Here is a 56,827-nt window from a genome sequence, read left to right on the forward strand (position 1 = left end):
CAACGCCCTGAAGGTCGCCAACCTGGATATCTGACACAATCGGGGACGGGCCGGCCGGGGGCGACCTGCACCCGGGCCGGCCATCGCCCCCCGATGCCAGGAATCCGATGTCCGCTACCCCCCCGGCGTCCATGACGCCTCCGCTGCCCCCTGCCGTCCCGTCATCGCCGCGCAAGCCGGGTTCCCCGCTCGCGGGCTTCTTCATCGACCTGGGCATTGGCGTGCTGGTGCTGCTGTCGCTGAGCCTGATCAGCGGCTTGGTCTGGGGGCTGTACCGCGGTGCGATCGTTGGCTACCAGGCCGCACGTGACGGTGCGGATGCTTCGGCCGTTGCCGGTCTTGCCCAGCAGCTGGGCCAACCCGGGGCGCTCGCCCAGATCCTGATGGCGCTCGTTGCTACCGGTGGTGCCGCGCTGGTGCTGTATTTCTTCCGTCGCCGGGCCACGCCCGCCGAACGTGCGCTGTCCTTCCAGGCGGCACGTCGCCCCTCGACATGGGGGTGGACATTGCTGGTGGCCACCGGTGTGATCATCGGCAGCAATCTGATCGCATGGTTGGCCAAGCAGGGGGGCATCGAACCGGTGCCGACCAATCTGGCGCTGATGGAACAGGCAATCACGCGTTTCCCCTGGTTCCTTGCCCTGTTTGCCGTCGTGCTCGCGCCGGCCTATGAAGAGCTGTTGTTCCGCCGTGTCCTGTTCGGTCGCCTGTGGCAGGCCGGTCGCCCGGTGTTGGGCATCGTGCTGAGCAGCCTGGCCTTCGCTCTGGTACATGAAATCCCCGGCACCAGTGCCAATGGCCCGTGGGAAATCGCCCAGCTATGGCTCGTCTATGGCGGCATGGGTGCGGCCTTCGCCTGGCTCTACCAACGCACCGGAACCTTGTGGGCGCCGATCGCCGCGCATGGCTTGAACAACGGCATCGCCCTGGTCGCGCTGATGTTCCTGGGCATCCATTGATCGATCACGCGGCTTGACGAAAATTTACGTCGCCGCGTTCCACACTGCGCACATGAACACGGGGGGATCGCACATGAAACCAGTGCTGTTGGGAATTGCCATCGCCATGCTGGTGAGCGCATGCGCCACCACGACATCACCTACCGGCCGCCGCCAGATGGTCGGCGGTGTTTCGCAGGCCGAGCTGGACCAGCTGGGCGCGCAGGCGTTCACCGAGACCAAGTCCAAGGGAACCCTCAGCAAGGACCCGAAGCAGACCGCGTACGTGCAGTGCGTGGTCAATGCGCTGGTCGCCCAGTTGCCGCCTCAGTACCGTGGCGTACGGTGGGAGACGGCGTTGATGGTCGACAAGGAGCCCAACGCGTTCGCCCTGCCCGGCGGCAAAGTCGGGGTCAATACCGGCATCTTCACGGTCGCCAGGAACCAGGATCAGCTGGCCGCTGTGATCGGCCACGAGATCGGGCACGTCATCTCCCGCCACCACGAAGAACGCATCACCCGCCAGATGGGGGCGCAGACCGGCTTGTCGGTTCTGGGCGCGCTGGCGGGCGCCGCGTACGGTGAGGGCGCGGCCAGTACCGTCAGCCAGCTTGGCGGCGCCGGTGCGCAGGCCGCGTTCCTGCTGCCCGGCTCGCGGACCCAGGAAAGCGAAGCCGATATCGTCGGCCAGCGGCTGATGGCCGAGGCCGGTTTCAACCCCGCCCAGGCAGTGGATCTGTGGCAGAACATGATGGCCGCCAGTGGTGGTCGCTCGCCCCAATGGCTGTCCACTCACCCCGATCCGGCCAACCGTATCCGCGAACTTCAGCGAGACGCGCCGTCCCTGAGTGGTGTATACCAACAAGCCCAGGCGGCCGGGCGCAGGCCGAAGTGCGGTTGACGCGCCCGGAGATGGCCCAAAGATGCTGTATTGCAGCATCGGAAACGATTTCTCACGCCATCAGTTTCTGATACGTTTGGCGGCTCAGATTTTTCTGACAGTCCGTTTTGATGCCGCTGCGGCGGTTCGATCGAGGTGAAAGATGATTTTCAGCAACCACAAGCAAGCCGTCCTTTCCGTCCTCATCGCGACCGCTGTAAGTGGCGCCATGATCACCGATGCCTTCGCCCAGGCCCGCTCGGCGGAGCGTGGCGCGCGGGGTGGGCAGAAGCAGGCCAAGGCCGAAGTGCTCTACCCGAACGCGACCCGCCAGGAGCCGGAGCAGAAGTCCTCGGCCAAGGTCGGCCCGAAGCTGCAGAAAATGATTGACAGCTACAACGACCAGAAGTTCCCGGAGACGCGCGCGCAGGCTGACGAAATCCTGGCGAACCCGGCCGCCAACACCTACGACAAGTCGCTCGCCGCGCAGCTCGCCTCGCAGGCGGCCTACCAGCTGGACGACGTCGCCTCGGCCAAGAAGTACCTCGAGCAGGCGCTGCAGCTCGGCGGCCTGGACAACAACGGCCACTATCAGTCGATGCTGATGCTCGGGCAGCTGCAGCTGCAGGACGATCAGATCAACGAAGGCCTGGCCACGCTGGACAAGTACCTCGCCGAGACCAAGTCGAACAAGCCCGAAGAGCTGATCGCCAAGGGCCAGGCGCTGTACCAGGCCGAGCGCTATGCCGAGGCCATCCCGGTGCTGCAGCAGGCCATCGCCGGCTCGCCCGAGCCGAAGGACAACTGGAACCAGCTGCTGATGGCTGCCATGGCCGAAGCCGGCCAGACCGGTGAAGCGGTCAAGCAGGCCGAAGCGCTGGCCGCCAAGAACCCGAACGACAAGAAGGTGCAGTTGAATCTGGCCAGCATGTACATGCAGGCCGACCAGATGGACCAGGCCGGCGCTGTCATGGCCAAGCTGTACGCTGCCGGCCAGCTGACCGACGAGCGCGAGTACAAGCAGCTGTACTCGATCTACGCCAACAGCGAGAACAAAGAAAAGGACGTCATTGCCGTTATCAATGATGGCCTGCAGAAAAACATCCTGAAGCCGGATTATCAGGTATACCTGGCATTGGCCCAGGCGTACTACTACTCCGACCCGCAGCAGACGGACAAGGCGATCGAGGCGTGGCAGAAGGCTGCCCCGCTTTCCAAGGACGGCGAGACCTACCTGAATCTGGCACGCGTGCTGCATTCGGAAGGTCGCATTCCGGAGGCCAAGCAGGCCGCCCAGCAAGCGCTGGCGAAGGGTGTGAAGAACCAGGCGGATGCCAAGAAAATCATCAACCTGAAGTAAGTAGGAATAACGCCTGAACGCCTGCATAAGTGATGCGCAGGCGCTCAGGATTGGTATAAGCTTGGAGGTTCCTGCGGTGTCATGCACCGCTGATCATGGGCTACCTGTCCCCGGGTATCCCGGCCCCACTAATGAGCTCTTGGCGCATGACGGAACAACTAGTCGTTCACAGGTACGAACAACGCGATGACACCGGCCTCTCCTGGCCGCGTATCGTGGGTATCGCTTTTGTAATCGCACTGCATCTCGCCGCCTTCATGATGCTTCTGATCCCCGCCGTGGCTCCCAAGGCCGTCGCGGAGAAAGAACGCAACATCATGGTGACCCTGGTCGACGCTCCGCCGCCGCCACCACCGCCGCCGCCGCCGCCGCCGCCGGATGACACCCCGCCGCCGCCGGTCAAGAACCTGTCGCCGCCGAAGCCGTCCCCGGTTCCGCCGCCGCCGCAGGCTCCTGTGGTCGATATCCCGGACCCGCGTCCGACCGACATCGTCACGCCGCCTTCGCCGCCGTCGCCGCCGCAGCCGCCGAGCACCATTGAGGCAAGCGTCGACATCTCGTCGAAGAACATGAACCCCCCGCGTTACCCGCCGGCCGCGTTCCGTGCTGGTATCCAGGGTGAAGTCATCCTGATCATTGACGTCGATGCCAATGGCAACGTCACCAATGTGTCGGTCGAGAAGTCCAGCCGTAACCGTGACCTCGATCGCGCCGCCATGGACGCAGCTCGCAAGTGGAGCTTCCGTTCCGCGGAATCGGGCGGGAAGAAGGTCGCAGGTCGCGTTCGCGTCCCGGTCAACTTTGCGCTGAACTGATAGTGGCCGGTGGCCCGCCGGCCACCGACCCTAGCGGTTATTTCTAGCAATACCCTTTATCACCACACACAACAAAGGTAAGCGTCATGCTGCAGGAACTTTTCATCGCCGCTGCTGCCGGGGGCAACTCCAACGCCCTGTCGCAGATGGGCTTCGAGCACCTGATCCACGAGATGACCACCCAGCCGGGTGACTTCGCCGTCTCCTGGGTCGTGCTGCTGACCCTGATCATCATGTCGGCCATGTCCTGGTACTGGACCGTCATCAACATCTTCCGCGCCACCCGTCTGAAGGCTGCTGCCGACAAGGTCGTGAGCCTGTTCTGGGATACCCCGAACGCCCAGGACGCCATCCGTGCGATGGAAGAACAGCCGGCTTCGGAGCCCTTCTCCAAGATCGCTCTGGACGCTGCACAGGCTGCTGCGCACCACCAGCGTTCGGAAGGCGGCACCTCGGGTGGCCTGGGTGAAAACCTGAGCCGTTCGGAGTTCGTCGATCGCGCCCTGCGTCAGGCCGTGACCCGCGAAAGCAACAACCTGCAGTCGGGCATGACCCTGCTGGCCACCGTCGGCGCGACCGCTCCGTTCGTGGGTCTGCTGGGTACCGTGTGGGGCATCTACGGCGCGCTGATCAAGATCGGTGCCACCGGTTCCGCCTCGATCGACGCCGTTGCCGGCCCGGTGGGTGAAGCACTGATCATGACCGCCATCGGTCTGTTCGTGGCTATCCCGGCCGTGTTCGCCTTCAACTTCTTCAGCAAGATCAACAGCGCCACGATCAGCAAGTTCGATACGTTCGCTCACGACCTGCACGACTTCTTCGCCACCGGTTCGCGCGTTCGCTAATAGCGACGCGCGTCACCCAGCGAGAACGTAGTCAACACGATCTAGACGGAGCCCGTTATGGCTTTCAGTAGTGGTAACAGCGGCGGCCCCATGGCCGACATCAACGTTACGCCCCTCGTGGACGTGATGCTGGTGCTGCTGATCATCTTCATCATCACGGCGCCCCTGATGTCCCACAAGGTCAAGGTGGATCTGCCTGAGGCCAACCTGGTGCAGAATCCGGAAGACGCTGAAAAGCGGGCGAGCCCGATCACCTTGGCAGTCAAGGAAGACGGCTCGATCTACTGGAACGACGAGGAAATCGACAAGCAGACTCTTGAGTCGCGCTTGGCGACCGCCGCCCAGCAGACCCCGCAGCCGCCCCTCAACCTGCGTGGTGATCGCACCACCAAGATGCGCGTCATCAATGAGATGACGAAGGTCGCGCAGGAACAGGGCATGCTCGACGTGGGCTTCGTCGCCACCAAAGTAAAGGGGCAGTAAGCCATGGCGTTCAGTACTGGTGGTAACAAAGGCCCCATGGCCGACATCAACGTCACGCCCCTGGTGGACGTGATGCTGGTGCTGCTGATCATCTTCATCGTCACCGCGCCGATCATGACGTACCCGATCGCCGTTGACCTGCCGCAGCGCGTGCTCAACCCACCGCCGGTGACGGTCGAACCGCCGCCGCCGATCGAGCTGAAGGTGGACGCCAGCAACCAGGTGTCGTGGAACAACAGCCCCGTGGCTGTGGGCGAACTGCAGCAGCGTATGGAACAGGAAGTGCAGCGCGATCCGACCAACCAGCCGGAACTGCGCATCGATGCCAGCCCGGACTCCGAGTACGACGTGATGGCCAAGGTGTTGGCTGCCGCGAAGAATGCTCAGATGAAGAAGATCGGCTTCGTACAGCAGTAATACGCAATACGCAGTCATGACGCGACTGGAAAACGCCCCTGGAAACAGGGGCGTTTTTTTTGTGCCGCCGGCCGTGGATACGCGCCAGCGCCACGCCGCCCGCTATCATCCGGCCATGCTTGCAACCTTCGACGTCTTCGGGGACTGGCTCGATGCCATCCCGCACCTGCGCCCCCTGATGGTGGCGGCCTACATTCTCTATCTGCTGTGGCTGACCGGCTGGATCATGCTGCAGAAGCGCGAGCCGGTCGCCACGCTGAGCTGGATCCTGTCGCTGGCCGCCCTGCCCTACCTTGGGCTCTTCATCTACTACCTGCTCGGCCCGCAGAAGGTGAAGCGGCAGCGCCTTCGCCGTGGCCGTTCGCGCTCGGGCATGGAGCACTACAGCAGCGTCTGTCCACCAGATGCGGACTGTACCGAGCTGGCCAAGATCGCCCAGGCCACGACCGGTCTGTCGCCAAGCTCGGCGACCGAAGTGGAGTGGCTGGTCGACGGTGCGGCCACCTACAGCGCGCTGCTGGCCGCCGTGGCCAAGGCGCAGGATCACCTGCACCTGGAGTACTACATCTTCAATCCGGACCACGCCGGCACCGCGCTGCGAGATGCGCTGACCGAGCGGGCCGCGGCGGGGGTACGGGTGCGCCTGCTGCTCGACGCGGTCGGCTCCTCCTCCATCCGCAAGCGCTTCCTGCAGCCGCTGCAGGATGCCGGTGCCGAAGTGGTGTGGTTCCATCCCCGGCAGCTGCTCAAGCCGTTCAAGCGGCCGTGGTTGAACCTGCGCACGCACCGCAAGCTGGTCATCATCGATGGCCTGCAGGCGTTCACCGGTGGCATCAACATCACCGATGAGGAAGACGAGAGCGTCCGCCCGGATGCGTATCGCGACCTGCACATGCGCCTGCGTGGCCACGTGGTGCGCAGCCTGCAGCTGGTCTTCATCGAGGATTGGATCTACGCCACGGGCCAGGAGCCGGCGCGCTTCAACATCGCGCAGTTGTGGCCGGAGACCATGCCCAGCCGCAGCGAGGGCAGCATCAATGCGCAGGTGCTGGTCTCCGGGCCGGATTCGTCGTGGGAGACCATCCACCGCCTGCACGTGGCGGCGATCCACGAAGCCAAGGAGCGCGTCTGGCTGGTGACGCCCTACTTCGTGCCCGGCGAAGCCGCGCGCATGGCACTGACCTCGGCCGCACTCGGCGGCCTGGACGTGCGCCTGCTGGTGCCCAAGATGAGCGACTCCTGGTTCGTCACCCAGGCCGCGCGCTCCTACTTCGACGAGCTGCTGCAGGCCGGGGTCAAGATCTACGAGTATGGCCCGCGCATGCTGCATACCAAGGCCTTCATCGCCGATGATGACGTGTGCATCGTTGGCAGTGCCAACTTCGATCACCGCAGCTTCCGGCTCAACTTCGAGCTCTCGATGATGATCAGCGATACCGGCCGCGTTGCCGCGCTGGCCGAGATCCTGCTCGCCGAATACAGCAGCGCCTCACCGGTCTACAACGACCGCCAGCGTTCGCTGTGGCGGCACCGTGTGCCCGAGGCGTTCGCCCGCCTGGCCTCGCCGCTGCTGTAGCCACTGCTCCCCGTGGAACCGCACCCGGCGCCAGCGCTACACTGGCCCGGTCAATCGGGGAGAACGACATGTACTGGCTGTTTCTGCTGTTCGCGCTGGCCTGTTTCGGCATGGCGCTCAAGACCCCCCACATGGGGCTGATGGCGCTGTCGCTGCTGGGCACCCTGGTGTTCCTGCTGGCGTGGGTCCGCGGCCTCTACGTGGCCCGCTTCGGCGATGTGCAGCCCACCCGCGCGGCCATCACCGATCCCAACGAACTCCGTCGGCTGCGGGAGCTCGCCCTTCAGGCGCGTACCCCGGCCGCTCAGGGTGAATCCGACCCCTCGTAGTGCCATGACCCAACTCAGCGTCAACGTGAACAAGATCGCCGTCCTGCGCAACTCGCGCGGTGGCACCGACCCGGACGTGCTGCAGGCCGCCCGTGCCTGCCTGGAGGCCGGCGCGCATGGGATCACCGTGCACCCGCGCCCGGACCGCCGCCACATCCGCGCCGAGGACGTGCTGGCGCTGTCCGCGCTGACGGCCGAGCGTGGCGTGGAATTCAACATCGAAGGCAATCCGTTCGCGCCCCCGCGCGAGGGCTACCCCGGGCTGCTGCCGCTGTGCGCGCAGACCCGTCCCGCCCAGGCCACCCTGGTACCCGATGGCGACGGTCAACTGACCTCCGACCACGGCTTCGATTTTGGCCGCGACGCGCAGCGCCTGCGCCCGCTGATCGCCGCGTTGAAGACGTACGGCTGCCGGATCAGCCTGTTCGTGGACGCAGGCAACCCCGACATCGCCCAAGCCGCGGCCATCGGTGCCGACCGCGTAGAGCTCTACACCGGCCCCTACGCCGAGGCGCATGCCGCCGGCGACGCCACCGCCATGCTGGCGCTGTTCGGCGATGCAGCGCGCCGCGCCCAGGCGGCCGGCCTGGGCGTCAACGCCGGGCACGACCTGTCGCAGGACAACCTGGCGGCGTTCCTGCAGGCGGTGCCGGACGTGCTGGAAGTCTCGATCGGCCACGCCCTGATCAGCGAGGCGCTGTACGCCGGGCTGGATGCCACGGTGAAGGGGTATCTGCGGCTGCTGTGATGCGGCGCATATCCCTGCCGCGCAAGGTACCCCGCATCCGGTAGGAGCCGAGCGCTGGTCGGCTCAGCCGCCGGGTGACATGGCACGCCAGGCACGCACCCTGACCCTGTGGATAATCTGGGGGATCAAATCGGTCCCCACCTCCGGCGAACCTTATCCGGCGCGGGTTTCACTTCCAATCACCTCTGTGGTTAGTAATACTACTAACCATGGATATCTCCCATCCCCGCCGTTCCGATGCCACAACGTCTCATTCCCTGAGACGTCCCGGCGATAGCCTTTGACGATGGGTATTGCGATCAAAGGCCGGGGCTCCCGCACGCACCTGGCGGGCCGCTTCGAGGTCACCGTCAGCGAAGCGATGGACGACGGCTGGGCGCCGGACGAGAGCGAGGAGTTCGCCGCGCCGCGGCTGCGTACCGAAGTGCGCGCCGAGACCGCGCGCAGCATCATCAGCCGCAACAAGTCGCCGGACGTCGGCTTCAGCCAGTCGGTCAATCCGTACCGCGGCTGCGAGCACGGGTGCTCCTATTGCTTCGCCCGGCCCTCGCACGCCTATCTCAATCTCTCGCCCGGTCTGGACTTCGAGACCAAGCTGTTCGCCAAGACCAATGCGCCGCAGCTGCTGCGCAAGGAGTTCTCGCGCCCCGGCTACGTGCCGCAGCCGATCGCGCTGGGCATCAATACCGACGCCTACCAGCCGATCGAGCGCAAGCTCAAACTCACCCGCCAGCTGATCGAGGTGATGCTGGAAACCCAGCACCCGTTCTCGTTGATCACCAAGAATGCGCTGGTCGAGCGCGACATCGACCTGCTTGCGCCGCTGGCCGAAAAGCACCTGGTCAGCGTGCACTTCTCGGTGACCTCGCTGGACCCCCACCTGTCGGCCAAACTGGAACCGCGCGCCTCGGCCCCGCATGCACGGCTGCGCGCGATGCGTCGCCTGAGCGATGCCGGCATCCCGGTCGGGGTGATGGTCGCGCCGGTGATCCCGTGGATCAACGATGCCGAACTGGAAGCTGTGCTCGAGGCCGCACACGATGCCGGTGCCACCACCGCCGGCTACGTGCTGCTGCGCCTGCCGCTGGAAGTGGCGCCGCTGTTCCGCGATTGGCTCGACACCCACCATCCGGACCGCGCCACGCACGTGATGAGCACCATCAACCAGCTGCGCGGTGGCAAGGATTACAACAGCCAGTTCGGCACGCGCATGCGCGGCGAAGGGGTCTACGCCGATCTGCTGTCCAACCGTTTCAAGCTGGCCCGCAAGCGCCTGGGCTTCGACGCGCAGCACAGCCATTGGCCGAAGCTGGACTGCACCCGCTTCCTGCGCCCGTTGCCGCCGCGGGCGGAGTCACCGCAGGGCTCGTTGTTCTGAGGTTTAAGACAAAGCCTGACTTGCCGCTGTCAGCACAATGAAAATTCCTTCTCGATTAAAAGTGCTACTCGTCTAGCGGTTAGGGGAAGTGACTCTGGAGAGCGCTGTAAATGACGTCCCTGATGATTGATTCTTGTTTAAATTGCGTGCAAACCATATAAGCACTCTGTTGCACTGACAACAGCCAGCCCTTCGGACTCCTAGCGGGGATTGCGTAGAGGAGACGAAGGAAGGCATTATCCGGCCGGGCTGAACGGGCCTGCACTTTAAGGAAGATGAGCGAATGCAGTACGTTGACCGCGGTACGGAGCCGCCCCCCCAGACTCTTCTCGGAAGTGTTCCAAAACTGCTGCGCAAGACGCTCTGTGACTTCATGGAGCAGCGCGACGAACGTCGTGCCCAGTCGAGTCCGCCCACAGGCTCTTTGAACTTCACGCAGGGAGGAATGCAACAGTCGCTCGAAAGGCTATTCAACGGTCGCTGCGCCTTCTGTGAGTCCGCTGGTCAGACGGAATACTATCAGTTCCGTCCCATCGGAGAAGCACAGCCATACAAGAAATCCGAGTACGCCCACCTATATTATTGCTGGCTGGAACTGGCTTGGCAGAATTTCTACGCAGTATGCGGCTCCTGTCGCCCCTCGGAAGCAGCGTACTTTCCGGTGAATGGCGGTCGTGCGGAGGTTCCGCATCACGACTTATTTTTCAGGTACTCGGAGCAAGACAACGGCCTTTGGCCTCCGGATTCGTACCCTCCACGAGAATCTCCTCTATTGCTTGATCCATGCGAAGATCGGGACTTCCAAAGGCATATCTGGATTGGATTGGAAGGTGATCTCCAAGGTGCCTCTCGGCGCGGTAGCATAACCATCAATCACTTTAATCTAAATAGGCCCGTCCTGGTCGAGGCACGTCGAAAAGCAAACATGCATCACTTAGGTAGAATACGCAATACGCTCCAGTATAAAAGCGTGAATGAAATGCCCGAGGATTTATTCAAGTTTGAAGGGTTGGAGTTTGGCGGGACATGGTACTTATTGCTCCGAAGATTGGCGGCTATAATGGCAGCAGAGACCGGTGTCCACTTATCTCTCTCGCGCAGAGACATTAAAAAAACCTTCCTTCGTCTTTGCAGTAGATCCGATGGTTTTCACCTATTTAATAAGTGTGAGCTGAGGCTAGAACGAGTCCTCAGTCCCCCGCCAGCCGAACCCCGAATTCCAGCGCGTAGACCAAGCCAAGCCCAATTGGTAGCCGTGGAAATCGAGAACTTTCGATCGATCGAGCATCTCCGGTTCGAGATTCCTGCTCCTTCCGATCCGGCAGAGGGTGGCAAGAGAACACCTGCACTTGTAATCCTGGGCGAGAATGCAACGGGCAAGAGTTCTATCCTCGAAGCGATCACGATGGCGTTGGCCAGCTCAGAAGCGAACCTCGCACTAGGGATTCCCGATCGCCAGCTCATTCTGTCACCAGATCACTTTGGTGAATTCGATGTATCCCCCCCTCCCTCCGCGAGTATCTCACTTCAACTCCTAGAGGAGGGCAAACTACTCACGCGGAACATGGAACTTGGCATCTCATTTAGCAATCAAAGAACAGCCAAGTCTGAAGATGCCATCCCTGTTTTCGCCTACGGCGCTTTCAGAAAATATGGAATGAGGTCGCCGGTAGGCTCAGCGTCTAAACACATTCGCAATTTGTTCGATGCCAGTGATCTTCCGAACCCTGAGAAATGGTTGCTGGACCTGAGCGAAGAGCGTTTCGCAATGGTGACGCGTGCGCTTCGCACAGTTTTCTCAATTGAAGGAGAATTCGACGTGATTCTCCGCGATCAAAGTGAGCGTCGATGCCTGCTTGTGAGCGACGTTGATGAGCAAGGACGCCCTTTGTCCGCTACGCCACTTCAGACGGCGTCTTCGGGCTTTCGCTCCGTGCTCGCGATGACCTGCGATGTCATGCAGGGAATGATGAATCGCCGCTTCAATCCGAAATTCGAAAGCTTGCACACGTCACGCGGGGTAGTGCTAATCGATGAGATAGAGTCACATCTGCATCCGCGATGGAAGATCGCGATTGTAAGTGCGCTTCGCCAAGCGCTTCCCAACGTGACCTTCATTGTGACAACGCACGATCCGCTGTGTCTGCGCGGTATGGATGACAATGAAGTAATCGTCCTGCGCCGTGCCCGCTTGAAAAGTGGCCGTACCGCCAGAGGTATGCGTAGCCGCGTAGAGATACTCAAAGATGTACCTGCAGTAAGCTGCTTTCGAATCGAGCAACTTCTTACCTCTGATCTATTCCAACTTAACTCCACAGATGATCCTGCGGTTGAAGCAAGGATGTCAGAGATTTCCAGTCTGCTGGCGTCTACGGATGTCACTGATGCTCAACAACAGACTATTGATGCATTCAAGAATGACGTCTCAGCCGCAATGCCAGTCGGTACGTCGGAGGCTCAACGCATTGTGCAGGAAGCTGTAGCGGAGTACTTGCAACAGCGTACGCAAGAGCAGGCGAACCAGATGTCGCAGCTGAGGGAAAGCGTTAAGAAGCGAATAATCGATGCTCTCCGCGGAGGAAGCTGATGCGCAAGGTTAATCGCAGCAGCGTGCCTGCCCCGCTTTGTCTTGTGGCGAAGGACAAAAAGGGAAAAACGGAATATCAGCGTGCAAAGGCGCATCAAGCTGCCGCTAAGAGGGCCAAGAATGCCAAGACGCCTCAGAAGCCCAAGCCTTCCTTTGAGTACTCTGCGTACAAAAAGGGTGAGGTGAAGCGCGCGCTTGCAACCCTCTTCCATGGCAAATGTGCTTACTGCGAGACGTTCTATTCAGCTTCATCGCCAGTGGATGTTGAGCACTATCGACCGAAGGGATCCGTCGATGGGGTCAAAGATCACCCCGGGTACTGGTGGCTAGCTATGCGTTGGGAGAATCTTCTGCCGAGTTGCATCGACTGCAACCGGCGACGCGGCCAGTGGAATCCGTCCTGCGCGATTACTTTGATCAAAGCGACTGTACCAGCGTCAGTCGGGTGGAGCTGGGTGCAGTCAGGTAAGCAGGATCATTTTCCGATAGAAGACGGAAGCCTTCACATTAGTACGGAGACCGGGGTTCTTTCCACTGAAAACCCTCTACTTTTAGATCCATCTGTCGACGATCCAGCTCAACACTTGTGCTTTCATGTGGCTGCTGCGGGCCAGCTCGCATTGGTTGGGCCAGCGCCCGGAGGAAGCCTAAGGGGAAAAACGTCGATCGAAGTGTATGGCTTGAACAGGCTTGGCCTTGTGCAAGAGCGAACGCGTTCGCTACGCCAACTGGAGTTCATGGGGGCACTAGTGTTGGAACTCGGATGCATCATCGAGGATCTGGAGTCGGGGCACGTGTCGGTTGGACCGCGCGGCTCGTCCGTCTCTGACATTCCAGGTCGTTTGCGACTGGTGCAGGACACATTGTTTGGCCGTATACGGGAGATGGCTCAGCCAACATCGCCTTACTCGGAGATGGCGAAAACGTGGATCGCTGACTTCTCAAGACGCCTAGGAGCTTAGTGAGCGTATCCCAAGATCGCGGTGCAGCAACGCGGCTTGAAACTCTGTCTGCCTTTCTCGGAAAAGCTACGGCGATACTGCATCTAAGGCGGAGCAATCGGCGCATAGTAGCGCGAATGCGCTTTGGGCCTGACCTTGGCTTAAGTGCGTCGCTCTTGCTTCATCTGAAGAGATAAACGAAAAGCGGTTGAGACTGTATTCAACTAAAATTGTACGATTGACGCAAAGCCAAATCGGCAATCAGATAGCTGGCGGCTTACGAGTGTTCAGAGCGGTAAAGTCATTGGATGATGCTTCGTATTCAGTCTAACAGCAGCCATTGGGGAGAGCGCTTGACGCTATATTGATGGAGAGCCCGAAAGAGAGCTGAGGCAATCTGCTCTGAAAGGTGCACGCCACAAGTGCGAGCCTGCTCGTTGCGTAGTAAATGGAGTCCGAACAAGCGATTTAGGGTGGTGGCAACTTCTTCATCTACACCAAGCTATAGGTAGCCAGCGAGACGCTATGCTTGAAACCAGAGGTCAGTCACAGCATTGGAACGCAAGAGAGGACTCCATTTGGCGATCGCCTTGAAGGCCCTACCCGCTGCACCTACCGCGGCTTTCCGCTCGTCGAGAAGACACCGGGTGTCTTTACGGATGTGCTGAGTGAGCTGCTGAGGCGCATTGAGCGGTATCGCGGATTCTTCGCGCAGACCGTGCTCGACGGTGGCCGCACGGAACTCTTTGTCGGTGTCTTCAAAGAGGATTCGGTCGGGTTCACCCTTGAGCCGCACGTGATGATCGAGTTGGCCAGTCTTTCGTTGGAGCTGTCTGTCGATATCTACTGATACCGACAACTACGCGCGGCTCGCCCTTTCGCACAGGTTGTGTCCGCTCACGTGATGATTGAACGCGGCAAGAGGCGATCACCAGGCAGGGCGCTCAATTCCCACCGAACAACTTCTGCGCACTCTGGAAAAGAACCCAGCTCGTCGCAATGAACTTGTCCCCACCCTGCGGCCGGTTGCCCCGGTGCGTGTGGGTAAACGCGGTCGGTGCGATCAACAGGCTGCCCGTGCGCGGCGCGACCTTGCGGCCCTGGAACAGGAACTCGGTTTCGCCGGCGTCGAAGTCGTCGTTGAGGTAGAGCGTCCACAGCAGATGGCGGTGCAGCGTTTCGCCGGCCGGATCGCGTGGGTACAGCTCGCAGTGCCAGTATGGATAGCCGCCCTCGCCCGCCGCATACCATTGCAGATTGATGGCGCCGGGCCGCAGGCAGGTGCGGGCCAGGTCGGACAGCGTGGCGTCGTCCATGTCGGGGAAATCCTCGGCTGCCAACCGGCGCGGTTGGCCGTCGCTGTCCTGGATCTGCAACATCAACGGCGAGATCAGGGCCTGTGGATAACGGCGTAGATAAGTCAGCAAACCCTTGAAAACCGCCTGCTGCAGCACTGCTTCCGCCTGCCGCCACTCGGGCCGCCCGCTGATGCGAAGATCCTTGCTGTGCTTGAGTTCCGGGAACACACCGCTGCCCACTTCGCCCGGCTGCAACTGCGCACTGGATCGCATCTGGGCCTGCAGGGCCGCGCAGACCTCGTTGGGGACGGCGTTGTGGATTACTTCGATGAAATCGAGCGGTGCGTCGGCAGTCATGGGGTCATCCGTGGGCACGAATGGCCGATGGTGACCGCTGCCGTGGCCGATGTCACGCCGTTGCCACGTCACAACAGGGCTGACCGGACGGCCAGCCCTGTGTAGGAAATCAACCCACCGCGCTGTCGTGTTCGCGGTGGTAACGGGTGGCTTGCTCCACCTCGTTGCGCGAGCCGAGGAACACCGGCACGCGCTGGTGCAGCTGATCTGGCTGGATGTCGAGAATGCGCTCGCGGCCCGTGGTGGCGGCGCCGCCGGCCTGTTCGACCAGCAGGCCCATCGGGTTGGCTTCGTACATCAGGCGCAGCTTGCCGGCCTTGGACGGATCCTTCGTGTCCCACGGGTAGATGAAGATGCCGCCGCGGGTCAGGATGCGATGCACGTCGGCGACCATGCTGGCGATCCAGCGCATGTTGAAGTTCTTGCCGCGCGCGCCTTCCTTGCCGGCCAGCAGGTCCTGCACGTAGCCCTGCATCGGGGCTTCCCAATGCCGCTGGTTGGACATGTTGATCGCAAATTCCTGGGTGTCCGCCGGGATCTGCATGTCCGGCGTGGTCAGCACGAACTCGCCCTTCTCGCGGTCCAGGGTGAACGCGTGGGTGCCGTGGCCGACGGTGAGCACCATCTGCGTGCTCGGCCCGTAGATGCAGTAGCCGGCGGCGACCTGCGCGGTGCCCGGCTGCAGGAAGCTGGCATCGTTGGGCTGCTCGGTGCCCGGCGGGCAGCGCAGCACAGAGAAGATGGTGCCGACCGACACGTTGACGTCGATGTTCGAGCTGCCATCGAGGGGATCGAACAGCAGCAGGAAGTCACCGCGCGGGTAGGTGTCGGGCACCGGCTGGCAGTGATCCATTTCTTCCGAGGCGCAGGCGGCGAGGTGGCCGCCCCAGGCGTTGGCTTCCAGCAGGATCTCGTTGCTGATCACGTCCAGCTTCTTCTGCGCTTCGCCCTGCACGTTGCCGGTACCGGCTTCGCCGAGCACACCGCCCAGCGCGCCCTTGCTGACCGCGATGGAGATGCTGGTGCAGGCGCGGGCGACAACAGCGATCAGCTGGCGCAGATCGGCGTTGATGCGGCCGGCATGTTGCTCTTCGATCAGATAGCGGGTCAGCGACGTCTGGGACATGGAATCAGGCGGCCTTCAGAGGGGAAGCGCCTATTGTCGCCCTTCGCCGGAGCCATTACGAGGCGCGGGCGGCACCGCATGGCAGAACGGCCGCGCAGGGCGGCCGTTCTGCGTCACAGGGGCAATACTGCTCAGCCCTTGCTGACGGTCGCCACGGCCTTGGCCACGTATGCCAGGTTGCCCTGGTTGAGTGCGGCCACGCAGATGCGGCCGGTACCGACGGCGTAGATCGCGAACTCGTCGCGCAGGCGGTCCACCTGGGCGCGGCTCAGGCCCGAGTAGGAGAACATGCCGGCCTGGTCGTTGATGAAGGCGTATTCCGGTGCGCCGGCGGCAACCAGGTTCTCCACCAGGCCATGACGCAGGGCGTGGATGCGCTCACGCATCTCGGTCAGTTCCGCTTCCCACACCTGGCGCAGCTCAACGCTGTTGAGCACGCCGGCCACCAGCGCGGCGCCGTGGTTGGACGGGCTGGAGTAGATCGTGCGGATGATGCGCTTGACCTGCGACTGCACGGCCTTGGCCGCGTTCGCGTCCGGGGCGACCACCGACAGCGCGCCAATGCGCTCGCCATACAGCGAGAACGACTTGGAGTACGAGTTGGCGACCACGAAGCTGTCGATGCCGGCCTCGGCGATGATGCGCACGGCGGCGCCGTCTTCGCTGATGCCCTTGTCGAAGCCCTGGTAGGCCATGTCGATGAATGGGAACAGCTGGCGATCCTTCAGCAGCTCGGCCACCTGCTTCCACTGCGCGACGGTGAGGTCGGCACCGGTCGGGTTGTGGCAGCACGCGTGCAGCAGCACCACGGTGCCCGGCTGCAGCTTGGCCAGGTCGGCCAGCATGCCGTCGAAGTCCACGCCGTGGGTGGCGGCATCGAAGTAGGTGTAATCGACCACGTCGAAGCCGGCCGCGCCGAACACTGCGCGATGGTTTTCCCAGCTCGGGTTGCTGATGGCGATGGTGGCGTGCGGCAACAGCTTGTGCAGCAGGTCCGCGCCGATGCGCAGCGCACCGCTGCCGCCGATGGTCTGCGAGGTGGCCACGCGGCCGGCGGCCAGCAGCGGCGAGTCCTTGCCGAAGACCAGCTCGCGGGTGGCCTGGTTGTAGGCCGGCAGACCGTCGATCGGCAGGTAGCCGCGCGGTTTGGCGTCATTGGCCAGCTGCTGTTCGATCTTGTTCACGGCGCGGAGCAGCGGGATGCGGCCGCTCTCGTCGTAATAGATGCCCACGCCCAGGTTGACCTTGATCGGGCGGCTGTCGGCGTTGTAAGCCTCGGTCAGGCCCAGGATCGGGTCGCCTGGGACCAGTTCCACATTTGCAAAGAAGGACACGGCGGTACTCATTCGGATGACGGAAGGGGGAGGGTGGCGCGACGCGGAGTTGGCGGCAGAATCAGCCAAAACCGACCCATCGTAACAAAGCCCCGCCGAGGGCGCCGAGGCTGTCGTCACGTACGCTTCCGTACCATGGCGTGCGGCACGCCCATTCACCGAGGATCCCGCCCCGCATGCTCCGTCTTACCCCGCTGGCCCGCCACTGTGCGCTGGCCTCGGCCGTGTTGCTGCCATCGCTGGCGCAGGCCCAGAACACTCCCGCCCCGTCCGCGCCGATCGAGCGGCTGCCCACGGTCCAGGTCCAGGCCGCGCGCGTGGCACAGGTGGCCGATATCGACCTGCCGGCCTCGCTGACCACGGTCTGGGTGGACGAGGACCGCACCGGGCCGCTGGCGCAGCTCTCCGAGGCGCTCAACGGCATTCCCGGGGTGGTTGCCCGCGATCGTCAGAACTACGCGCAGGACACCCAGCTCTCGATCCGCGGCTTCGGCGCGCGCTCGACCTTCGGCGTGCGCGGCGTGCGCGTGCTGGTGGACGGTGTACCGGCCACCATGCCCGACGGCCAGGGCCAGCTCTCCCACGCCAGCCTGCTCTCGGCGCAGCGCGTGGAAGTGCTGCGCGGGCCGTTCTCGGCGCTCTACGGCAACTCCTCCGGCGGCGTGGTCCAGGTCTGGAGCGCGGACGGCGCCGAAGGCGACCCATGGCGCCTGCGGGTGGATACCGGCAGCGACAACACCGTGAGCGCCGGCGCCCAGCTGCGCGGCGTGCAGGGCCCGGTCCGCTACAACGTGGCCGCCAACCACTTCCGCACCGATGGCTGGCGTGACCACAGCCAGGCCCGCCGCGAGTCGCTCAACGCCCGGCTCGGCACGGATGTCGGTGGCGGCCAGCTGGATCTGGTCCTGAACTACTTCGATGCGCCCGACGCACAGGATCCGCTCGGCCTGACCCGCGCCCAGGTGCGCGAGAACCCGCGCCAGGCCACCGCCGTGGCGACCCAGTACAACACCCGCAAATCCGTGCGCCAGGCCCAGGCCGGGCTGGTGTTCACCCGAACGGAAGGCGCGCAGACCTGGCGTGCGATGGGCTATGCCGGTCAGCGCAGCGTGGAGCAGTACCTGGCGATCCCGCCGGGGCCGCAGCTGAACTCGCCGCTGCACGCTGGTGGGGTGATCGATCTGGACGGCGATTACGGTGGGCTCGACGCGCGCTGGGCGTGGCACGGTGACTGGGCCGGTCGCCCGCTGGATGTGGTGATCGGCGCCAATGCCGACCGCCAGCAGCAGGATCGCCGCGGTTACGAGAATTTCGTGGGTGATCAGGTAGGTATCAAGGGCCGCCTGCGCCGCGACCAGAGCGACCGGGTCGAAAACGTGGACCAGTTCGCCCAGGCGTGGTGGCAGTGGGCGCCGCGTTGGTCGTTGCTGCTGGGGGTGCGCCACAGCACGGTCCGTTTCCGCTCCAACGACCACTACATCACCGCGGGTAATCCCGACGACAGCGGGTCGCGTCGCTACGAGGCGACCACCCCGGTGGCCGGCGTGGTGTTCCGCGCCACCGATGCCTGGCGGCTGTATGCCTCGGCCGGGCGTGGCTTCGAGACCCCGACCTTCAACGAGCTGGGCTATCGCGCCGATGGCCAGGCCGGGCTGGCGCTGGATCTCTCGGCGGCCCGCAGCCGCAACCTGGAAGTCGGCAGCAAGTGGCATGGACAGAATGGCGCGCAGGTCGAAGCCGCGCTGTTCCGCGCCGATACCGATGACGAGCTGGCCGTGGCGAGCAACAGCGGCGGCCGCAGCACCTACCGCAACATCGGCCGCACGCGCCGCCAGGGCGCGGAGGCCAGCTATGTGCAGCCGCTGGGGGCGCAGGCGGATCTTTCGCTGGCCTACACCTGGCTCGAAGCCACCGTGCGTGATCCGTACGCGCTGTGCGCGGCCGCTGGCTGCAACACGGTGACCGCCGGCTCACGCCTGCCCGGCGTGCCCAGGCAGCAGTGGAACGCGCGGGTGCAGTACCGCCCGGGCCCGTGGCAGTGGGCCGCCGAGGTGGTGGCCTCCAGCGACACCGTGGTCAACGATCTGGCCACCGAGCGCGCGCCGGGCTACGCGCTGCTGAATCTGGAACTATCGCGGCGCTGGACCACCGCACAGGGCACGCTGCGTGCCTTCGCGCGGATCGACAACGCCCTGGACCAGCGCTACATCGGCTCGGTGATCGTCAACGACGGCAACCAGCGCTTCTTTGAGCCGGGGCCGGACCGCCGCTACAACGTGGGCCTGCAGTGGCAGTGGGCGCCCTGATCCACTGGACCTGGACCTACCGGGGCGGTTTGGCCGGCACGAACGGTGAGGTCGGGTCGCTGGCCGGGAAGGTCTCTTCCAGCGCCTCGTCCTGGTTGTCGCTGGCGTGCTCCTTGCGCTGTCGGCGCTGGTATTCATCTTCGCGGCGATGATGACCGGCCGGGCCTTTCTCGCCGGCCGCCGAATCCTTGCGGTCGCGCGGAACGGGATCCGGCGTAACCGCCACCGGCAGGTGATCGGGTGCGTCGTCGGGCACGGACATGCCGGCGCCGCGGTCTTCGGCGTCCTGATTGTCATGTTTGGCGCGCTGCTCGCCGGGGACCGGGGCGGTGGCGTCGCGCAGGGGATCGCGGGGCATGGGAGTTCTCCAGTAGCTGTGCACCCCACTACAGCGCGCGGCGGGTGAAGTCGCCGCGAATCCCGGTGCATCAACGAATCTGTCACGGCTCGATAACGGTGGCGGGTCTATTCCTGCCTGCCCCGCCGCTGTCGGAGTCGTGTCATGCCCCGCCTGGACCGCCGTGCCGCACCCGCGTTGTTCAACGCCTACCTGCAGCCGGAACGGAGCGGGCGCCGTGCGCGCCGTGACCGTGCCGAGGACGCGCAGGCGGTTGCACAGGACTACCTGCAGTACATGCGCAGCGATTACGAGCAGCGCCGCAGTCACGGCCGGCGCAGCTGGCGCGACCTCTATCCCGCCTACGCCTTCGCGCTGACCACGCACTATGCGGACTGGCCGCGCGGTGCCGATGACACCGATGGCGAGCTGGCCGAGCACTGGGAACAGATGCGCGGGCAGTCGCGACTGGGCTGGCACCAGGCCCGCGCCGTGGTCGAAGACGCGTGGCTGGCGCTGGACCACATGCCGGCCGCGGCGGTGCACGGCCTGCTGCAGTAGCTGCGGCGTGCAGCCGGCCTGCACAGCCCGGACACAGGCGTTTCACGTGCTGCGCGGTACAGCTGCCCTCCCTGTAGCGTTGGAGTGGCGCCACCATGGCCCGACCGATCTGGACCGGCACGCTGTCATTCGGGCTGCTCAATGTCCCGGTGTCGCTGATGTCCGGCGAACGCAATGTCGATCTGCACTTCCGGATGCTCGATTCGCGCGACCGCAAGCCGATCCGCTTCGAACGGGTCAACGCCGATACCGGTGAGGAAGTGCCGTGGAAAGAGATCGTCAAAGCCTACGAGTACGACAAGGGCAGCTACGTCGTACTGGAGGAAGACGACATCCGCTCGGCCGCACCGCAAAGCCATGAGGCGGTGGAGGTGGAAACGTTTGTCGATGCCGGCACCATCGATCCGCGCTATTTCGAGAAGCCCTACCTGCTGGTGCCCGCCAAGAAAGCCGAAAAAGGCTACGTGCTGCTGCGCGAAACGCTGCGCAGCACCGGCAAGGTCGGCATCGCGCGGGTCGTGGTGCGCACCCGCGAGTACCTGTGCGCGGTGATGCCGCACGGCGATGCGCTGGTGCTGATGATCCTGCGCTATCCGCAGGAACTGGTGGACCCGGAAGACTACAAGCTGCCCAGCGGCAGCCTGTCCGAGTACCGCATCAACAGCAAGGAAACGGCCATGGCCGAGCAGCTGATCGCCTCGATGTCCGGCGAGTGGAAGCCGGACGAGTACCACGATGAATTCCGCGAGCGCCTGCACACGTTGCTGAAGAAGCGGATCAAGGCCAAGGGCGGCACCACCAAGGTGGAGGAAGAGCCGGTCCCGCGCGAGGACGATGCGACCAACGTGGTCGACTTCATGTCGCTGCTGCAGAAGAGCCTGGATGCCAAGCAGCGCACGCCGGCCGCCAGAAAGACAGCGGCGAAGAAGGCCACGGCCAAGGTCGCCAAACCCACGGCGGCCAAAAAGGCGACCAAGACAGCAGGCAAAGCGACCAAGAAAACCACCAAGCGTGCACCTGCGCGCAAGGCTGGGTAAGCCGCCGTGTCCCTGCAGGAATACCGCCGTAAACGCCGTTTCGACGGCACCCCCGAGCCGGACGCCGAGCGCCGCGGTGCGCCGGCGCGGCGGCCGATCTTCGTGGTGCAGCTGCACCATGCCAGCTCGCGCCATTACGACTTCCGGCTCGAAGCTGACGGCGTGCTCAAGAGCTGGGCGGTACCGAAGGGCCCCTCGCTGCGTGTCGGCGAAAAACGGCTCGCCCTGGAGGTGGAAGACCATCCCCTGTCCTATGCGACGTTCGCCGGCGATATCCCCAGCGGGCACTACGGCGCTGGCCATGTGGATGTCTATGACCACGGCACCTGGGCCTGCGATGGCGACCCGCTGGAGGCGATCGCGGCTGGCAAGGTGGACTTCGTGCTGCACGGCGAGCGCCTCAAGGGCGGCTGGAAACTGGTGCGCACCGCGATGAAGGGCAAGCAGCATCAGTGGCTGTTGATCAAACGCGATGACGATGAGGCAAGGGATATGGAGGCCGATGATCTGTTGGAGGCGCCACCGGAGGCCGCCAAGCGCGCAGGCACCAAGAAGGCCGCCGCAGCCAACACGAAGAAGGCGGCCTCGGCAAAGAAGACCGCCCCCGCCAAGGCCGTGACGACCCGCGCCGCACGCAAGGCCGATGCGCGCTGGTCCAAACGCGCGCTGGCGCTTGAAGGCGCACGCGAGAGGCCCTACCCGCACGATTTCAAGCCGCAGCTGACCGACCACCGTGCCACCGCGCCGGATGGCGAGCAGTGGCTGCACGAGATCAAATGGGATGGCTATCGCCTGCTCGCCGACGTGCGCGAAGGCGTGGTTGCGCTGCGCTCGCGCGGCGGGCTGAACTGGACCGACGAGTTCCCCGAGGTGGTGCAGGCGATCGAGCGGCTGCCGGTGCGCGATCTGCGCCTGGACGGTGAACTGGTGGTGCTGGATGCGCAGGGCCGCAGTGATTTCACCGCGTTGCAGAAGGTCATCGACGGCACCGCGAAACAGCCACTGCGCTATGTGGTGTTCGACATGCCGGGCATCGCCGGTGTGGATGTCAGCCGGGTGCCGCTGCTGGAGCGCAAGGCGCTGCTCAAGGATCTGCTGGGCAGCAAGCCGGACACCCTGGCCTACAGCGACCATGTGCGCGACCACGGCCCGGCGGTGTTCGCCGCCAGTGGCGAGGCCGGGTTCGAAGGCATCATCAGCAAGCGGATCGATGCGCCCTACGTCAACGCACGCTCACGCGACTGGATCAAGATCAAGCACGAGAACACCGATGAGTTCCTCATCGTCGGCTATACCGAGCCCAAGGGATCGCGCAGCGGTTTCGGCTCGCTGCTGATGGCCACACCGGACAAGGGCGGATTGCGTTATGTCGGCCGCGTCGGCACGGGCTTCGATGATGCCGCGCTGCGCACGCTGACCAAGCAACTGACGCCGCTGACCGTGAAGGACGCGGTGGTGGAGCTGCCCGCGCATGTGCCGTTCACCGCGCGCAGCGTGCACTGGGTGAGGCCGGTGCTGGTGGCAGAGGTCGCTTTCCGCGGCTGGGCCAAGGAAGGGTTGCTGCGCCAGGCCAGCTTCAAGCGGCTGCGCGAAGACAAACAGCCGAAGGATCTGGGCGCGGCAGCCAACGTCACTACCGCCGCTGCGTCCGCCTCCGCCCCGGCGGCGAAAACCAGCGGCCGGAAGAAGGCCGCGGCTGCGCAGGAAGAGAGCACCGTGGCGATCAGCCATCCCGAACGCGTGGTGTTCGCCAAGGCGAAGATCACCAAGGGCGAAGTGGCCGACTACTACCGGCGCATGGCGCGCTGGATCCTGCCCGAGGTGGCGCGCCGTCCGCTGTCGGTGCTGCGCTGCCCGGACGGGGTGGACAAGCCCTGCTTCTTCCAGAAGCACCATGGCACCGGGCTGGGCGGTGCGGTCAAGGCGATCCCGCTGGAGCAGAAGAGCGGGCGCGAGGACTACCTCTACATCGAAGATGTGGAGGGGCTGCTGCAGTTGGTGCAGATGAACACCCTGGAGCTGCATCCCTGGGGGGCCACCGTCGAGGATCCCGAACACCCGGACCAGCTGGTGTTCGATCTGGATCCCGGCGAAGGCGTGAACTGGACCCAGATCAAGGCCGCCGCACGCGATGTGCGCGCGCGCCTGCAGGAAGCCGGGCTGGAGAGCTTCGTCCGGCTCTCCGGCGGCAAGGGTGTGCACGTGGTGGTGCCCTTGCAGCCCAAGGCCGACTGGGCACACGCCAAGGACTTCTGCGAGGCCTTCGCGCAGGCCATGGCCACCCAGGCACCGGAGCGCTATGTGGCGACGATGAGCAAGGCCAAGCGCGACGGGGTGATCTTCATCGATTGGCTGCGCAATGCGCGCGGGGCCACCAGTGTGAGCTCGTGGTCGCTGAGGGCGCGGCCGGGTGCCGGCGTGGCGGTGCCGTTGCGTTGGGAAGAGCTGGGGCGGATCCCGGCGCCGGACGCTTTCCCGATGGCGAAGGCGCTGCAGCGCGCGGAGCGGTTGCAGCAGGACCCGTGGGCGGGCATCGAGCAGGTGAAGCAGGTGCTGCCCGGCAGCTGATCAGGCGCGCCCTGGCCGGAACCGCGTGCCCACCCACAGGCCCACGAATGCCTGCACCGGCAGCGAGACCAGCAGGATCACCACGAACCAGAACGGGAAATCGCTGCCGAAATCCCAGGCGGTGTAGATCGATGCGGCCGCGATCACCGCCCACACCACGCCGCCGTGGCTACGGGGCCAGGTCGGCGCATAACGGCTGGCAAAGGCGATCGCGGCGATGCCGCTGAGGATCGTCCAGGCCAGGTCCCAGGCCAGCTGCGGCTCGCCGCCCGGCGGAATGCGCAGCAATGGCACCAGCCACGAACCGAGGCTGTTGACCAGCACCATCACCGCGAACGCGAACACGACGGCCAGCACGGACAGCAGTGGATTCTTCAGGGCGGACCACACAGGCATGGCAGGGGCGTCAGGGCGGGAGAGCCGCCATTATGGACGGGTTGCCGCAGGGAATTTCAGACCCGGCCGGCGGCTTGGAGCTGGGCGAACTCCTCATCGCTGAACAAGCGCGAGCGGACCAGGAAGCGTACACCCTCGCCGTTTTCCAGCGAGAACATGCCGCCCCGGCCGGGCACCACGTCGATGATCAGCTGGGTGTGCTTCCAGTATTCGAACTGCGCGGGGCTGATGTAGAACGGCGCCCCGCCGATCTCGCCCATGCGCACATCACGGTCGCCCACGATGAAATCGCCCTGGGCGAAACACATCGGCGAGGAGCCGTCGCAGCAGCCGCCGGACTGGTGGAACAGCAGATCGCCGTGGCGTGCCTGCAGGGTCTCGATCAGCTGCAGCGCCGGGAGGGTGGCCATCACCTGGAGCGGGAGGTCGGTCATGATCGGGGTGCCAGGGACGCCGGCCAATGGCCGGCAGGACGGAAGAACCGGCGCTGCCGTCCTGCTGCCACCGGGAGAGGGGGAGTGGCGCAGGACGGCAACGCGCAGCCGGTTACGCGCTCATGTCCAGCACCACGCGGCCTTCGATCTTGCCGGCCTGCATGCGCGCGAAGATGTCGTTGATGTTCTCCAGCGAATCGCTGGTCACCGTCGCGGCCACCTTGCCCTGCTCGGCGAATTCCAGCGATTCCTGCAGGTCCAGACGGGTGCCGACGATCGAGCCACGCACGGTGATGCCGTTGAGCACCATGCCGAAGATATCCAGCGGGAAGTTGCCCGGCGGCAGGCCGTTCAACGAGACGGTGCCGCCGCGACGGACCATGCCCAGTGCCTGCTCGAAGGCCTTCGGCGAGACCGCGGTGACCAGCGCCCCGTGTGCCCCGCCGATCTCCTTCTTCAGGAACGCGGCCGGATCGGTGTTGCGCGCGTTGACGGTGATCGTCGCTCCCAGCCGCTCGGCCAGGGCGAGCTTGCCGTCGTCGATATCCACCGCGGCCACGTTCAGGCCCATCGCCTTGGCGTACTGCACGGCCATGTGGCCGAGCCCGCCGATGCCGGAGATCACCACCCACTGGCCGGGCTTGGTATCGGTGACCTTCAGGCCCTTGTAGACCGTGACGCCGGCGCACAGGATGGGCGCCACCTCGATGAAGCCCACGCCCTTGGGCAGCAGCCCGACATACGCAGCGTTTGCCAACGCGTACTCGGCGAAGCCACCGTTCACCGAGTAACCCGTGTTCTGCTGCGCTTCGCACAGCGTTTCCCAGCCGCCCAGGCAGTGCTCGCAGTAGCCGCACGCCGAATACAGCCACGGGATGCCGACACGGTCGCCTTCGCGGATATGGCTGACCCCGGCGCCGACCGCGACCACGTGGCCGACGCCCTCGTGGCCGGGAATGAAGGGCGGGTTCGGCTTGACCGGCCAGTCCCCGTCCACCGCATGCAGGTCGGTGTGGCACACGCCACAGGCTTCGATCTTCACCAGGATATCGCCGGGCCCCGGACGCGGCACCTCGACTTCCTCGATACGCAACGGCTTTCCGAACTCGCGGACAACAGCGGCCTTCATGGTCTTGTTCATGCGTGGATCTCCGTGGATGGCCAATGACAGCACTGTGGCGCCGGCCGCATGCCGGCGCCTTGATCGGGATCAAGCCCGGGGCAGGCTCAGAAGAAGCCCAGCTTCTTGGGCGAGTAGCTGACCAGCAGGTTCTTGGTCTGCTGGTAGTGGTCGAGCATCATCTTGTGGTTCTCGCGGCCGATGCCCGACTGCTTGTAACCACCGAACGCAGCATGCGCCGGATAGGCGTGGTAGCAGTTGGTCCACACGCGCCCGGCCTGGATGCCACGGCCCATGCGGTACAGGCGCGAGGCATCACGGCTCCACACCCCGGCACCGAGGCCGTACAGGGTGTCGTTCGCGAGCTCCAGGGCTTCTTCCTCGGTCTTGAACGTGGTCACCGAGACCACCGGCCCGAAGATCTCTTCCTGGAACACGCGCATCTTGTTGTGGCCCTTGAACACGGTCGGCTTCACGTAGAAGCCGCCGGCCAGGTCGCCCTCCAGCTTGGCCTGCTCACCGCCGATCAGCACCTGCGCCCCTTCCTGCCGGCCGATGTCGAAGTAGGAAAGGATCTTCTCCAGCTGCTCGGAGGAGGCCTGCGCACCGACCATCGTGTTGGGATCGAGCGGATTGCCCTGCTTGATCGCGGCCACGCGCGTGAGCGCACGTTCCATGAATTTCTCGTAGATCGATTCCTGGATCAGCGCGCGCGAGGGGCAGGTGCAGACCTCGCCCTGGTTGAAGGCGAACAGCACGAAACCCTCCACGGCCTTGTCGAGGAAGTCATCGTCCTCGGCCATGACATCAGCGAAGAAGATGTTCGGCGACTTGCCGCCCAGTTCCAGCGTCACCGGGATCAGGTTCTGGCTGGCGTACTGCATGATCAGGCGGCCGGTGGTGGTCTCGCCGGTGAAGGCGATCTTGGCGATGCGCGGGTTGGAGGCCAGCGGCTTGCCCGCCTCCACGCCGAAGCCGTTGACCACGTTGAGCACACCCTTGGGCAGCAGATCGCCGATCACCTCCATCAGCACCAGGATCGACGCCGGGGTCTGCTCGGCCGGCTTGAGCACCACGCAGTTGCCGGCGGCCAGCGCGGGCGCGAGCTTCCAGGCCGCCATCAGCATCGGGAAGTTCCACGGGATGATCTGCCCGACCACGCCGAGCGGCTCGTGGAAGTGGTAGGCGATGGTGTCCTTGTCGATCTCCGACAGGCTGCCTTCCTGCGCGCGCACCGCGCCGGCGAAGTAGCGGAAGTGATCGGCCATCAGCGGCACATCGGCGTTGAGCGTTTCGCGGATCGGCTTGCCGTTGTCCCAGGTTTCGGCATGGGCGAGCAGCTCGAGGTTCTCTTCGATGCGGTCGGCGATCCGGTTGAGGATGTTGGCGCGCTCGGTGGTCGAGGTCTGGCCCCAGGCGGTCTTGGCCGCGTGGGCGGCGTCCAGCGCCGCTTCGATGTCCTCGGCGTTGGAACGGGCGACCTCGGTGAACACCTTGCCCGTCACCGGCGTGGTGTTCTCGAAATACTGGCCGCTGCGCGGGGCCACCCACTCCCCGCCGATGTAGTTGCCGTAGCGCGGCTTGAAGATGGACTGCGGGTCGGTGGCGTGCGGCTTGGCAGACGTGACGGCATTCATGGTGCATCTCCGGATGGCGGTGGACAGGCCCGATAAGGGTCTGTTCCATGGCGCAAGGACGATGCCAGGTTCCGTGTGGTGCAGTGCGGCAAGGCGTCACCCGGCGTACCGATTGGAGCGGGGCTCGGAAACTGATGCGGTGCACCACGGCCGGTCATTGCACGGTAACGCCGGGTGTGGTGTTTATCGGAACAGGCCCCGCTACAACTGTCGCAGATTGCGACACTGGAGAATCCAGGTGTCCCAGCTCCCGCTCCAGCACCGTGTCGGCAATGCGCGACGCTCCTTTTTCGAGCGTGGCGCGGCGCCGGTCGGCAGCGTGCCCGACACCATCCTGCAGTCGTGGCAGCGCTGCCAGCGCGGCGGGCTATCGGTCGATGCACAGCCGGAGGTCGAACCGCTGCCGGACGCCCGCCTGCGCGAGCTGCGCCAGCGCCAGGAAACGCTGTGGCGGCTGGCGCGACCGGAGCTGGATGGCCTGGCCGCCGACATCGCCGCGACCGGCAGCATCGCGCTGCTGACCGACGAAGCCGGCTGGATCCTGGATGCGGAGGGCAACCCGGGTTTCCTCGACAAAGCCGGGCGGGTGGCGTTGATGCCAGGCGTGCGGTGGGATGAAACCACGGTGGGCACCAACGCGATCGGCACCGCCATCGTCGAAGGTCGCTCGGTGGAGGTACGTGGCGGCGAGCACTACTTCGCGCCGCACGCGATCCTGACCTGTTCGGCAACACCGATCTTCGATCCGTACGGGCAGCGTGTGGGCGTGCTCGACATCTCCGGCGACGCGCGCCAGCAGCACCTGCACGCCCGCGTGCTGGCACGGCAGGCGGTGGCGCATATCGAGCACCGCTACTTCGAGGCGGGACTGGGCGACTGCGAGGTGGTCCGCCTGCATCACGACGCCGGCCTGCTCGGTACCGCGCGCGAAGGCGTGCTGGGCTTCCGCAATGGCCGCCTGGTGGCCGCCAACCGTGCCGGGCTGGCCCTGTTCGGGCTGGACCACGGCGACATCGGCAGGGCGCCCTACGAGGCGCTGTTCGATGGTCCAACCTCACGGCTGCATGATGACGGCGCGCTGGTGGATCGCCAGGGCCGCGCGCTGTACGGCCACGTAAGCCCTGCCGGTGGCGCCACGGTCCGCTCGCTGCTGCCCGCGCGTCCGACCCCCGCGGCACCCGCGCGTGCCGCCGCGGCGGCCGTGCGGGTGGATGCCACGCCCCTGTTCGACGCGGCCCAGCAGCAGGTGCTCGAGCGCGCCTGCCGCGTGCTGGATGCGCAGCTGCCCGTGCTGCTGCAGGGCGAGACCGGCACCGGCAAGGAGGTGTTCGCACGTGAACTGCATCGGCGCAGCACGCGTGCCGACAAACCGTTCGTGGCGGTCAACTGCGCGGCGCTGCCGGAAGGCCTGATCGAAGCCGAGCTGTTCGGCTACGAGGAAGGTGCTTTCACCGGTGCGCGCAAGAGCGGCAATACCGGCCTGCTGCGCCAGGCCCAGGGCGGCGTGCTGTTCCTCGATGAGATCGGCGATATGCCGCTGGCGCTGCAGCCGCGCCTGTTGCGCGTCCTGCAGGAGCGCACGCTGTCACCGCTGGGTGGCGGCAAGCCGGTGCAACTGGATTTCGCCTTGATCTGCGCTACCCACCGCGATCTCGATCAGGCGATGGCCGCTGGTGACTTCCGCAGCGACCTCTACTACCGCATCGCCGATCACAGCGTGCGCCTGCCGGCCCTGCGCGAGCACGCCGAACGCGCGGCGCTGGTGCAGGGGCTGTGGCAACGGCTCGGCCAGGGCCGGCAACTGGCGAGCGCGGCGCTGGAGGCGCTGGCCGGGTATGCCTGGCCGGGCAATCTGCGGCAGCTGTGTTCCTGCCTGCGCACGCTGGTGGCGCTGAGCGATCCGGGTGAGGTGATCCGGCACGCGATGCTGCCGGCCTATCTGCAGGCCGCGCCTGCCCCGGTGATGCCGTCCGCGGCCGAGGGGCTGGACGCGATGACCGAAACCGCGATGCGCGAGGCACTGCGCGCGAGCCATGGCAATGTCGCCCAGGCGGCGCGCGCGCTGGGCATCAGCCGCAGCACGCTGTATCGCCGTGTCGGGGCGACGGCCCGCCGTCACTGAGACGGCAGGCCGTGTGGGCTCAGCCGACCAGCGCGGCCGAATCGCGCGCCAGCTGCTCGATGCCGGCCCAGTCCCTGGCCTGCAGCAGCGCCCGGGTGGTCAGCCAGGACCCGCCCACGCACAGCACGTTGGGCAGGTGCAGGAAATCGCGTGCGGTCTGCGCGCTGATGCCGCCGGTCGGGCAGAAGCGCACATCGCCGAAGGGGCCGTTCCATGCCGACAGCATGGCCGCGCCGCCGGCCTGCACGGCCGGGAAGAACTTGAAGGTATCCAGGCCGTGCTCCAGGCCGAGCATCAGCTCCGACGAGGTCGCCACGCCCGGCAGGAACGGCAGATCGGTATCGCGGGCGGCGGCGTACAGGCGCGGGGTCGCGCCCGGCGACACCGCGAAGCGCCCGCCCACCTGCTTGACCTTCTCCATCTGCGCGGCGGTCAGCACGGTGCCGGCGCCGACCACGGCATCGGGCACCGCCTCCACCATCGCCTGGATCGCGTCCATCGCCATCGGCGTGCGCAGCGTCACTTCGATCACCGGCAGGCCGCCGTTGAACAGTGCGCGTGCGACCTCGACGGCATCGTCGACGTTTTCCGGGGTGAACACCGGAATCACCGGGGCCAGTTTCAGGACTGCGCGTACGCGCGGATCAGCGCCGGACATCGAATCGCTCCTCGCCCGTGAGGGCCATGATGTCAGCCTCGCTGACAGGGTTGAAGTCGCCGGGGATCGAGTGCTTCAGGCAGCCTGCGGCGAGGCCGAAACGCACGATCGCGTCCGGCGCGAAGCCGCGCATCATGCCATGCAGGATGCCGGCGGCGAAGGCATCGCCACCGCCGATGCGGTCCACGATGCCGATCATCTCGCGGGTCGGCGCCACCGCGCGGGTGCCGTCGCGGCCGATCAGCATCGCCCCGAGTGCGTGGTTGTCCACGCTGTGCGGCGTGCGCTGCGTGCAGGCCATCCACTGCAACCGCGGGAACGCGGCGAAGGCCTGCGCCGCGGCCGCGTCGACGCGCTCACGCACATCGGCCTGCTCGAACTCCCCGCCGAGCACCACGCCGATATCGCGGTAGTCGGCGAAGACGAGATCGGCGCAGGCGAACAGCTCGCGCAGGATGCCGGGCGCATCGCCCTGCCAGCGCGCCCACAGCGACGGGCGGAAGTTGCCGTCGAAGGACACCTTCACGCCCCGCGCGCATGCCGCACGGGCCGCGGCCAGCGTGGCCTGGGCCATGGCCGGGTTGAGCGCCGGGCTGACCCCGGACAGGTGCAGCCAGTCGGCGCCGGCCAGCAGCGTGTCCCAGTCGTAATCGGCGGCGCTGCTGTTGGCGAAGGCCGAATCGGCACGGTCGTAGACCACTTCGCTGGCGCGCTGCACGGCGCCGGTGGTCAGGAAGTACAGGCCCATGCGGCCGTCGGTGCGGCGCACGGCGCTGGTGTCCACGCCATGCCGGCGCAACTCGCCCAGCGCGAACTCGCCCAACGGGTTCGCCGGCACCGTGCTGACCGCCGCCACCGCATGCCCAAGATGGGCCAGCGAGACACCGACGTTGGCCTCCGCGCCCCCGGCGTGGACCGCCAGCTGGCCGCGCTGCAGCAGCAGCTCGCGGCCGGGTGCGCTCATGCGCAGCAACAACTCTCCGAAACAGACAACACGACTCATGGTCCTGGATCCTTGTGAGGGCTGCGGACGCCGCAAGGACGCCCCGCAGCAATGACTAGCGGTGTCATTCTAGCGATGGACGCCGCCCCGTCCACCTGTCCCGAATGTCGGAACCATTGTCCTGCAAGCGTCTGCGGGACATTCAAGGTCTGCTGCGGTGCAAGATGCCGGATTAGTAACGGGCTGTTAACGTCCGCCCTGACCAGCGGTGTCATTGCACTGACATGTCGTTGGATAGCTGTTTCATGTAGCACCTTGGGAGAGGGAAAACATGCAAGTCCAGAACACGCAGAAAAAGACACCGGTTACCTTGCTGGCATTGTCGATCGGCCTGGCGCTGAGTGGTACCGCGCTGGCCCAGGATGCGGGCACCAACCCCACCGACCTGGATACCGTCACCGTCACCGGCTACCGCGCCAGTGTCGAGAAGGCGCTGGACATCAAGCGCGGCGAAGCCGGCGTGGTCGATGCCATCGTCGCCGAGGATATCGGCAAGTTCCCGGATCTGAACCTGGCCGAATCGCTGCAGCGCATCCCCGGCGTGGTCATCACCCGTGAGGCCGGCGAAGGCCGCAACATCTCGGTGCGTGGCCTGGGCCCGGACTTCACCCGCGTGCGCATCAACGGCATGGAAGCGCTGACCACCGTCGGCGCCGGTGACCAGAGCGGCGGCACCAACCGCGGCCGTGGCTTCGATTTCAACGTGTTCGCCTCCGACCTGTTCTCGCAGCTGCTGGTGCGCAAGACCGCCTCGGCCGATGTCGAGGAAGGCTCGCTCGGAGCCACGGTCGACCTGCGCACCGCGCGCCCGTTCGACTATGACGGCTTCACCTTCGCCGCCAGCGGCCAGGCCGGCTACAACGCGATGGCCGAAAAGGCCGACCCGCGCATGGCCGCGCTGATCTCCAACACCTTTGCCGATGGCACCTTCGGTGCGTTGTTGTCGGTGGCCTATTCCGAGCGCCAGGCGCTGGAGGAAGGCTCCAACACCGGCCGCTGGGCCAATGGCCCCAGCAACGGCGGCTTCAGCGCCACCTCGCCGTTCGCCGCGGCGCGTTCGGCCGATGTCTACCACCCGCGCTTCCCGCGCTATGTGCAGATGGAACATGAGCAGAAGCGCCTGGGCGTGACCGGTACCCTGCAGTGGAAGCCGAGCGACGCCACCGAGTTCTCGCTGGATGCGCTCTACTCCAAGATCGACGCCACCCGCGATGAACATTACATCGAGGCGATTTCCTTCAGCCGCAACCGCGATTCGGCCACCGGCGCGCTGCGTCGCCCCGATCGCGACGGCAAGCCGTCGATGATCGTCAAGAACGGCGTGATCGAAAACAACGCCCTGGTCTACGGCGAGTTCGACAACGTCGACATCCGCTCGGAGAACCGTCACGACGAGTGGAGCACCGAGTTCAAGCAGCTCAGCCTCAACGGCCAGCACCGCTTCGGTGACGACTTCACCCTGTCCGGAAAGATCGGCATCTCGCGCTCCAAGCACGAGAACCCGGTGCAGACCACGGTCATCATGGACAAGTACGACGTCGACAACTACAGCTACGACTACCGGGGCAACAGCCGGTTCCCGACGCTGAACTACGGTATCGACCCGACCAACCCGGCCGGCTGGGAACTGGCCGAGATCCGCCTGCGTCCGCAGTACGTGGACAACGACTTCGATACCGGCCAGCTGGATTTCAACTGGAACATCAGCCCCGGCTTCCGCCTGAAGGGTGGCGTGCTGGCCAAGGACTACACCTTCAAGACCACCGAACTGCGCCGCGCCAGCGAGCTGGCCGTGCCCAACTTCGCCGATGGCACCAAGATCGTGCCGGTGGACATGACCGCGCAGGCCGGCCTGAAGGGTATCAACGGCAGCCCGTCCAACTGGGTGGTGCCGGATCTGAACGCCATCGCCGATCAGTTCGACATCTACAGCAACAGCGGCATCTTCGCCGTCGCCCCGCGTGCCAACAACGTGCGCAGCGTCGAAGAGAAGGACCGCGGTGCCTACCTGATGGGCGAGTTCTCCACCGAACTGGGCAGCCTGCCGCTGTCGGGTAACGTGGGCGTGCGCTACGTGCGCACCAAGCAGAGCTCCACCGGCCTGTCCACGCTGGCCACCGGTACGGTCGCCACTACCGAAAACCGCACCTACAACGACACCCTGCCCTCGTTCAACCTGGTGGCCGAAGTCAGCCCGGACTTCCTGATCCGCCTCGGCGCGGCCAAGGTGATGAGCCGCCCGGGCCTGGGCAGCCTGACGCCTGGCGCAACGGTGGCCGTGGCCGGTGGTGCACGCACCATCTCCAGCGGCAACCCGGACCTGGAGCCGATCCGCGCGACCAACGTCGACCTCGGCTTCGAGTGGTACTTCGCCGAAGGCGCGATGGCCGGCATCGGTCTGTTCTACAAGGACATCGAGAGCTTCGTGCAGACCACCCGCGAAGTGCGTCCGTACTCTGACAGCGGCCTGCCTGCCTCGCTGCTGATCGGCACCGGCGCCTCGCCCACGGATGACTTCACCTACAGCCGGCCGGTCAACACCCCGGGTGGTGAACTGCACGGCGTGGAAGCCAACTACACCCAGCCGTTCACCTTCCTGCCGGGCAAGTGGTCCAACCTCGGCGTGCAGTTGAACTACACCTGGGTGGAATCGCAGATCCAGTACCTCAACGCCGCGGGCCAGCCGGTGATGAAGACCGACCTGACCGGTCTGTCCAAGTCCTCCTGGAACGCCACATTGTTCTACGAAGGCAAGGTCTTCTCCGGCCGTGTCTCGGCGACCAACCGCGATGACTACCTGACCCAGGCACCGGGTACGGAAACCGGCTTCAACCTCGATGGTTATCACGGCATGACCGGCACCACGGTCCTCGATGCCTCGATCCGCTACACGATCAGCGACCAGCTCGAACTGAGCCTGGAAGGCATCAACCTGACCAACGAAGCCTCCGACGAGTGGGTCTACTCGCCGGCCACCGGTCGCCTGCCGCTGCAGTACACCGAAACCGGCCGCCAGTTCCTGCTCGGCGTGCGCTACAAGTTCTGATTCAACGGCCGTACCCACCGGCGGCGTGAGCGATCACGCCGCCGGCTGCGCGCACGCCGCCATCGTTGCCATCCCTCGACCCTCGCCAGCACACGCACGCTGCTGCGGCGCAAGATGCCGCCCCGTGAAGGGTTTGTTACGTTTCGGATGACCAGCGGTGTCACGCGGCAATGCGCGACAGACGCTCCGGGGGAGGCCGGACGTCATGACTCATCAACATCAAAGTCGCATGGCGGCGCACCCTGGGAGGGGGTTACACACGATGGATCGACTCGACACCCGTAAAAAGACACCGCTTACCTTGCTTGCAGTCTCAATCGCGTTCGCGCTGCAGAGCGTGGCCGGCATCGCCGCGGCACAGCAGACGCCCGAAGCGGCCGCCTCGCTCAATGCAGTGGATCTGGACAAAGTGGAGGTCAAAGCGACGTACCGCGAAAGCCTGCAGCAGTCCCTGGATGAAAAGCGCTACAGCGTCGAGCAGGTCGATGCGATCTACGCCGAAGACATCGGCAAGTTCCCCGATCTGAACCTGGCCGAGTCGATGCAGCGCATCGCCGGCGTCTCGATCGATCGCGAAGGTGGCGAAGGCCAGCAGATCTCCGTGCGCGGCCTGGGCTCGGATTTCACCCGCGTGCGCATCAACGGTCTGGAAGCGCTGTCCACCGCCGGCAGCGGCACCACCGGCGTCAACCGCAGCCGCGGCTTCGACTTCAATACCTTCGCCTCTGAACTCTTCAGCCGGGTCAAGATCAACAAGACCCAGTCGGCGCAGACCGACGAGGGCTCGCTGGGTGCCACGGTCGATCTTCGCGGTTCGCGCCCGTTCGACTTCGAGGGCTTCCAGGCATCGCTCGGTGGCCAGTACGGCTACAACGAGTTGTCCAAGAATAAAGACCCGCGCATCTCCGGGCTGATCAGCAACACCTGGGCCGACGGCCGCGTCGGCGCGCTGATGTCGGTGGCCTACAGCAAGCGCACCATCTTCGAGGAAGGCTACAACCCGGTCCGCTGGGAGCACGGCAACTACCGCAACTCCAACCAGAGCACCGCGGCCAACAACGGCACCTACGGCTTCTGCAGCCCGGCCGGCTACGACCCGCAGACCCCGCGCAATCCGCTGGCCAACGAGACCGCCGCCGGTGTCGGCAGCGCCGCCAACCAGGCGCGCAGCAACGGCTGGGGCAGCTACGGCATCGATGCCACCCACTGCGGCCCCGGCCTGGACCGCCCCGCGGCGACGGCCGAGAACATCGCCGCCTACGAGACCGCGACCAACGCCTGGATCCCGCGTTACCCGCGCTATATCCGCACCGAACATGAGATCGAGCGCCTGGGCGTCACCGGCGCGCTGCAGTTCAAGGTCAGCGACGACACTCAGCTGAACCTGGACATGCTGTATTCCAAGCTCGACAAGAACGTGCGCGAAGATTCCATCGGCGCCAACCTGCACCGCACCGCGCAGTACGGCGGCAAGACCCAGATCGTGGTCCGCGAAGCACAGGCCGATGAACAGAACCGCCTGACCTACGGCGTGTTCGACAACGTGGATTTCCGCACCGAATCCACCGCGATCGAAGAGAGCACCGAGTTCAAGCAGTTCAGCCTGAACCTGGAACATCGCTTCAACGATGCGGTGCGCCTGGATGCGGTGATCGGCCACTCCGAATCCAACTACGAGCGGCCCGTCTTCTCGATGGTCAGCTTCGACAACAGCAACCTCGATGGCTTCGTGCTGGACATGCGCAACGGCAAGGTGCCTGCGATGTCCTTCCCGTTTGATCTCAATGCGGTCGACAACTGGAAGTGGCTGGGCTACGGCAGCACGCCGGTCAATGCCAACGGCACGGCGCGTGGCGGCAACATCAGCGAAGTGCGTTTGAACCCGCAGTACGTCGACAACGCCTTCGACACGGCCAAGGTCGACCTCACGTTCAACATCAATCCCACCTTCACCCTGCGCGGCGGTCTGGCCTACAAGGACTACGACATGAGCACGCAGGAGTACCGCAACATCAGCTACGGCCGCCTGTCGCAGGCGCTGCCGGCCGGTGTGGGCGTGGGTGACCTGAGCAACACGCTGAGCGGCTTCGGCAAGGGCATGGACGGCAACCTGCCCAACGCGTGGCTGGTGCCGGACTTCAACCAGATCGCCAAGCTGCTGGACATCTACTGCAACTGCAACACCGGCACGCTCGGCGGTGATTACCGCCTGGCCAGCGTCGGTCACTTCGGGGCGTCCAACAACAACTTCGACGTCAACGAGAAGAGCTACGGCAGCTACCTGCAGTTGGACTTCAACACCGACCTGCTGGGCCGCGCGTTCCGCGGCAACCTGGGCGTGCGCTACGTGCAGACCCGCATCACCGCCGATGGCTATGCGCCGTGCACGGCCACCAACGCCAATGATCTGTCCTCGGCGTGCGAGCCGTTCTTCGGCGTGGCCAGCGCCACTGCCGATCCCGGCGAGCGCCTGCAGGTCGGCACCCGGGTCGGCCACAAGTACGACGACTGGCTGCCCTCGTTGAACCTGGCCTGGGACCTGAGCGATACCTTCGTGCTGCGCTTCGGCGCGGCCAAGACCATGGCCCGCCCGACCCTGTCCAACCTGTCGCCGAGCGTCAGCGGTGGTCCCACCGCCTACTTCGATGACGACCGCAGCTACTCGATCAACCTGGGCAATCCCAAGCTCGATCCGTTCCGCTCGACCAACTACGACCTGAGCGCGGAGTGGTACTTCGACGAAGGCGCGCTGCTGTCGGCCGCGGTGTTCTACAAGGACATCGAGAGCTATGTGCAGCGCACCCGCCTGCTCACCACCTGGGCGGACATGGGCTACTCGCTGGATCTGCTGCCGACCGGCTTCAGCCCGGACACGGTGTTCAACGTGCAGAGCTACTTCAACACCCCGGGCGGCCCGCTCAAGGGCTATGAGGTGTCCTACCAGCAGCCTTTCAGCTTCCTGCCCGGCTTCTGGCGCAACTTCGGCGTGCAGCTGAACTACACGCACGTCGAATCCAAGATCAAATACATGTTCAGCTCGGGCACCGGCAGCACGATCGTCACCACCTACACCGAGAACGACCTGCTGAATCTCTCGCCGAACTCGTACAACGCCACGCTGTACTACGACGACGGCCGCTTCAGCGCCCGCGTCTCCACCAGCTACCGCGACGCGTACATCAGCACCATCCTGTCGCAGGAGAACGTGTGGGACCTGGACGGCAACCAGTTCGCCACGGCCGATGTGCAGGGCAAGTACAGCGTGGAGAACGTGGATTTCAACATGTCCTACAAGGTCAACAAGAACCTCTCGCTGACCTTCGAAGCGATCAACCTGCTCGACACCGCCGATGAGCGCTATGTCGATTCGGCGTTGTCGCTGCCGGACCGCTACACGCATACCGGGCGGCAGTACTACCTCGGCCTGCGCTACAAGTTCTGACCGTGCTGCGCCTGCCGCCACCGCTATCGCGCCCGTCCCTGTCCTTCTCTCCGGGATGGCGGGCGCGGTGCGGGGGCGGGAGGCCACCGTGAGCCGCTGACGCCCGCTGGTGGTTCCGCTGTACTGTTTCTGCTGTCGAAAGGAAGGTCCCATGCATCGCCCTGTCGCCCCCTTGATCCGTCCCTCCCGCCTGTCCGCCAGCCTGCTGGCGCTGCTGCTCGCCGGCAGTGGTACCGCCTGGGCGCAGACCGCACCGCAGCTGCTGTTCCACGTGTCGGCCGACCAGAGTCTGCAGGCCGATACCGCTGTGGGTGACCCGGTCCCCAACTTCGTGGACAAGGTGAAGCGGGTGCCCAACGGCGCGCATGGCAGCGCGATCGAATGGGCGGATGATGGCGTGTTGTCGTGGAACGCACCGGGCAACATCCAGGCACAGCGCGGCACACTCGGCTTCTTCTGGCGCTCGCGCTATGCGGTGGGTGAAGCGCCGTTCGTGATCTTCCGGGTCGGCTATGCCGACCACAGCAGCTGGGACATGGCCTGGCTGCGCATCGACTGGAATGGCCACGGCTTCGATGCCTTCGTCACCGATGCCAACCTGGCGCGCACGCGCGTGTCGTTCAAGCTCGACCAGAACCCCTCGCCGCAACAGTGGCAGCACATCGCCTTCGGCTGGGATGAGAACCACGGCGTGCGGCTGTACGTGGATGGCAGGGAGGTCGCCCGCCAGGAGACCACCGCCGACTACGATGCCGCACTCGATCAGCTCGGCCTGGCCGCGCGCGTGATGGCCCCCTACCAGGTGCAGAGCCGCTACAACTTCCTGCGCGGCAGCGATTTCGACGAGATCCGCATCTATGACCGCCTGCTCGACCCAGCCGGCATGGCCGCGCTGGCCCGCAATGCCGCGCCCCGCACGGCAGTGGCCGAACCGGATCCGATGCGCGCCTGGCGCCATCGCCATGGCTGGGACGCTGCGCCGCCGCCGGCGCTGACCGCGCCGACCACCACGATCCGCAAGATCGAATTCGCCGATACCAAGGACCACAAGCAGTGGATGTGGAAGGCGACCGACGGCATCGCCGAAACCACCTGGCCGGGTGTCTACAACCGTTCACGGCTGCCGGGCCGCAACGATTACTTCCAGCTGCCGGACTGGAATACCTATGTAGAGGGTGGCCAGCAGCTCGACCTGACCCTGCCGGCCGGTGAGACCGTCAACCGCATCGAAGTGCGCGGCGCCGCCTTCGGCGGGTTGAGCCACAGTGTGGACGGCCAGCCAGCGCAGGCCCTGTTCGAGCGCCCGCAGGGGGTGGTCCGCAGCGTCAACCAGATCCCTGCGCAGGCGGGCGGCGTGCTGCACTTCCGCAATACCGCGCAGGAAACCCCGATCCAGGAAATCTGGGCGTACCAGGTCAGCGATGCCGCCGAGCCGGAGGGCACGGTCAAGCAGCGCTACCTGATCGACAGCCAGGCCCTGCCGGACTACACCAACATCGCGGCGCTGCGCGAGTACATCCAGGGCCGCTACCCGGCTGCCGAACGCAGCACGGTGATGGCGCTGCCCAAGGGCGCCGGCTCACGCAAGCGCACGGCCGATACGCTGCCCGCGCAGCCGATGCCGATCGTGCACGTGCTGATCCCTTCCGGCGTGAGCGACGCCCCAGCCGCACAGCCGCTGATCCGCAGCTGGGCACACAGCTGGGAGAACATGCATGACGGCCTGGACGGCATCGCGATCGATCTGCCGAAGCTGGATCTGCCCGCGACCCATGACGGCCTGATCCCGCTCAACATCCGCATCAAGGACCCGCTGTGGCCGGCGCGCGACATGATCGACGTGTCGGTCTCGGTCAAGCCGGGCCAGAAGCGCACGCTGTGGCTGGACCTGCGCGATCGCATCCTGACCGCCGACAGCCTGTGGATCTCCGTCGCGTCGGCCGCACCGGGGTTCAACGCCACCTCGCTGGACGGTGCGGAAATCCGCATGGTCTACAAGGACCGCGAGGAGGCCAGGAAGGAACACATCGCCGACCGCTTCAACCAGGTGCGCGACAACTGGGGCTTCCTGGTCGAAGAGCACACCACCTCCAAGCGCCAGCGCCTGTACGCGCGCGTGTACGCCGATCTCAGCGACCTGCTGCGGGTGGACCCGGACCACGAGCTCGGCCGCCTGTACTGGAACTACATCAGCTACAACAGCCAGGGCAAACCGCCGTTCACCCAGCCCGCGGCGCCCAACGGCGTGCCGCTGTGGGCGTTCCGGCAGACCGAAGATCTCAAGTACGTGCGTCGCTTCATCGAGTGGTGGATCGATAACCGCCAGATCGCCTACGGTGATTTCGGCGGCGGCATCTCCGACGATTCCGACCTGACCCAGCAGTGGCCGGGGCTGGCCCTGATGGGCGTGCAGCCGGACAAGCTCAATGCCTCGCTGACCGCGCTGTCCGATGCGGTGTACCGCAATGGCATGTTCAGCAACGGCCTGAGCACCATCGAGACCGACGAACTGCATTCCTACGAGGAGGGCATCAACACCAACAGCGCGATGCTCTACCTCAACTGGGGCGATCCGCTCACCATCGAGCGCCTGATGGAAACGGTGAAGGCGTTCGACGAACGCATCATCCTGCCCAACCCGCAGGGCCATCTGCTGTTCTCCAGCAACTGGTTCGGCGGCAACAAGGTCTACCGCGAACCGAACTGGCAATGGCAGAAGCCGTATTCCTTCCCGGTGCTGCACCCGGCGTTCCTGATCGGCCAGTACAACGCCGATCCGACCGGCCGCAAGCTGGTCACCGGCCTGGCCGATGGCTATCTCGCCCACGCCTACACCGACGACAAGGGCCGCTGGGCACTGCCGAACGAGATCAACTGGGCAACCGGCAAGACCCGCGGCGGTGAGCTCAACAACGGCTCGGGCAGCGGCGACATCATGCATACCTTCTGGGCGGCATGGCGCTGGACCGGCGATGACAAGTACCTCAAGGCGCTGGATTACCGCGTCGAGCGCGGTGGCCCGGGGGCGCTGTCCAACCTGGGCGAGAACTATGTCGAGGCCCTCGGCCGCGGCGCCGAATGGAACCCGCGCTTCATCAGCGATGCCGAGGGTGGCAGCACCGGCTTCGCCAGCCTGATGGCGTGGCAGGCCACCGGCGACAAGAAGTATCTGGAAGCGCTGCATGCCGACGGCATCCAGGCCAAGGCGCAGCGCGAATACATGAACACCGAAGGCCACTGGTGGTCCGACCGTGTCGAAGCGCCAAGCGAATTCCTGCAGCGTGCACGCCTGGGCGGCATCGCGCTCAAGCGCAACCAGAGCTGGCCGGGCCACACCGTGAGCTGGCGCTTCGCCCAGCCGCAGGCCGCCGAGCAGGTCGCGCTGCTGGTGCACGCGCCCTCGCCGGACCGCTTCAAGGTGATCGCCTACAACCTGGGCAAGCACGCGGTGGAGGCGGAGATGAGCACCTGGAACGTCACCGCCGGGCAATGGCGGATGACCAGCGGCGTGGACCGCAACGGCGATGACACCATCGACGGCAAGGCCACCACGCGTGATCTCACCCTGGAACGCAGTGCCTCGACCACGCTGCGGTTCGTGCCGGGCCAGAGCCAGGTGTTCGAGTTCGAGCTGGTGCAGGCTGGCACCCCGGTCGAACAGCGGCCCGACCTCGGCATCGGGCGCGGCGATGTGCGCGTGGACGGGCGCCAGGTGCAGGTGACCGTGCACAGCCTGGGCCATGTCGCGACCGGTGTGGGCGTGGCAGTGCTGGAAGATGCCAGGGGCCGTGAGCTGGCCCGGGCCGAGATTCCGAGGTTGGCGGCGCCGAGCGACCTGCTGCCGAAGACCACGATTGTCAGCCTGCCGTTGCCGGCCGGGGATCGCGGTGGCCTGCGCGTACGGGTGATGCAGGCCGACGGTGCGGCCGAAGTGACCCAGCGCAACAATGGGGTGGCGCTGGACCCGTAACGCCATGCGGTGCATGGCGCTGCCGGCTCCCGGCCCCTGTCTGGCTCACAGCGTGACCTGCCCCTCGATGCAGGCCACACAGTCGCCACCGATCCACAACGCATCGCCCACCCGCTCCACCCGCAGCCGCCCGGCACGGCCGATCGCCGTGCCCTGGCTGATCACATAGCGATCCGGTGCTTCGCCGGTGGCCAGCAGCCAGCGCGCGATGCCGGCATTGAGGCTGCCCGTGGCCGGGTCTTCCGGCGCGCCGTCGCCGGCAATGAAGGCGCGGCTCTCGTACTGGGCCTCCTCGCCATCACTGGGCAGCCAAGGCCCGAACACACCCACCTTCACGCCCTCCAGCTGCGCATAGTCCGGCTGGACCGCAAGTACGGCCGCACGATCACGCAGGCGCAGTGCCAGCCAGCCGGTACCGTTGTCTGCCCAGCGCGCGTCCATGACGTCCTCCGCGGCTACGCCGAGACCGCGGCGCACCTGTTCGCGCAGTGCCGGTGCCAAGGGCTCGCCGCGCAGCAGCGGCGGCGCCAGGAATGCCAGGCCGGACGCGCTGCGCCGTATCCGCACCAGGCCGATCCCGCACTCCTGCACGATCTCCTCGCCCTTCGGCACGCCGCCATGCGCCAGCCACGCATGGCAGCTGCCCAGGGTGGGATGCCCGGCGAACGGCAGCTCTTCCAGCGTGGTGAAGATGCGCACGCGATAATCCGCCTGCGGATCGGTCGGCGGCAGCAGGAAGGTGGTCTCGCTCAGGTTGGTCCAGCGGGCGAACGCGGTCATCCGAGCGTCGTCCACGCCTTCTGCATCGAGCACCACGGCCAGCGGATTGCCGCGCAGCGGATCCTGGCTGAAGACATTGACCTGTTGGAACGGCAGCGTAGGCATGGCGGAACGTCGGGAAACGGGTGGAGTGCGCATGATGCGCGGCACCGCGGCGTCGGGTCGAGCGCTGCGCCCGGTCGCACCCTAGGCTGCGTCGGTTTCCATCACCTGCACGCGGCGTTGGTACCAGCCGTCGGCCTCGGGTTCGAAGACGGCGCTACGGGTCATCTCGCCCTGGTACACGTGTACCGAGATCGCCAGGTCGTCATCGCTGGTGTTGCGGATGGTGTGGTACTCGTGCGGCGGGATCAGGCTGCCGGCACTGCCGCAGTCGCCCAGCACGGGCGGCTCCGGGCGGAAACGGAAGCGTTCGCCGTCGCGCTCCAGCAGCTGGTACTGGGTGATCGCCAGCTGGCCCAGCCAGACCCCCTCCACGCACCACAGCCCGCTGTGGTCGTGCAGCGGCGTGCCCTGCCCCGGCCCCCAGCTCATGGCGACGATGCTGTAGCCGTGCTCCGGGCTGCGATACAGCTCGCGGCGGGCGTAGTGATCCTCGATCGGGTGGTGCACGCAGGCCGGCAGCTGGATGCGGCTGTCGGCGATCGCCTCGCGCAACGCCGCGCGCAGCGTGGCGGCGATCTGGTGCGCGTGCTCGTGCTGGACGGCATGGTCGACGGCGGCGATCAATCGATCACGGCCATGGAACGGAGGAAACGGGTTGCATTGGTCTTGCATGCCCCGAGTCTAGGCGATCCCGGTGAACAGCGTGTTTGACCTGAATCACATCCAATCGACCCACGATCCCCGACATAGCGATCCATTCGGAAGCATTCGAAGGGTCCGCCTATCGATCAGGGAATCAGCATCGGACGCAACGACGGGACCTGCCGGGCCAGTTCCTCGGTGACCAGCGTGGCAAACAGCGCCGCCCCATCCGGGCCCAGGTGGGTGTAATCGAACGCGACCTTGGCTTGCCCCATGGGCTCGGTGAGGGCGTTGTTCTGCGCGGCCGGTGCGCCAGCCACGGGCGCTGCGCCCACAGTCGTGCCCTCCAGCGCTGCGCTGACCTGGGCGGGCGTGGCGGCCGCCTGCGCCAGCGGCATGGCCGCGACCGGCCCCAGCGCCTGTACCACCGCGCGGCTGCGCGCGTGCAGGTCCACCAGGGGCACCTCCAGCTCGCGCGCCACGGCGCGGACCGCCTCGGCCCAGGGGGCCAGGTCATCGATCAGCACGCCATCGGCGAACTGGCGTCGGGTCAACGGGGTCAGCAGCACCGGCTGCGCACCGGCGGCACGGATCTCACGCACATAGCGGCGCAGGTTGTCCGGGAACTCGCGCTGCAGATCGGTGGAGCGGCCCGGCTTGCCGGGCTGGTCGTTGTGGCCGAACTGGACCAGTACCCATGTGGTGGCATAGCCGGGCGTGCGCATCTCCGCCTCGGCCAGCGCCCACGAGCCCTCGGCGCGGTAGTTGTAGGTACTGCGGCCGCCACGGGCCAGGTTGGTGCAGGTCAGGAACGAGGTCACGTGCCGCGCGCAGAAGGCCGGGCCCCAGCCGCCCTGCACGGCCGTGGTGGAATCACCGACCAGCACGATCTTGCTGGCCCGGATCGGGGTCGGGGCCGGGCGATCCAGCACCGCTGGATCCACGGCGGCCTGCGCCGCGCTCATCAGGCCGAACAGCGCGCTGCCCAGCAGCCAGGACGTACACCGCATCAGAACGTACCTCGTTGAATGAAGGGGGCCTGCTGATAGAGGCGACGCTCGCCACCGCGCGGGTCGTCGGCCTGCTGTGGGGGGGTATCGAACAGCATCGTTTCGCGGCGGGCCAGCGAATAGGTCTGCCAGCGTGGCAGTCCGCCGTGATTTGGATCGCCATGGCGGGCGAAGGCGATCAAGGCCTCGCTCATCGTGGCCGCCACGCGGGTCGCCGCTTCGCTGTCACCGGTGCGCGAGCCGGGCCGATCGGTGGTATCGAACACCAGCGGGATATCCAGCGTGTGGAACGCGCCAAACTTGCCGCCGTCCAGCGGCGAGCCCCAATCGAGTTGATAGGCCCAGGTGGGTGCGCCCTGGCGCGCACGCGCCTCCAGTTCCTCCACCGCACCGCGCCACGAACGACCGGCGGTGGTGGCCGCGAAGAACACTTCCGAAGGCGTGTAATGCGGATACAGGCGGCGGTACTCGGCGATCACCACCGAGGGCAGCAGGTCCACGTACTGCTCTTTTTCCAGCTTGGCCGGCAGCGTCTCCCAGGTCAGTGCGAAGTTGGCCGGGTCGTTGCCGAGGAAAGCGCGGGTTTCATCGTGGGTGTTGCCGATCACCATCGGAATCCCGGCGGACTGCGCGGGCGCCTCCGGCCAGAACGGATGCACCGGCAACGAACGCCCGTCGAGCACCGGCCCGACGTAGAGACTGCTGTTCTCCACGCGCGAAGGGTCGCGCGCACGGGTGGCGGCCAGCAGCGCTTCCATCGGCATCGTGCGCAACGCGTCGGCATCGGCTGCGCCCACCGCCTGCATCGCGATCTGCGCGCGCTGGGTGGCGGCACGCGGGCCGGCCGCGGTCACCTGCTGCCCGCTCATGGTCCACGCGCGCTGGAACAGGCCGCGCGCGGCGGGCATGGCCATCAGCGTGGCGATCTTCGCGCCGCCGCCGGATTGCCCCACCACGGTGATGTTGCCCGCATCGCCGCCGAACTCGGGCGCATGCTGGCGCACCCACTGCAGCGCCTGGACCAGATCGAGCTGGCCGACGTTGCCGGAATCGGCGAAACGCGCATCGCCCAGCTGCGCCAGGTACAGATAGCCGAACACATTGAGGCGATGGTTGACCGTGACCACCACCACGTCGCCGCGCCGGCACAACGCGCTGCCGTCGTACAGCGGGTCGCTGCCCGAGCCGTTGTTGTAGGCGCCGCCGTGGATGTAGAACACGATCGGGCGCTTGCCGCCATCGCGCAGCGCCGGGGTCCACACATTGAGGTAGAGGCAGTCTTCGCTGCCCGGCCCTTCGCTGCCGCCCTGCGGCGCGGCATTGCCGTACGCCAGCGCATCACGCACGCCGCGCCAGGCCGATTCCTGCACGGCCGGCTGGAAGCGCCGGGCGGCGGTATCGGCGCCGTAGGGAAGGCCGCGGAACACGTGGATGCCCTGCTCCTGCTGCCCGCGCACGCGGCCACTGCGCACGCGCGCCAGCGGCGCGGCATCGTGGCGCGGGCCGGGCACGCCCGCGAAGGCGGGCAGCAGGGGCAGGCTGGTCGCACCGAGCATCACGGCATAGCGCGCGCTGTCGCGCAGGAAACGGCGCCGCTGCAGGTCGGCGGGGGAATCAGTCATGGCGCGCGGGCTCCGTGTGGCGCGAGGGAATCCAGCGCAGCGCCAGCTCAGGCCACTGCGCGACGGTCAAACCGGCCGGGATGCGCACGCCGAAGCCATGGCCGCCGAACGGGAACAGATGCATTTCGGTGGTGACACCGGCGCGCAGCAGCGCCTGGTAATACACCAGGCTGTTGTGCACCGAGACCACGTTGTCGTCCTGCGCATGCACCAGGAAGGTCGGCGGCGTATCGGCGCGGACCTGATCCTGCATCGAAAACTGCTGCTGCAGCGCCGCATCCGGATGCGGCCCGAGCAGACGGGTACGCGAGCCGGTATGCGCATGCGTGCCCATGTCGATCACCGGGTAGATCAGCAGCGCGACATCCGGCCGCGCGCTGAGCGCATCGATGGCATCGCGATGCGGATAGGCCGGTGCATCGAAGCCGTTGCTCAACCGCGCGGCAACGTGCCCGCCGGCCGAGAAACCCATCACCCCGATGCGCTGCGGATCAATCTGCCATCGCGCGGCATCGGCGCGGATCACCCGCATCGCACGCTGGGCATCGGCCAGTGCGGCCTGGCGATCACTGCGGCCGGCGGGCAGCCGGTAACGCAGCACGAACAGGGTCACCCCACCCTGCTCGACGAACGCCGGCACCAGCGCGGTGCCTTCCTTGTCGAGCACGATGCGCTGATAGCCGCCGCCCGGCACCACCAGCAGGGCGCTGCCATTCGGGCGCGCCGGCCGGTATACGACCAGGTAGGGCGCACTGACGTTGTCGATGTAGCGGTCCGGCAGCGCCGGATCGCGGCTGCGCTCGATCACGTTGGGCACGGTGGCCGGGCCGCCTTCGCCGGGCACCTGGCCGTCCGGCCACAGCACGATGCGATCGGGGGCGCCGGCGGCCGGTTCGGTTTCCGGTACGGCACGCTCGGCCGCGTGGGCCAGGCCGCCGGCCAGCAGCAGGAGAGTCAGCATGGGCAACGCGAGGAAGCGGCGCATCCGGGTACGTCCTTGGGCATGGGAACAGGCATCGTGCCTGACCGGCAGCCGTTCTGATGCGCTGCACATTGCCAATGACACCGGTTTACCATATACAGCACATCCAACCGCTGTCGATTGGCAGTGCAACAATTTTTCCGGGAGACCCGCTTGAGCAACGACCACGGCAAACAGGACCTGCCCGACCAGGGGTTGGGCGAGATCGCCCGGCACTTCGTCAGCGCCCGCCAACACGGCCAATCCCTGCCCGATTTCCCGGGAACGATCCCGGAAGACCTGGTCACCGCCTATCAGGTACAGGACCAGGCCATCGGCCTGTGGGACGACCAGGTGGTCGGCTGGAAAGTCGGCTACATCGCCGCCGAGCGCCGCGATGCCTCGGGCGATGATCGCCTGCTGGGCCCCATCTTCTCGCGTCAGCTCTGGAATGCTACCGGTGGAACAGTCGAGATTCCGGTGTTCGTCGGCGGGTTCGGCGCGGTCGAGGCCGAGTACGTGATCCAGCTGCAGGAAGACGCCCCGGCGGACAAGCTGCACTGGACCCCCGAAGAGGCCGAGGCGCTGCCCGCCAGGCTTTTCATCGGTGTGGAAGTGGCCAGCAGCCCGCTGGCGACGATCAACAAGCTCGGCCCGCGCGTGGTGGTGTCGGACTTCGGCAACAACAACGGCCTGGTGCTCGGCACCGAGATCGCGGACTGGACGCGCCTGGATGACGCCGACCTGCGTGCGGAAACCCGCATCGAAGGCGAGGTGGTCGGCACCGGTGGCGCGACCCTGCTGCCCGGTGGCCTGCGCACCGCCTATGCGTTCGCGCTGGGGCGTTCGGCGCAGCGTGGGCGGCCGTTGAAGGCCGGCGATCTGATCGCCAGTGGCAACGCCACCGGCATCCACGACATCGCCGTGGGCCAGCAAGCATTGATCCGTTTCGTCGGCTACGGCGACATTACCTGCAAGGCCATCGCCGCCGGATAACCGCGCGGACATGGCGAGCACGCTTGGGAGGGCGCAGATGTTCACTCGCAGAAGTTTCCTGGCTACCAGTCTGGGCGCGCTTGCCGCGCCCGCGCTGACAGCCTGTTCGCGGTCATCCAACGCCGCACCGGCCGGTGCGCAGCTGTTGACCGCCACCGACGTCCACGTCGCCGATTACCCCACCGTCACCGCGGTGAAATGGATCGGGAAAACGCTGGAAGAAAAAACCGGCGGCCGGCTGCGGCTGCGCCAGTACCACTCCGGCCAGCTCGGCCGTGAGTCCGAGGCGATCGACATGGCCCGCTTCGGCGCCATCGATATCACCCGCGTCTACTCCGGCGCGCTCAACAACGCGTTTCCGCTGACCCAGGGCCTGTGCCTGCCGTATGTGTTCGAGTCGGTGGCGCACATGCGCCGCGCGCTCGATGGCGGCGTCGCCGATACGGTCCTGCAGGGCTTTGAAACGCGCGATCTGGTCGGCCTGGCCATCTACGATTCCGGTGCGCGCTGCTTCTACAACACCAAGCACCCCATCGTGGAGCCCAAGGACCTGCACGGCCTCAAGCTGCGCGTGGCCTCCTCGGACATCTTCATCCAGCTGATGCGCCTGCTCGGTGCCAACCCGACCCCGATGTCGCTGGGCGACACCTTCTCGGGCATGGAAACGCACATGATCGACGGTGCGGAAAACAACATGCGCAGCTTCCACTCCAGCCGTCATTTCGAGGCCGCGCACTACTGGTCGCAGAGCGATCACTCCTACGCACCGGACGTGCTGCTGATGTCGCGCCAGAGCTTCGATGCGCTGAGCCCGGCCGACCGCACCCTGGTGATCGAGACCGCACGTGAATCGGTGCAGGTGATGCGCGAGCAGTGGGATGCCTCGGAAAACAACGCCCGCCAGGCCGTGGCCGATTTCGGCATCAGATTCAACGAGGTCGACATGCCGGCCTTCCGCAAGGCCGCCGACCCGCTCCTGCAGCGTTACCTGCAGCAGCCGGAGCTGGCCGCCCTCACCCGTCGCATCCGCGACTTCGCCTGAGGCTCCGACGCGATGTCCGACTCGACTTCCGAAACCGTCATCACCCCCGCCGCGCCGCAGCGCCTGCTCAACGTGATCGCCGATGTGGCGATCTACATTGCCGTCATCGCCCTGCTCGGCCTGGTGGTGGTGCAGGGCTGGCAGGTGTTCGCCCGCTATGTGATCAATGATTCGCCCAGCTGGACCGAGCCGGTCACGCTGCTCCTGCTGGCCACGGCGATGAGCCTGGGTGCGGCCACCGGCGTGCATACTCGCCGCCACTTCGGCTTCTTCCTGCTGGCCGCGCACATGGGCCCGGGCCTGCGCCGTGCGGTGGACGTGTTCGCCGCGCTGGTGGTGGCCGTGCTGGGCGTGGTCATCGCCTGGTGGGCGGCCGTGCTGCTGATGGACGGCCTGGATATCAAGGCCGCCGGCGCCCACCTGCCGCAGAGCATCAACTACCTGCCCCTGTCGATCGGTGGCGCCTTGATGGCGATCTTCGCCGTGAACCAGATGGCGCTGGCTGTACGGCCGGCCGATGCCGTTGCCGAGGGAGATCGCTGAGTCATGGGTATTACGATTCTTTTCACCGTGTTCGCGGTGCTGTTGCTGCTCGGTGTGCCGGTCGCGTTCGCGCTGGCCGCCGCCGCCCTGGCCACCCTGTGGTACCTGGATCTGCCGACGCTGGTGCTGGTCCAGCAGATCTCCGCCGGTACCGGCTCGGCTTCACTGATCGCCATTCCCTTGTTCATCTTCGCCGGTGAAATCATGATGCGCGGCGGCATCTCCGAGCGCCTGATCTCACTGGCATCCTCGCTGGTGGGGCGCATGCGCGGTGGCCTGGGCCAAGTGTCGATCCTGTCCTCGCTGTTCTTCGGCGGTGTGTCCGGCTCGGCCATCGCCGATGTCTCGGCGGTCGGTGGCACGATGATCCCGCAGATGGTCAAGCGGGGTTACGACCGCGACTTCGCGGTCAACGTCAGCATCACCGCCGCGCTGGTGGCGCTGCTGGTACCGCCGTCGCACAACCTGATCCTGTTCTCGGCCGCCGCCGGTGGTGGGCTGTCGATCGCCGATCTGTTCGCGGCCGGTATCGTGCCGGCGCTGCTGATGACCGTCGTCCTGATGATCACCGGCTATCTCGTGGCGCGCCGCCGCGGTTACGGCGTGGAGATCTTCCCGGGCTGGCGTGCGGTGCTGCTGCGCCTGGTCTCGGCGCTGCCTGGCCTGGGCCTGGTCGCGCTGATCTTCATCGGTATCCGTGCCGGCATCTTCACTGCGGTGGAGAGCGCGGCGATCGCCGTGGTCTACGCGCTGCTGGTGACCACCGTGCTGTACCGCCAGCTGGACTGGCGCGAGTTCCTCGGCACGGTCACCCATGCCGCGCGCAGCACCGGTGTGATCCTGTTCGTGATCGCCACGGCGGCCGTGTTCGGTTGGCTGCTGGCGTATCTGGAAGTGCCGTCGGCCGCGGTCAACTTCCTGCAGTCGTTCGCGCACAGCCAGTTCATGGTGCTGTTGATGATCGTGGTCATGCTGTTGCTGCTGGGCACCTTCATGGACCTGGCGCCGATGATCCTGATCTGCACGCCGATCTTCCTGCCGGTGGCCAAGGCCTACGGCATCGATCCGATCCACTTCGGCCTGGTGCTGGTGCTGACCGGTGGCCTGGGCCTGGTGACACCGCCGGTGGGCTCGGTGCTGTTCATCGGTACCGCGATCGGCAAGATCAGCGTCGGTGAGAGCATGCGCTCGATCTGGCCGTTCTGGTTCGCTGCGCTGGGCGTGCTGTTGATCGTCACCTTCTTCCCGGAAATGTCGCTGTGGCTGCCCGCCCTGCTGCGCGCGTAAGCGTGCGGCGGCTCGCGGTACTGCTGTGGATCGCCCTGCCCTGCGCCGTCATGGCGCAGGGCCAGGACATCCCGCTGCGCGGCTTCCAGGACGGCATCAACCATTGGCAGAGCGGGCACGGCACGGACTACCCGCGCTATGCCCCCGATCAGTACCGACAGATCGCCGACACCCTGGTGGCGCTGCAACGCCATGGCGGCGGCTGGGCGGTCAACCAGGATCCGCAGCGGATCCTCGACGATGCCGCCAAGGCACAGGTGCTGGCTGACCAGGCCACGCCGGGCGGCAGCTTCGACAACCGCAACATCTACACCCAGGTCAGCTACCTGGCCGAGGCCTTCGCGCGCAGCGGCGATGCCCGCTACCGCGACGCGGCCGTGCGCGGCCTGGATTTCATCCTCGCCGAGCAGGTCCCCCGCTGTGGCGGCTGGCCGCATTCGGTGCCCTCGCGCACCTCGTACCACGGGCACATCACGTTCGCTGACGACGTCACCAGCGGCGTGCTGACCACGCTCCGGCGCATCCAGCGTGAACCGGCGTTCGGCTTCATCACCGCCGATCAACGTGCCCGCGTGGACGCGGCCGTGACCGCCGGTGATGCCTGCCTGCTGCGCCTGCAGGTGCGCCAGGACGGCGTGCCGACGCTCTGGGCCGGGCAGTACGACCGCACCACCCTGCTGCCCGCGCAGGGGCGGAAATTCGAACTGCCGGCGCTGGTCACCGACGAGAGTGTCGGCGTGGTCCGCTACCTGATGTCGATCCCGGATCCTTCGCCGCAGGTGGTCGCCTCGGTCAACGCCGCGATGGCGTGGTTCCAGACCCACGCGTTGACCGGGTGGCGGCTGGAGACCTTCGAAACGACGCCGGAACAGTTCGCGTTCCACCGCACCACGGTCGACCGCCGCCTGGTCGCCGATGCGGGCGCGCCGCCGCTGTGGGGGCGCTTCCACGACCTGCACGACAGTGGCGTGCTGCTGGCCAACCGCGAGGGCGAACGCGTCGCCACGTTCAACGACATCCCGCGCGAGCGCCGCACCGGCTATCACTGGTACGGCACCTGGCCGCAGGCCCTGATCACCACCGAGTACCCACGCTGGCAACAGCGTCTTGCCGGGACCGGGGCGCGCTGAGCGCAGCCGGCCCACGATACGTTCAAGGGAGAAAGACGATGCACCTGAGGAAGACCCTGGCCAGCTTCGCCACCGCCTGCCTGCTGCTGGCAGGCGCCGGCCACGCCGCCGAGCCGGCCACCCACTGGACGCGCGGGATCGAGAACCAGCGCCAGGCCGATCTGGGCAACGGCACCTTCCTCAATCCGGTGTTCGCCGGTGATCGCCCGGATCCTTCCGTGCTCAAGGATGGCGAGGATTACTACCTCACGCTGTCCTCGTTCGATGCCTACCCCGGCCTGCCGATCTGGCACTCGCGCGATCTGGTCAACTGGCAGCCGCTGGGCCACGCGATCACCAAGAACGTAGGTGCGATCTGGGCCCCGGACATCGTCAAGCACGGCAGCCGCTATTACATCTATTTCCCGGCCCGCACCGGCGAAACCCGCAGCAACTTCGTGGTCTGGGCCGACAGCATCAACGGCCCGTGGAGCGAGCCGATCGACATCGGCCTGGGCGGCTACATCGATCCCGGCCATGCGGTGGGCGAAGACGGCAAGCGCTATCTGTTCCTCAGCGGTGGCGACTACGTGCAGCTGGCCGATGACGGCCTGAGCGTGGTCGGCACGCCCAAGCACGTCTACGACGGCTGGAAATACCCGGAAAGCTGGGACGTGGAGGCCTATGCGCAGGAAGGCCCGAAGATCAATTTCCGCGATGGTTGGTACTACATGACCACTGCTGTGGGCGGCACCGCCGGCCCGCCGACCGGGCACATGGTGATCACCGCGCGCTCGCGCTCGATCCACGGCCCGTGGGTGAATGCGCCGAACAACCCGATCATGCGCACCCGGTCGGCCGCCGAGCCGTGGTGGTCGCGCGGCCACGCCACGGTGATCGAAGGCACCGACGGGCGCTGGTGGATGATGTATCACGGCTACGAGAACGGGTACTGGACGCTAGGCCGCCAGGCGCTGCTGGAGCCGATCGAATGGACCGCCGATGGCTGGTTCGTGGCCAAGGGCGGTGACCTCGGCCAGCCGCTCGCCAAACCGTCGGGCACCTCGGTCGGCCAGCACGGCATGGCCTTGTCCGACGATTTCCGCGGCAGCACGCTCGGTGCGCAGTGGTCGTTCTTCAACCCGGCCCAGGACGAGTACAAGCGTTTGGCCTTCACCGGCAAGGGCATGGTGCTGCAGGGCAAGGGCAGCACCCCGCGCGACAGCTCGCCGCTGACCGCCATCGCCGGCGACAAGGCCTACCAGTTCGAGGTCGAGATGGAGATCGCCCCGGGCGCGGTGGGCGGTGCCCTGCTCTACTACAGCGACCGCCTGTATGTGGGCGTGGGCAGCAACGGCGAGAAGTTCATCATGCACCGCTACGGCGAGGAGCGCCCCACCCGGCTGACCCCCAGCGCCACCGGCGGCACGCTGTGGCTGCGGGTGACCAACAACCGCCATATCGTCACCATCCACTCCAGCACGGACGGTAAAACCTGGCAGAAGTACCCGGTTCAGATGGAAGTCTCCGGCTACCATCACAATGTGGCAGGCAAGTTCCTGGCCCTGAAGCCGGCGATCTATGCTGCTGGCGACGGCAAGGTCCAGTTCCGGAATTTCCGCTACCGCGCCCTCGATTGAGCTCCCCGCTAGAATCCCTTGACTCATCCCCGGTTTGAACGACATGTCATTGCGCAGCAAAACCGATCCGTCGCCGCACGGATTGACCAAAGGCAAGGCCGCCACGATCAACGACATCGCGCGTCTGTCCGGGGTATCGAAGAAGACCGTTTCGCGCATCATCAACAACTCACCGCTGGTGCGTAAGGACACCCGCGAGAAGGTCGAAGCACTGATGCGCGAGGTCGGTTACACGCCCGATCCGCTGGCCCGCGGGCTGGCCTTCCGGCGCTCGTTCCTGATCGGCATGGTGTACGACAACCCGACCGCCCAGTACATCGTGGACATGCAGTACGGCGCGCTGGATGCGCTGCGCGGCTCCAGCTTCGAGCTGGTCGTGCACCCCTGCGATTCGCGCAGCCCCGGCTACATCGACGGTGTGCGCCGCTTCGTGCAGCAGCAGAAGCTGCACGGCGTGATCCTGGTGCCACGTGCCTCCGAAGACCAGGCGCTGGTGGACATGCTCGATGAAATCGGCTGCCGCTTCACCCGGATCGCCTCGCTGCCGCTGGACGATACCTCGCAGATGGTGGTCACCCACGACCGCGACGGTGCCGCCGAAGCGGCCGATTACCTGCTCTCGCTGGGCCACCGCGACATCGCCCTGGTGACCGGCCCGAGTGCCTACCGCTCTGCGCACGAACGCACCGCCGGCTTCATCGATGCCCTCGCCAAGCGCGGCATCGAGCTTCCCCCGGCACGCATCGTGGAGGCCGGTTACACCTTCGAATCCGGTGTGGCCGCGGCCGAGAAGCTGCTGCTGGGCAAGCAGCGCCCGACCGCCATCTTCACCGGCAACGATGAAATGGCCGCCGGTATCTACAAGGTCGCGCTGCGCGCGGGCATCAACATCCCGCGCCAGCTCTCGATCATCGGCTACGACGACAGCCCGCTGGCCTCGCGCCTGTGGCCGTCGCTGACCTCGGTGCGCCGGCATACCCGCGACACCGGCCGCACAGCGGCCGCGATGCTGATCCAGCCCGACGGCCAAGCCGTGATGCAGCACGCCAGCGTCCGCCCGCACCTGATCGTGCGCGACTCCTGCCAGCCCCCCGAGGATTGACGCCCAAGGCGTCAACCCTCGGTAGGTCACGACCGTTGGTCGTGACGCTTCTTCTGTCGTCACCCCTGTTCTGTCGTGTCGCCTTCCGTCCCGACCCCGTCCGCGGGCCACCCGGCCTATCGTGCGCTGCAAAATGACACCGGTTTACCAACTGGCTACAATCACCTGGAATCGTGCCGGGGCCGACGCATCGCCCCACCCCTGCTCTGGAGACGCCATGTACTGCAAGACCCATTACGCCACCCATCCCGACGCCATCAAGGGCGCCAGCAATGACGACCTGCGCGATCTGTATCTGCTCGATGGTCTGTTCAACGCCGATGCGGTGACCCTGAAGTACACCCACTACGAGCGCTTCGTGCTCGGCGGTGCGGCCCCGGTCAACGGCCCGGTTTCGCTGCCCAGGCAGACCGAACCGGCCTCGGCTGCCGGCCACGCTTTCCTGGAGCGCCGCGAGCTGGGCGTGATCAATGTCGGCGCCGGCAGCGGCACCGTCACCGTTGACGGCACCGTGTTCACGCTCGGTCCGAAGGACGGCCTGTACGTGGCCATGGGCAGCGAAGACGTCGTGTTCGCCTCCGATGACGCGGCCAACCCGGCGCAGTTCTACCTGGCCTCGACCCCGGCGCATGCGCGCTTCGAGACCAAGGCGCTGTCGATCAAGGATGCCGTGGCCCTGGACCGTGGCGCGCTGGAAACCAGCAACGAGCGCACCATCTACCAGTACATCGTGCCGGCCACCTGCCAGTCCTCGCAGCTGCTGCTGGGCCTGACCGTGCTCAAGCCGGGCAGCGTCTGGAACACCATGCCGCCGCACCTGCACGACCGCCGCAGCGAGGTCTATTTCTACTTCGATCTGGGCCAGAACGACCGCGTGTACCACTTCATGGGCGAGCCGGACGCGCAGCGCCACATCGTCATCCAGAACAACGAAGCCGTCGTGTCGCCGCCGTGGTCGATCCACATGGGCGCCGGCACCAGCAACTACGCCTTCATCTGGGCGATGGGCGGCGAGAACCTGGATTACACCGACATGCACGTGCTGGACATCTGCCAGCTCAAGTGACCCCGACGCGCCGCCGGCATCGCGCCGGCGGCGTCTGTTACGCATTGGACAAGGACTACATACGCAATGGCTAATCCGTTCAGTCTGGAAGGCAAGGTCGCCCTCGTCACCGGTGGCAACACCGGCCTGGGCCAGGGCATCGCGGTCGCATTGGCGCAGGCCGGTGCCGACGTCGCCGTGGCCGGCATCGCGCCGCCCACCGAGACCATCGCCAAGATCACCGCGCTGGGCCGCCGCTGCCTGGCGATCGAAGCGAACCTGATCAGCATCGAGCCGGTCGAGCGCGTCATCCGCGAAACCATCGAAGGCCTGGGCGGCCTGGATATCCTGGTCAACAACGCCGGCCTGATCCGCCGCGCCGATGCGGTGGAGTTCAGCGAGCAGGACTGGGATGACGTGATGAACGTCAACATCAAGTCCGCGTTCTTCATCTCGCAGGCCGCCGGCAAGCATTTCATCGCACAGGGCCGCGGCAAGATCATCAACATCGCCTCGATGCTGTCCTTCCAGGGCGGTATCCGCGTGCCGTCGTACACGGCCAGCAAGAGCGGCATCGCCGGCATCACCCGTCTGCTCGCCAACGAATGGGCCAGCAAGGGCATCAACGTCAACGCGATCGCCCCGGGCTACATGGCGACCGACAACACCGCCGCGCTGCGCGCCGACGAGGACCGCAACAAGTCCATCCTCGATCGCATCCCGGCCGCACGCTGGGGCACCCCGGAAGACCTCGGCGGTACCGCCGTGTTCCTGGCCTCCAGCGCCTCGGACTACGTCAACGGCGCGGTGCTGCCGGTCGACGGTGGTTGGCTCGCCCGGTAACACCATCGCGACGCGCTGGCGCGCCCACGATCTGCGCTGCAGATCGTGGGC

Annotated in this window: 46 protein-coding genes; 31 read left to right on the plus strand and 15 right to left on the minus strand. The window is 66.0% G+C overall.

Annotation, left to right across the window (positions count from 1 at the left end; genetic code table 11):
• Nucleotides 1-107 precede the first annotated feature (107 nt).
• The 14 genes from QMX81_RS07205 to QMX81_RS07270 all read left to right on the plus strand — a co-directional run bounded on the left by QMX81_RS07205 (nt 108) and on the right by QMX81_RS07270 (nt 14,147).
• Nucleotides 108-959 (plus strand): CPBP family intramembrane glutamic endopeptidase, encoded by an 852-nt coding sequence (locus tag QMX81_RS07205; protein ID WP_282260073.1) that lies wholly within the window; start codon nt 108-110, stop codon nt 957-959.
• A gap of 73 nt (nt 960-1,032) precedes the next feature.
• Nucleotides 1,033-1,839, plus strand: coding sequence for a M48 family metallopeptidase (locus QMX81_RS07210; RefSeq protein WP_121043740.1), 807 nt, complete (start codon nt 1,033-1,035; stop codon nt 1,837-1,839).
• Between the two features lie 142 nt (nt 1,840-1,981).
• Entirely contained in the window at nt 1,982-3,178 is a 1,197-nt protein-coding gene (locus QMX81_RS07215; protein WP_282260078.1) for a tetratricopeptide repeat protein, read from the plus strand.
• A 257-nt stretch (nt 3,179-3,435) separates the two neighbouring features.
• Nucleotides 3,436-3,993, plus strand: coding sequence for an energy transducer TonB (locus QMX81_RS07220; protein WP_172407616.1), 558 nt, complete (start codon nt 3,436-3,438; stop codon nt 3,991-3,993).
• Nucleotides 3,994-4,079: 86 nt separating this feature from the next.
• On the plus strand, nt 4,080-4,838 hold the full coding sequence (gene exbB, locus QMX81_RS07225; RefSeq protein ID WP_019184055.1) for a TonB-system energizer ExbB: 759 nt from the start codon (nt 4,080-4,082) through the stop codon (nt 4,836-4,838).
• A gap of 57 nt (nt 4,839-4,895) precedes the next feature.
• Nucleotides 4,896-5,321 (plus strand): biopolymer transporter ExbD, encoded by a 426-nt coding sequence (locus QMX81_RS07230; RefSeq protein WP_046272259.1) that lies wholly within the window; start codon nt 4,896-4,898, stop codon nt 5,319-5,321.
• A gap of 3 nt (nt 5,322-5,324) precedes the next feature.
• Nucleotides 5,325-5,738, plus strand: coding sequence for a biopolymer transporter ExbD (locus QMX81_RS07235; RefSeq protein WP_046272258.1), 414 nt, complete (start codon nt 5,325-5,327; stop codon nt 5,736-5,738).
• Nucleotides 5,739-5,853: 115 nt separating this feature from the next.
• Nucleotides 5,854-7,314 (plus strand): cardiolipin synthase, encoded by a 1,461-nt coding sequence (cls, locus tag QMX81_RS07240; protein ID WP_121044021.1) that lies wholly within the window; start codon nt 5,854-5,856, stop codon nt 7,312-7,314.
• Between the two features lie 68 nt (nt 7,315-7,382).
• Nucleotides 7,383-7,643 carry a hypothetical protein gene (locus tag QMX81_RS07245; protein ID WP_070474188.1) on the plus strand — a complete coding sequence of 87 codons (261 nt, stop codon included), beginning with the start codon at nt 7,383-7,385 and terminating at the stop codon, nt 7,641-7,643.
• Between the two features lie 4 nt (nt 7,644-7,647).
• On the plus strand, nt 7,648-8,391 hold the full coding sequence (locus tag QMX81_RS07250) for a pyridoxine 5'-phosphate synthase (RefSeq protein WP_121043748.1): 744 nt from the start codon (nt 7,648-7,650) through the stop codon (nt 8,389-8,391).
• Nucleotides 8,392-8,677: 286 nt separating this feature from the next.
• Nucleotides 8,678-9,769, plus strand: a complete 1,092-nt coding sequence (locus tag QMX81_RS07255) for a PA0069 family radical SAM protein (RefSeq protein WP_121043751.1) — start codon at nt 8,678-8,680, stop codon at nt 9,767-9,769.
• Between the two features lie 1,255 nt (nt 9,770-11,024).
• Nucleotides 11,025-12,356 (plus strand): AAA family ATPase, encoded by a 1,332-nt coding sequence (locus QMX81_RS07260; RefSeq protein WP_183073824.1) that lies wholly within the window; start codon nt 11,025-11,027, stop codon nt 12,354-12,356.
• On the plus strand, nt 12,356-13,318 hold the full coding sequence (locus tag QMX81_RS07265) for an HNH endonuclease (RefSeq protein ID WP_147433925.1): 963 nt from the start codon (nt 12,356-12,358) through the stop codon (nt 13,316-13,318). The genes QMX81_RS07260 and QMX81_RS07265 overlap by 1 nt, the downstream gene beginning before the upstream one ends.
• A 508-nt stretch (nt 13,319-13,826) precedes the next feature.
• Nucleotides 13,827-14,147 (plus strand): DUF4279 domain-containing protein, encoded by a 321-nt coding sequence (locus QMX81_RS07270; protein ID WP_147433926.1) that lies wholly within the window; start codon nt 13,827-13,829, stop codon nt 14,145-14,147.
• Between the two features lie 94 nt (nt 14,148-14,241).
• Here QMX81_RS07270 and QMX81_RS07275 read toward each other — a convergent pair whose 3' ends face one another.
• From QMX81_RS07275 to QMX81_RS07285, 3 genes are all read right to left on the minus strand, one after another.
• Nucleotides 14,242-14,952, minus strand: coding sequence for a 2OG-Fe(II) oxygenase (locus tag QMX81_RS07275; protein WP_121043760.1), 711 nt, complete (start codon nt 14,950-14,952; stop codon nt 14,242-14,244).
• A 109-nt stretch (nt 14,953-15,061) separates the two neighbouring features.
• Nucleotides 15,062-16,078, minus strand: a complete 1,017-nt coding sequence (locus QMX81_RS07280; RefSeq protein WP_121043762.1) for a class 1 fructose-bisphosphatase — start codon at nt 16,076-16,078, stop codon at nt 15,062-15,064.
• 131 nt (nt 16,079-16,209) lie between these two features.
• Complete coding sequence (locus QMX81_RS07285; protein WP_282260103.1) at nt 16,210-17,412, minus strand: amino acid aminotransferase; 1,203 nt, start codon at nt 17,410-17,412, stop codon at nt 16,210-16,212.
• Between the two features lie 176 nt (nt 17,413-17,588).
• Here QMX81_RS07285 and QMX81_RS07290 point away from each other — a divergent pair, with 176 nt between their 5' ends.
• Nucleotides 17,589-19,718: a TonB-dependent receptor gene (locus QMX81_RS07290; protein WP_282260105.1), complete on the plus strand. Its 2,130-nt coding sequence runs from the start codon at nt 17,589-17,591 to the stop codon at nt 19,716-19,718.
• A 16-nt stretch (nt 19,719-19,734) separates the two neighbouring features.
• On the opposite strand, the gene QMX81_RS07295 is transcribed toward QMX81_RS07290, so the two are convergent.
• Nucleotides 19,735-20,076, minus strand: coding sequence for a hypothetical protein (locus QMX81_RS07295; protein ID WP_102788774.1), 342 nt, complete (start codon nt 20,074-20,076; stop codon nt 19,735-19,737).
• 144 nt (nt 20,077-20,220) lie between these two features.
• On the opposite strand from QMX81_RS07295, the gene QMX81_RS07300 reads away from it, so the two are divergent.
• The 3 genes from QMX81_RS07300 (at nt 20,221) to ligD (ending at nt 24,221) form a co-directional block, all read left to right on the plus strand.
• Complete coding sequence (locus QMX81_RS07300; RefSeq protein ID WP_121043771.1) at nt 20,221-20,616, plus strand: hypothetical protein; 396 nt, start codon at nt 20,221-20,223, stop codon at nt 20,614-20,616.
• Between the two features lie 95 nt (nt 20,617-20,711).
• On the plus strand, nt 20,712-21,653 hold the full coding sequence (locus QMX81_RS07305; protein WP_121043774.1) for a Ku protein: 942 nt from the start codon (nt 20,712-20,714) through the stop codon (nt 21,651-21,653).
• A 6-nt stretch (nt 21,654-21,659) separates the two neighbouring features.
• The gene (gene ligD / locus QMX81_RS07310; protein ID WP_282260111.1) at nt 21,660-24,221 is read left to right on the plus strand and encodes a DNA ligase D; all 2,562 of its coding nucleotides are present in this window, start codon (nt 21,660-21,662) and stop codon (nt 24,219-24,221) included.
• Here ligD and QMX81_RS07315 read toward each other — a convergent pair whose 3' ends face one another.
• The 4 genes from QMX81_RS07315 to adh all read right to left on the minus strand — a co-directional run bounded on the left by QMX81_RS07315 (nt 24,222) and on the right by adh (nt 27,808).
• Entirely contained in the window at nt 24,222-24,617 is a 396-nt protein-coding gene (locus tag QMX81_RS07315; protein ID WP_121043780.1) for a hypothetical protein, read from the minus strand.
• Nucleotides 24,618-24,673: 56 nt separating this feature from the next.
• A complete protein-coding gene (locus QMX81_RS07320) occupies nt 24,674-25,051 on the minus strand; it encodes a DUF779 domain-containing protein (protein WP_121043783.1) in 378 nt (125 codons plus the stop codon).
• A 112-nt stretch (nt 25,052-25,163) separates the two neighbouring features.
• On the minus strand, nt 25,164-26,192 hold the full coding sequence (adhP, locus tag QMX81_RS07325; RefSeq protein ID WP_046272245.1) for an alcohol dehydrogenase AdhP: 1,029 nt from the start codon (nt 26,190-26,192) through the stop codon (nt 25,164-25,166).
• An 86-nt stretch (nt 26,193-26,278) separates the two neighbouring features.
• On the minus strand, nt 26,279-27,808 hold the full coding sequence (adh, locus tag QMX81_RS07330; protein ID WP_282260119.1) for an aldehyde dehydrogenase: 1,530 nt from the start codon (nt 27,806-27,808) through the stop codon (nt 26,279-26,281).
• 238 nt (nt 27,809-28,046) lie between these two features.
• Between adh and QMX81_RS07335 the strand changes: the two genes are divergently transcribed.
• Nucleotides 28,047-29,930: a sigma-54-dependent Fis family transcriptional regulator gene (locus QMX81_RS07335; RefSeq protein ID WP_121043789.1), complete on the plus strand. Its 1,884-nt coding sequence runs from the start codon at nt 28,047-28,049 to the stop codon at nt 29,928-29,930.
• A gap of 19 nt (nt 29,931-29,949) precedes the next feature.
• Here QMX81_RS07335 and eda read toward each other — a convergent pair whose 3' ends face one another.
• Both eda and QMX81_RS07345 read right to left on the minus strand, forming a co-directional pair.
• Nucleotides 29,950-30,588: a bifunctional 4-hydroxy-2-oxoglutarate aldolase/2-dehydro-3-deoxy-phosphogluconate aldolase gene (gene eda, locus QMX81_RS07340; RefSeq protein ID WP_088435287.1), complete on the minus strand. Its 639-nt coding sequence runs from the start codon at nt 30,586-30,588 to the stop codon at nt 29,950-29,952.
• Complete coding sequence (locus QMX81_RS07345; RefSeq protein ID WP_152152770.1) at nt 30,575-31,591, minus strand: sugar kinase; 1,017 nt, start codon at nt 31,589-31,591, stop codon at nt 30,575-30,577. The genes eda and QMX81_RS07345 overlap by 14 nt, the downstream gene beginning before the upstream one ends.
• Before the next feature lie 271 nt (nt 31,592-31,862).
• Between QMX81_RS07345 and QMX81_RS07350 the strand changes: the two genes are divergently transcribed.
• The 3 genes from QMX81_RS07350 (at nt 31,863) to QMX81_RS07360 (ending at nt 42,049) form a co-directional block, all read left to right on the plus strand.
• Complete coding sequence (locus tag QMX81_RS07350) at nt 31,863-34,637, plus strand: TonB-dependent receptor (protein ID WP_121043795.1); 2,775 nt, start codon at nt 31,863-31,865, stop codon at nt 34,635-34,637.
• Between the two features lie 262 nt (nt 34,638-34,899).
• Nucleotides 34,900-38,079, plus strand: coding sequence for a TonB-dependent receptor (locus tag QMX81_RS07355; RefSeq protein WP_282260124.1), 3,180 nt, complete (start codon nt 34,900-34,902; stop codon nt 38,077-38,079).
• Nucleotides 38,080-38,230: 151 nt separating this feature from the next.
• The gene (locus QMX81_RS07360; RefSeq protein ID WP_282260126.1) at nt 38,231-42,049 is read left to right on the plus strand and encodes a LamG-like jellyroll fold domain-containing protein; all 3,819 of its coding nucleotides are present in this window, start codon (nt 38,231-38,233) and stop codon (nt 42,047-42,049) included.
• A gap of 45 nt (nt 42,050-42,094) precedes the next feature.
• Here QMX81_RS07360 and QMX81_RS07365 read toward each other — a convergent pair whose 3' ends face one another.
• The 5 genes from QMX81_RS07365 to QMX81_RS07385 form a co-directional block, all read right to left on the minus strand.
• On the minus strand, nt 42,095-42,934 hold the full coding sequence (locus tag QMX81_RS07365; protein ID WP_282260128.1) for a PhzF family phenazine biosynthesis protein: 840 nt from the start codon (nt 42,932-42,934) through the stop codon (nt 42,095-42,097).
• Between the two features lie 81 nt (nt 42,935-43,015).
• Complete coding sequence (locus QMX81_RS07370) at nt 43,016-43,606, minus strand: cysteine dioxygenase family protein (protein ID WP_121043803.1); 591 nt, start codon at nt 43,604-43,606, stop codon at nt 43,016-43,018.
• A gap of 116 nt (nt 43,607-43,722) precedes the next feature.
• Nucleotides 43,723-44,541, minus strand: coding sequence for a rhamnogalacturonan acetylesterase (locus QMX81_RS07375; protein ID WP_282260146.1), 819 nt, complete (start codon nt 44,539-44,541; stop codon nt 43,723-43,725).
• Nucleotides 44,542-44,585: 44 nt separating this feature from the next.
• Entirely contained in the window at nt 44,586-46,208 is a 1,623-nt protein-coding gene (locus tag QMX81_RS07380) for a carboxylesterase/lipase family protein (RefSeq protein WP_121043808.1), read from the minus strand.
• Complete coding sequence (locus QMX81_RS07385; RefSeq protein WP_282260131.1) at nt 46,201-47,169, minus strand: alpha/beta hydrolase; 969 nt, start codon at nt 47,167-47,169, stop codon at nt 46,201-46,203. Before QMX81_RS07385 ends, QMX81_RS07380 begins: the two co-directional genes overlap by 8 nt.
• Before the next feature lie 174 nt (nt 47,170-47,343).
• Between QMX81_RS07385 and QMX81_RS07390 the strand changes: the two genes are divergently transcribed.
• The 9 genes from QMX81_RS07390 to kduD all read left to right on the plus strand — a co-directional run bounded on the left by QMX81_RS07390 (nt 47,344) and on the right by kduD (nt 56,776).
• Complete coding sequence (locus QMX81_RS07390; protein WP_121043811.1) at nt 47,344-48,165, plus strand: 2-keto-4-pentenoate hydratase; 822 nt, start codon at nt 47,344-47,346, stop codon at nt 48,163-48,165.
• A 37-nt stretch (nt 48,166-48,202) separates the two neighbouring features.
• On the plus strand, nt 48,203-49,207 hold the full coding sequence (locus tag QMX81_RS07395) for a TRAP transporter substrate-binding protein (protein WP_121043814.1): 1,005 nt from the start codon (nt 48,203-48,205) through the stop codon (nt 49,205-49,207).
• Nucleotides 49,208-49,219: 12 nt separating this feature from the next.
• Nucleotides 49,220-49,750 (plus strand): TRAP transporter small permease, encoded by a 531-nt coding sequence (locus QMX81_RS07400; RefSeq protein WP_282260133.1) that lies wholly within the window; start codon nt 49,220-49,222, stop codon nt 49,748-49,750.
• A gap of 3 nt (nt 49,751-49,753) precedes the next feature.
• Entirely contained in the window at nt 49,754-51,037 is a 1,284-nt protein-coding gene (locus tag QMX81_RS07405) for a TRAP transporter large permease (protein WP_121043820.1), read from the plus strand.
• The gene (gene pelA / locus QMX81_RS07410) at nt 51,010-52,167 is read left to right on the plus strand and encodes a pectate lyase (protein ID WP_282260135.1); all 1,158 of its coding nucleotides are present in this window, start codon (nt 51,010-51,012) and stop codon (nt 52,165-52,167) included. The genes QMX81_RS07405 and pelA overlap by 28 nt, the downstream gene beginning before the upstream one ends.
• A gap of 38 nt (nt 52,168-52,205) precedes the next feature.
• The gene (locus tag QMX81_RS07415) at nt 52,206-53,786 is read left to right on the plus strand and encodes a family 43 glycosylhydrolase (protein WP_282260137.1); all 1,581 of its coding nucleotides are present in this window, start codon (nt 52,206-52,208) and stop codon (nt 53,784-53,786) included.
• A 43-nt stretch (nt 53,787-53,829) separates the two neighbouring features.
• A complete protein-coding gene (locus tag QMX81_RS07420) occupies nt 53,830-54,888 on the plus strand; it encodes a LacI family DNA-binding transcriptional regulator (RefSeq protein WP_121044030.1) in 1,059 nt (352 codons plus the stop codon).
• 217 nt (nt 54,889-55,105) lie between these two features.
• Nucleotides 55,106-55,954, plus strand: coding sequence for a 5-dehydro-4-deoxy-D-glucuronate isomerase (gene kduI / locus QMX81_RS07425; protein WP_282260139.1), 849 nt, complete (start codon nt 55,106-55,108; stop codon nt 55,952-55,954).
• 66 nt (nt 55,955-56,020) lie between these two features.
• Entirely contained in the window at nt 56,021-56,776 is a 756-nt protein-coding gene (kduD, locus tag QMX81_RS07430; RefSeq protein ID WP_019184096.1) for a 2-dehydro-3-deoxy-D-gluconate 5-dehydrogenase KduD, read from the plus strand.
• Nucleotides 56,777-56,827 lie beyond the last annotated feature (51 nt).

Origin of the sequence: Stenotrophomonas sp. PS02301, from assembly GCF_029959485.1 — a bacterium.
GTDB lineage: Bacteria > Pseudomonadota > Gammaproteobacteria > Xanthomonadales > Xanthomonadaceae > Stenotrophomonas > Stenotrophomonas maltophilia_Z.

Excerpts from the sequence above, each read along its gene's own strand:
- QMX81_RS07205 (WP_282260073.1), top strand. The coding sequence starts at position 108 with ATGTCCGCTACCCCCCCGGCGTCCATGACGCCTCCGCTGCCCCCTGCC.
- QMX81_RS07210 (WP_121043740.1), top strand. The coding sequence starts at position 1,033 with ATGAAACCAGTGCTGTTGGGAATTGCCATCGCCATGCTGGTGAGCGCA.
- QMX81_RS07215 (WP_282260078.1), top strand. The coding sequence starts at position 1,982 with ATGATTTTCAGCAACCACAAGCAAGCCGTCCTTTCCGTCCTCATCGCG.
- QMX81_RS07220 (WP_172407616.1), top strand. The coding sequence starts at position 3,436 with ATGATGCTTCTGATCCCCGCCGTGGCTCCCAAGGCCGTCGCGGAGAAA.
- exbB (WP_019184055.1), top strand. The coding sequence starts at position 4,080 with ATGCTGCAGGAACTTTTCATCGCCGCTGCTGCCGGGGGCAACTCCAAC.
- QMX81_RS07230 (WP_046272259.1), top strand. The coding sequence starts at position 4,896 with ATGGCTTTCAGTAGTGGTAACAGCGGCGGCCCCATGGCCGACATCAAC.
- QMX81_RS07235 (WP_046272258.1), top strand. The coding sequence starts at position 5,325 with ATGGCGTTCAGTACTGGTGGTAACAAAGGCCCCATGGCCGACATCAAC.
- cls (WP_121044021.1), top strand. The coding sequence starts at position 5,854 with ATGCTTGCAACCTTCGACGTCTTCGGGGACTGGCTCGATGCCATCCCG.
- QMX81_RS07245 (WP_070474188.1), top strand. The coding sequence starts at position 7,383 with ATGTACTGGCTGTTTCTGCTGTTCGCGCTGGCCTGTTTCGGCATGGCG.
- QMX81_RS07250 (WP_121043748.1), top strand. The coding sequence starts at position 7,648 with ATGACCCAACTCAGCGTCAACGTGAACAAGATCGCCGTCCTGCGCAAC.
- QMX81_RS07255 (WP_121043751.1), top strand. The coding sequence starts at position 8,678 with ATGGGTATTGCGATCAAAGGCCGGGGCTCCCGCACGCACCTGGCGGGC.
- QMX81_RS07265 (WP_147433925.1), top strand. The coding sequence starts at position 12,356 with ATGCGCAAGGTTAATCGCAGCAGCGTGCCTGCCCCGCTTTGTCTTGTG.
- QMX81_RS07275 (WP_121043760.1), bottom strand. The coding sequence starts at position 14,952 with ATGACTGCCGACGCACCGCTCGATTTCATCGAAGTAATCCACAACGCC.
- QMX81_RS07280 (WP_121043762.1), bottom strand. The coding sequence starts at position 16,078 with ATGTCCCAGACGTCGCTGACCCGCTATCTGATCGAAGAGCAACATGCC.
- QMX81_RS07290 (WP_282260105.1), top strand. The coding sequence starts at position 17,589 with ATGCTCCGTCTTACCCCGCTGGCCCGCCACTGTGCGCTGGCCTCGGCC.
- QMX81_RS07295 (WP_102788774.1), bottom strand. The coding sequence starts at position 20,076 with ATGCCCCGCGATCCCCTGCGCGACGCCACCGCCCCGGTCCCCGGCGAG.
- QMX81_RS07300 (WP_121043771.1), top strand. The coding sequence starts at position 20,221 with ATGCCCCGCCTGGACCGCCGTGCCGCACCCGCGTTGTTCAACGCCTAC.
- QMX81_RS07305 (WP_121043774.1), top strand. The coding sequence starts at position 20,712 with ATGGCCCGACCGATCTGGACCGGCACGCTGTCATTCGGGCTGCTCAAT.
- QMX81_RS07315 (WP_121043780.1), bottom strand. The coding sequence starts at position 24,617 with ATGCCTGTGTGGTCCGCCCTGAAGAATCCACTGCTGTCCGTGCTGGCC.
- QMX81_RS07320 (WP_121043783.1), bottom strand. The coding sequence starts at position 25,051 with ATGACCGACCTCCCGCTCCAGGTGATGGCCACCCTCCCGGCGCTGCAG.
- adhP (WP_046272245.1), bottom strand. The coding sequence starts at position 26,192 with ATGAACAAGACCATGAAGGCCGCTGTTGTCCGCGAGTTCGGAAAGCCG.
- adh (WP_282260119.1), bottom strand. The coding sequence starts at position 27,808 with ATGAATGCCGTCACGTCTGCCAAGCCGCACGCCACCGACCCGCAGTCC.
- eda (WP_088435287.1), bottom strand. The coding sequence starts at position 30,588 with ATGTCCGGCGCTGATCCGCGCGTACGCGCAGTCCTGAAACTGGCCCCG.
- QMX81_RS07345 (WP_152152770.1), bottom strand. The coding sequence starts at position 31,591 with ATGAGTCGTGTTGTCTGTTTCGGAGAGTTGTTGCTGCGCATGAGCGCA.
- QMX81_RS07350 (WP_121043795.1), top strand. The coding sequence starts at position 31,863 with ATGCAAGTCCAGAACACGCAGAAAAAGACACCGGTTACCTTGCTGGCA.
- QMX81_RS07355 (WP_282260124.1), top strand. The coding sequence starts at position 34,900 with ATGGATCGACTCGACACCCGTAAAAAGACACCGCTTACCTTGCTTGCA.
- QMX81_RS07360 (WP_282260126.1), top strand. The coding sequence starts at position 38,231 with ATGCATCGCCCTGTCGCCCCCTTGATCCGTCCCTCCCGCCTGTCCGCC.
- QMX81_RS07365 (WP_282260128.1), bottom strand. The coding sequence starts at position 42,934 with ATGCCTACGCTGCCGTTCCAACAGGTCAATGTCTTCAGCCAGGATCCG.
- QMX81_RS07370 (WP_121043803.1), bottom strand. The coding sequence starts at position 43,606 with ATGCAAGACCAATGCAACCCGTTTCCTCCGTTCCATGGCCGTGATCGA.
- QMX81_RS07375 (WP_282260146.1), bottom strand. The coding sequence starts at position 44,541 with ATGAGCGCGGCGCAGGCCGCCGTGGATCCAGCGGTGCTGGATCGCCCG.
- QMX81_RS07380 (WP_121043808.1), bottom strand. The coding sequence starts at position 46,208 with ATGACTGATTCCCCCGCCGACCTGCAGCGGCGCCGTTTCCTGCGCGAC.
- QMX81_RS07385 (WP_282260131.1), bottom strand. The coding sequence starts at position 47,169 with ATGCTGACTCTCCTGCTGCTGGCCGGCGGCCTGGCCCACGCGGCCGAG.
- QMX81_RS07395 (WP_121043814.1), top strand. The coding sequence starts at position 48,203 with ATGTTCACTCGCAGAAGTTTCCTGGCTACCAGTCTGGGCGCGCTTGCC.
- QMX81_RS07400 (WP_282260133.1), top strand. The coding sequence starts at position 49,220 with ATGTCCGACTCGACTTCCGAAACCGTCATCACCCCCGCCGCGCCGCAG.
- QMX81_RS07405 (WP_121043820.1), top strand. The coding sequence starts at position 49,754 with ATGGGTATTACGATTCTTTTCACCGTGTTCGCGGTGCTGTTGCTGCTC.
- QMX81_RS07415 (WP_282260137.1), top strand. The coding sequence starts at position 52,206 with ATGCACCTGAGGAAGACCCTGGCCAGCTTCGCCACCGCCTGCCTGCTG.
- QMX81_RS07420 (WP_121044030.1), top strand. The coding sequence starts at position 53,830 with ATGTCATTGCGCAGCAAAACCGATCCGTCGCCGCACGGATTGACCAAA.
- kduI (WP_282260139.1), top strand. The coding sequence starts at position 55,106 with ATGTACTGCAAGACCCATTACGCCACCCATCCCGACGCCATCAAGGGC.
- kduD (WP_019184096.1), top strand. The coding sequence starts at position 56,021 with ATGGCTAATCCGTTCAGTCTGGAAGGCAAGGTCGCCCTCGTCACCGGT.